Consider the following 56,798-nt stretch of genomic DNA (forward strand, 5'->3'; position numbering starts at 1 on the left):
GGAGTGAAATAGAACCTGAAACCGTCAATCTACAAGCAGTGGAACCCCTATGGTTTACCAGGGGAACCGCGTGCCTTTTGCATAATGAGCCGGCTAGTTATTTTCAGTGGCGAGGCGAAGCCGATGAGGCGAAGCCGTAGGGAAACCGAGTCTGAATAGGGCGACCAGTCGCTGGAAATAGACGCGAAACGGGATGATCTATCCTTGACCAGGATGAAGTCCGGGTGACACCGGATGGAGGTCCGAACCAGTGTGGGTTGAAAACCGCTTGGATGAGTTGAGGATAGGGGTGAAAGGCCAATCAAATTCCGTGATAGCTCGTTCTCTCCGAAATAGCTTTAGGGCTAGCGTCGGATGTTTCGTCGTGCAGGTAGAGACCTGAATGGACTAGGGGGCTTACCAGCTTACTGAATCCAACCAATCTTCGAATGGCACGCCGTGAAGTCCGGCAGTCAGACTGCGGGTGATAAGATCCGTAGTCGAGAGGGAAAGAACCCAGATCGCCAGCTAAGGTCCCAAAATACATGCTAAGTGGAAAAGGATGTGGATGTGCTTAGACAGCCAGGAGGTTAGCTTAGAAGCAGCTATCCTTTAAAGAAAGCGTAATAGCTCACTGGTCAAGCGGGTCTGTGCCGACAATTCAACGGGGCTAAAGCATGTTACCGAAGCTGCGAACGTAAGTGGTAGGGGAGCATTCCCTACGTCTGTGAAGGTTGACCGTAAGGACAGCTGGAGACATGGGAAGAGACTCTGTCGGCATAAGTAGCGTAAAGACGGGCGAGAACCCCGTCCGCCGTAAGACTAAGGTTTCCAACGCAAGGTCAATCCGCGTTGGGTTAGTCGGACCCTAAGCTGAGGCCGAAAGGCGTAAGCGATGGAAGGCTGGTTAATATTCCAGCACCATGAGCATCTCGTTTGTACGATGCAGGGACGCAGGAAGGTAGGGACGCAGAGCTATGGAATGTTCTGCGAAAGGATCCAAGGGTGGCGCTTAGGGAAGTCCGGGTGCCATGAGCTCAAGGTTTCTGACGAAAAGTCCTGATCCTACACTGCCGAGAAAAGCTGCTAAGGAGAGGTGCTTGTGTCCGTACCGCAAACCGACACAGGTAGTCGAGGAGAGAATCCTCAGGCGTTTGAGAGAACTCTGCTGAAGGAACTCGGCAAATTAACCCCGTAACTTCGGGAGAAGGGGTACCACGGTAGGGTTCATAGCCCGAGGTGGTGGCACATAAATGTTCCAGGCGACTGTTTAACAAAAACACAGGTCTCTGCAAACTCCAAAGAGGAGGTATAGGGGCTGACGCCTGCCCGGTGCCGGAAGGTCAAGAGGAGCGGTCAGCGCAAGCGAAGCTGCGAATTTAAGCCCCGGTGAACGGCGGCCGTAACTATAACGGTCCTAAGGTAGCGAAATTCCTTGTCGGGTAAGTTCCGACCTGCACGAATGGCGTAACGATCTGGAAACTGTCTCCAGCAGAGACTCAGCGAACTTGTAGCACCGGTGAAGATGCCGGTTACCCGCACTTAGACGGAAAGACCCCGTGCACCTTTACTACACCTTGACATTGAGGTTGGCGTTGGACTGTGCAGGATAGGTGGGAGACTATGAAACTGGCTCGTTAGGGTCGGTGGAGTCACCCTTGAGATACCACCCTGTTTAACGCTGATCTCTAACTCGCACCCGTGATCCGGGTGGAAGACAATGTCAGGCGGGTAGTTTGACTGGGGCGGTCGCCTCCTAAAGCGTAACGGAGGCGTACGAAGGTTCCCTCAGGCTGTTTGGAAATCAGCCGCAGAGCGCAATAGTATAAGGGAGCTTGACTGCGAGTCAGACACGACGAGCAGGTGCGAAAGCAGGTTATAGTGATCCGGTGGTCCCGAATGGAAGGGCCATCGCTCAACGGATAAAAGGTACGCCGGGGATAACAGGCTGATCTTGCCCAAGAGTTCATATCGACGGCAAGGTTTGGCACCTCGATGTCGACTCATCACATCCTGGGGCTGAAGCAGGTCCCAAGGGTTCGGCTGTTCGCCGATCAATAGTGGTACGTGAGTTGGGTTCAGAACGTCGCGAGACAGTTCGGTCCCTATCTAGTGTGGGCGCAGGAGATTTGAGAGGACCTGTCCTTAGTACGAGAGGACCGGGATGGACTGACCTCTGGTGTTCCAGTTGTGCCTCCAGGTGCAATGCTGGGTAGCTATGTCGGGAAGTGAGAAGCGCTGAAAGCATCTAAGCGCGAAACACCCCTCAAGATGAGATCTCCCTATGAGACCCGTGGAAGACCACCACGTTGATAGGTCGCATGTGTAAGGCCGGTAACGGCTTAAGCTGAGCGATACTAATCGGTCCACAGACTTGACCTTTCATCAATCAATTACATACTTAATACCCACGAACGCGCCAAAAGGCGCCTCGCTAAATCCCTTCTCACTCTTTCTAAGCCTTCGTCGTGGCTTTTCCCCAAGTGTCACACCCGTTCCCATCCCGAACACGGCAGTTAAGACTTGGAGGGCCGATGATACTGCGCATCACATGCGTGGAAAAGTAGGTCGCTGCGACGTTAAATCGAACGGGTCACCCCTCACCGGGTGGCCCGTTTTTGCGTACCCGTTCCCCGTATCTACAGGGATTTTAGGCCCCACGCCGGATACACTGATGGTTCCGCGTGGAGGATAACAATGGGTAAAGGTGTTTACACCTTTGGTGGGAACCGTAATGAGGGGAGCGCTTCCATGCGCAATCTCCTCGGTGGAAAGGGCTGTAATCTTGCCGAAATGGCGGGGCTTGGCATTCCCGTTCCACCTGGATTCACGCTCACCACCGAACAGTGTGGCGCTTATTACACCAACGACCGTCAGCTTGCCGAAGGGCTCAAGACGGAAGTGCTGGAGGCCCTGAAGTGGCTTGAAGGGGTGCGGGGTTGCGGCTTCGGTTCCACCGAAAACCCGCTCCTGCTCTCGGTGCGCTCGGGTGCGCGCGTGTCCATGCCTGGCATGATGGATACCGTTCTCAACCTGGGCCTGAACGATCAGACGGTCGCGGCGTTGGAGCGCGCCAGCGGCAACCCGCGGTTCGCCTGGGATTCCTACCGACGCTTCATCACGATGTACAGCAACGTGGTGCTGAACGTGGAGCACGCCCTTTTCGAGGCGGAACTGGAGCGCGCCAAGGAACGGCTCGGCAAGCACGAGGATACCGAACTCACGGCGGAAGATTGGCGGGGCATGGTGGCCGCCTTCAAGGACATCGTTCACGAGGAAACGGGCCACGCCTTCCCGCAGGACCCCATGGAGCAGCTGTGGGGCGCCATCCGTGCGGTGTTCGAAAGCTGGAACACAGGGCGCGCCATCACCTACCGGCGACTGAATCGCATTCCCGATGACTGGGGCACAGGCGTCAACGTGCAGAGCATGGTCTTCGGCAACATGGGGGATGACTGCGGCACTGGCGTGGCCTTCACCCGCGATCCCGCCACGGGGGAGCGGCTGTTCTACGGCGAATACCTGATCAATGCCCAGGGCGAGGACGTGGTGGCGGGCATCCGCACGCCCCAGCCCATCACCCGATCACAGGCCGCGGGCACTGGCCTGAAGAGCCTCGAAGAGGCCATGCCCACTTCATTCAAAGAGCTGGATGCCACCTGCCAAAGGTTGGAACAGCACTTCAAGGACATGCAGGACATCGAGTTCACCATCGAGCGTGGCAAGCTCTACCTGCTGCAGACCCGCAACGGCAAGCGCACCGCCATGGCCGGCATCCGCATCGCCATCGACCTGGTGGATGAGGGCCTCATCGACAGCGGCACCGCCCTGAAGCGCATCGATGCGGACAGCCTTTCTCAGCTGCTGGCCCCGGTTTTCGACCCCAGAGAAAAGGACCGTCTGCGGAAGGAAGGCAAGCTGCTGACCAAGGGCCTGAATGCGGGCCCAGGCGCCGCCACCGGGCGCATTGCCCTCACAGCGGAGCAGGCCGAGAAGATGGCCGAAGAAGGTCCAGTGGTGCTGGTGCGCGTGGAGACCAGCCCCGAGGACATCTCGGGCATGGTGGCTTCCCAGGGCATTCTCACGGCCCGCGGTGGCATGACCAGCCACGCCGCTGTGGTGGCCCGAGGCATGGGCAAACCCTGCGTCTGCGGTGCCTCCGCCGTGCAGATCGACCTGGCCCGCGGCCTCGTGAAGGTGGGTGAGCACGAGTTGAAGGCTGGCCAGGATTGGATCTCCATGGATGGCTCCACGGGAGAGGTGTTCATCGGCAAGCTGAGTGCCCATCCTTCCGAGGTCAATCAGGTGCTGGTGGACGGAAGGCTGAAGGCGGACGAGAGCGAACTCTACCAGCGCTTCGCGAAGATCATGGCCTGGAGTCACAAGGCCAAGCGCATGAAGGTACGCACCAACGCAGACACGCCCCATGATGCGGCCGTGGCTCGCGCCTTTGGCGCCGAGGGCATCGGCCTCTGCCGCACCGAGCACATGTTCTTCGAGGGCGACCGCATCATCGCCGTCCGCGAGATGATCCTCGCTTCGGACATCGAGGGCCGCAAGAAGGCTCTGGCCAAGCTCCTGCCCATGCAGCGCGAGGATTTTGAAGGCATCTTCACGGCCATGAATGGCCTGCCCGTGAACATCCGCTTGCTGGATCCTCCGTTGCACGAATTCCTGCCGCAGGATGAGCCCGGTCAGCGCGAGATGGCCGAGGTCCTGGGTGTGGATCTGGGCACGGTCGAGCGTCGTGTGGCCCAGCTGCACGAGTTCAATCCCATGATGGGGCACCGGGGTTGCCGTCTCGGCATCACCTTCCCTGAGATCATCCGAATGCAGGTGCGGGCCATCACCGAGGCTGCGCTCAATGTGGCCGCGAAGGGCGTCAAGGCTCTGCCGGAGATCATGGTCCCCCTCATCGGCACCGTGCGCGAGCTCGCCTACACCAAGAATGAGATGCTTGATGAGATCGCCCAGGTGAACAAGGAGCGGGGCACCCAGTTCGCCTGCCCCATTGGCACCATGATCGAGATTCCCCGGGCGGCCATCACCGCCGATAAGATCGCCCAGGAGGCCGAATTCTTCAGCTTTGGCACCAACGACCTCACGCAGATGGGTTTCGGCTTCAGCCGGGACGACGCGGGCACCTTCCTGCCCGAGTACGTGGGCAAGAAGATTCTGGAGGATGATCCCTTCCAGAGCCTGGACCAGGAGGGCATCGGGGAGTTGGTGCGCATCGCCTGCGACAAGGGCCGGGCCAGCCGACCCGGCATCAAGCTGGGTGTCTGCGGCGAGCACGGCGGCGACCCCCGCAGCGTGGTGTTCTTCCACGGGGTGGGCCTGAACTACGTCAGCTGCAGCCCCTACCGGGTGCCCATCGCCACCCTGGCCGCAGCCCAGGCGGCCCTCTCCTAGATCCCTGAATCAGTTATCCTGTTAAGGCCGCGCACCGCGCGGCCTTTTTGTCGGATGCAGCCATGGCCAAGACCGTCAGCGATCAGCCCGAGATCATCTATTCGATGATGCGGGTCAGCAAAATCTACAACAACAAACCCGTCATCAAGGACATCTCCCTAAGCTACTTCTACGGGGCCAAGATCGGCGTGCTGGGCCTCAACGGCTCGGGCAAGAGCACCGTGCTGCGCATCATGGCGGGCGTCGATCACGACTTCAACGGCGAGGCCGTGCTCAGCAAGGGCTACACCACAGGCATCCTCGACCAGGAGCCCCAGCTCGATCCGAACAAGACCGTGCGCGAGATCGTCGAAGAAGGCGCGGCCGAGCAGGTGGCCTGGATGAAGGAGTACAACGAGATCGGGGACAAGTTCGCCGATCCCGATGCCGACATGGATGCGCTGCTGGCGAGGCAGGGCGAGCTGCAGGAGAAGATCGACGCCCACGACTGCTGGGACCTCGACTCGCGGCTGGAGCAGGCCATGGACGCCCTCCGCTGCCCCGATCCCGACACCAAGATCAGCGTGCTCTCCGGCGGCGAACGCCGCCGCGTGGCCCTGTGCCGCCTTCTCCTTCAGAAGCCCGACATCCTCTTGCTGGACGAGCCCACCAACCACCTGGACGCCGAGACGGTGGCGTGGCTGGAGAAGCACCTGCAGGACTATGCGGGCACGGTCATCGCGGTGACCCACGACCGCTACTTCCTGGATCACGTGGCCGAGTGGATTCTCGAACTGGACCGCGGCGAAGGCATCCCCTGGAAAGGCAACTACTCCAGCTGGCTGGAGCAGAAGCAGAACCGCCTGGCCCGCGAGGAGAAGTCCGACCAGAAGCGCCAGAAGACCCTGGAACGCGAGCTGGAGTGGATCCGCATGTCCCCCAAGGGGCAGCACGCCAAGAGCAAGGATCGCATCGCCAACTACGAGCGCCTGGCGGGCGAGGAAGGTCGCCAGAAGGAGCAGGAACTGGAGATCTACATCCCCAGCGGCCCGCGCCTGGGCGACCTCGTGGCCGAGTTGAACGGGGTGTCCAAGTCCTATGGCGACCGCGTACTCTTCGAGAACCTGAGCTTCGCCATTCCACGTGCCGGCATCCTCGGCGTCATCGGCCCCAACGGCGCCGGCAAGTCCACGCTGCTGCGCCTGCTGACGGGCCAGGAGCAACCGGATGCCGGCAGCATCCGCCTGGGCGAGACCGTGCGCATGGCCTACGTGGATCAGCTTCGCGCCAATCTCAACCTGGAGAAAAATGTCTTCGAGGCTGTCTCTGGCGGCTACGAGCAGATCGAGCTGGGCGGCAAGCTCATCAACGCCCGCGCGTGGCTAAGCCGCTTCGGCTTCAGCGGTGATTCCCAGCAGAAGAAAATCTCCGAGCTCAGCGGTGGACAGCAGAACCGATTGAACCTGGCCCTCACGCTCAAGAGCGAATCCAACCTGCTCTTCTTCGACGAACCCACCAACGACCTCGACGTGAACACCATGCGGGCGCTGGAGGAGGCCATCGAGTCCTTCGCGGGCAGTGCGGTGGTGGTGAGTCACGACCGCTGGTTCCTGGATCGCCTCGCCACGCACATCCTGGCCTTCGAGGGCGACTCCCAGGTGCAGTTCTTCGACGGGAACTACAGCCAGTACGAGGAATACCGCAAGGACGTGCTGGGCCTGAAACCCTTCGATCCCCACCGCATCAAGTACCGGAAGCTCACGCGATGACCGAGGCCTCACCCAAGGCGGCCCGCCTGACCCTGCTGACGGCCCTGGTGGGCCTGCTGCTGGGCGGCACCGGGCTCTTCCTGGGGGTGGGCGAAGGTGTCCTGGCGCTGTGGGGCTTTGGTGCCGCCTGCCTGCTGCAGGTGGCGCCAGCTCTCAGCCTGCACGGGCGCATCCGGGATGGGCTTGGCAACAGCGGGCTCGAGCGGGAGCGCCTGACCCTGCGCTGGGTGAGTGTCCTGCTGCGCTTCCTGGCCCTGGGCCTGGCCATGGCGGCGGTCTCGGCCCTGCTGGGAGAGCGTTCGCCTCAGGCCAGCCTGGAGCTGCAGGGCCTTTCTGTGTTCGCTGTGCTGATCCTGACCGCGCTGTGGCAGGCCAAGACGGGCCTCAAGGGGGCCCACCCGAGCATCGATCAGGAGGCGGATCGCAATCTGGTGCTGGTGGAACTGGCGGCCCTCCTCCTGGTGGGCTGTGTCTTGGCCCGCTGGTTCGTCTGGGCCGATGCGGTCTGCGCCTTGGCCCAGGCCCTGTGGCTGTTCTGGACGGGGCAGGGCATGGCGAAACTGTCGGCCCTGCCGCCTGCCCGCGGCGGCTGCGGGGGCAGCTGCAGCTGCGGCTGATGAGAGTCCTGGAGCTGTTCTCCGGGCTCGGGGGCTGGCGCTACGCGCTGGGCGATCGGGGCAGGGTGATGGCGGCCTACGATGTGAATGAGGCCGCGAATGACACCTATGCGCTGAATCATGGGGAGCGCCCTCACGCCAAGGAATTGGGATCGGTGGAACCGGGGAGGCTGGCGGCCCGTGGTGCCGATACCTGGCTCCTGAGCCCGCCCTGTCAGCCCTTCTGTCGCATGGGGACCAAGCAGGGGCTGGAGGATCGCCGCTCCCAAGCCTTCCGGCACCTCATGGACGTGTTCCACCAGGCGCCGCCGGACCACCTGGTGCTGGAGAACGTGGAGGGTTTCCTGGGCTCCGATGCCCACGCCCTGCTGTCAGAGCGCGTGGGTGCCCATGGCATGCACCAGCTTGACCTGCAGGCCTGTCCCAGCCGCTTCGGCCTGCCCAACCAGCGGCCCCGGGTGTTCATCGTGGCCTCGAGAGGGCGCCTTGAACCGCTCCCGCAGCCGGACCTCCCTCCACGGCCCATCGCCGAATTCCTGGATGCGGTTGAGGACGAGCGGCTGTTCCTGAAGGCGGATGCCGAGCTGAGGCACCACCAGGGGCTCGATCTTGTGTCGCCCGCGGATCGCCGCAGCGCTTGCTTCATCGGGGGCTATGGGCGCCGCTTCGTGGGCAGCGGCTCCTTCCTGAAGACCGAGCGGGGCATCCGCCGGTTCTCACCCGCCGAGGTGGCGCGGCTCCACGGGCTGCCGGATGGTTTCCGATTTCCTGACGGGTTGTCGCTGGAAGCCCGCTACAAGCTGCTGGGCAACGGCCTCTCCATTCCCGTGGCAGCCTGGGCGCTGGCGCACCTCCGCCCCCGGTAGACTTGGACCATGCGTCTTCTGCTTTCCGCCTTCGCCCCCGAACTGGGTCCCCTTGCCGAGGCGCCACCCCTGGGCTGGGAGGTGGCCACCGTTGGCGTGGGTGCCGTCAGTGCCGCGGCGGCCACCGCGGCCCTGGTGACGGACCGCTGGCCCGAGCTGGTGGTCTTTGTGGGTACTTGCGGGCGCTATGATGAGCGCCTCTCCCTGTTTGACTGCCTCTGGGCCACAGAAGCCGTCGCGACTTCCGTGGAAGAGCTGCGCGGTGGCGCCTACCGTCCGAAGATCGAGCGCCGCCGCTGGCCTGCCACCCTGCCGGGTGCGCTGCCGGGCCATGCCGTGGCGGTGCCGCCCGCCATCACCTCCACGCGGGAAGGGGCGGCCCTCTTGGCCTCCCTGGCGCCGGTGGAGCACCTGGAGTTGACGGGGGTCTTCGAGGCCTGCCGTTTGGCGGGCGTGCCTTGTGGCGCGGCCCTGGTGGTGGTGAACGACGTGGGGCCTCAGGCTCAGGCCCAGTGGCTGGCCAACCATGAGGAAGGCAGCCGCCGTCTGGTGGCGCGGCTCAAGGAGACGGGCTTTTTCGCAGCGGGATGAAAGCCGTCGCGCCATCACCGGTTTCCATGCGCCAGCCGCCGGGTTCTGCAACAACCCGGGTTCCGCAGTGCGCGCCGGTGAGCCAGGGCTCGAGGCCCACGGCCTGAAGGGTCGCCAGCGTTTCAGCATGGGGATGCTCGAAGCGATTCTTCAGCCCCGCCGGGATGATCGCCACCTCTGGTTGCAGCGCGGCGATCCAGGCCGGATCAGACGCATTGCGGCTGCCGTGGTGGCCCACCTTCAGCAGGCGGTGGACAGAGGTGGCCTGGCCGCTTCCTGGATCTCCCAGATCGAGGAGGTCCCGTTCCTGGATGGCCATGGCGTCGCCCATGAGCCACAGCTCGCGCTCCCGCCAGGACACGCGCAGCACCGCGGACACCATGTTGGCGTCGGGCAGGCGGAAGGCCCGCGGCGGCCACCGCACGCTGAAGGCAGCCTCGCCGCGCATCCAGGCATCGCCCCGCAGCAGGCCCGAGGGGTCGCTTCCCTTGGGCCGGTAAGCCTCCCAGGGATCCTCCTCGTCGGCGGTGACCGGCACCGAGGTGCTGCTCAGCGGCCAGAGCCGCGTCAGCGTGGCCCAGCCTCCGGCATGATCGCCGTGGGGATGGGTGAGGATCAGGTGCACGGGCTCGCGCACGCCGCGTCGGCTCAGCACCCGTGCCAGCCTGCGTCCGGTCCATGGACTGGGCCCCGTATCGATGAGGGTGGCCGCTCCGCCGGGAACGCGCAGCAGCAGGGCGTCGCCCTGGCCCACATCGATGGCTTCCAGCGAAAGGGTGGTGGCTTTTCGCCCGGTGCCCCGGCAGGCCAGCAGCCCCAATGATGTGGACACGAGCAGCACCGTGAGCCAGCGGGTACGCCGCAGCCTTCCCTGCAAATGAGCGAGGAGCAGCCAACCCAACGCCAGCAGCAGCCAGGGCCAGAGGATGCCCGTGCCCAGCGGCGCGATACCGGTCAGCGAGGGCACGAGGCGATCTCCCATCCAGGTGAGGACCGCGCCGATGCCCTGGGTGAGGCCGGGCAGGGGCAGCAGGATCAGCAGGAGGCAGAGGGGCGTGAGGAAGGCCACGAGGGGCAGCACCAGCAGGTTGGCCAGGATGCCCCACCAGGGCGCGCCGCCATTCAGGAGGGCCAGGAGGGGCAGGGTGGAGAGCCAGGGCGCCGCGAGGCGGGCGAAGGATAAGGAAAGTCGGCCCAGCAGCGGTGACAGCAGCCCCGCCAGGGGTTCAGCGCCCCAGAGCAGGCCCAGGAGGGCCCACCAGGCGAGGAGGAAGCCCGGCTCCACGCCAGCGGCCGGGTGCCCCAGCAGCCAGAGCAGCAGAGCTCCATGGAGGCCCGTCACCGGCGGGAGCTTCCAACCGGTGGACCGGCCTACGGCCCAGGCCACGCCCATGAAGAGGCCTCGCCAGACCGGCGCCGAAAAGCCCACGAGGCCTGCATACAGCAGCCCCGCGGCGATGGTTCCCAGGGCCGCGCCGCGAAGGCGCAGGCGTCGAAGGAGGGCTTCCACGGCGGCCATGACCAGGGTGACCTGCAGGCCCGAGACCACCAGGATGTGGATGGTGCCGCTCTCGGCGAAAACGCTGAAATGGCCTTCGTCCGCCGGGGGAATGCCCAGGGCCAGGGCGCCCCACAAATCTTTGGCGGTGGGATCCAATGGCAGGGTCTCGAAGCGGCGCCGGGCGAAGGCCTGCAGCCGCAGCAGCCAGGAAGGCCTGGCCGGGCCGGTGATCTCCATGAGCTGGGCCGAAGCCAGGTGGATGCGGCGTGGCGATTCGTCACTGCGGGCCCGCCAGAGCGGGCGCTCGGCGAGGAAGGTTGGCGCGGGTTGAACAGGCCGCAGCTCCGCCCGGAAGCGCACGGGGGTGCCAGGCCCCGGCACGGGCTGTTCCTCGTTGGCGGGCAGTGTTAGGGGCACGCTGAGGCCTCGCATTGAGGCCGGTCCCGTCAGCTCAATCTGGCTGCGGAGCCGATCACCCTGGAACGTCCAAGGGGCGGCGATGCGGCCCTCCAACGCCTGGAAACCCACGGGCAGCGCCGCTTCCCACCGAGCCCGGTGGGCGAGGCCCAAGGTCGTGAATCCGGCCAAGGTGAAGGCCAGCGGGATCACCCTCCAGCGGCGAAAGCGAAGGAGCACCAGGGAGAGGAGCCAGGCGGTGCCTCCCGCGAGCCACCATTGGGTGGCGATGTGCCCATCCCAGCGCTCTGGCACCAGCCAGGGCAGGGCGCAGGCGGCAGCCATCGCCCAGGCCAGAGGCCAGAGCGAAGCTCCGGAGAGGCGCTGCCACAAGCTCGATCTGGAAAGCATGCGAGAGAGTGTAGCCGAGCCTGTCCAAACCTTGACAGTGGGCCTGGGGGTGGGGAACCTGAGGGCTATGAACCCAGCCCGGGCCCTCCTGGTGGACGACGATCCCACGATTCTCGAGGTGGTGGGCACCTTGCTCTCCCGCCATGGCCATGAGGTGGTGGGCACGGGTTCCGGCCTGCGGGCCGCGCAGTTTCTGCGCGGCGAACATTTCGACCTGGCCGTGGTGGATCTCATGTTGCCGGATCTCAGCGGCCTGGAATTGGCCCGCCAGGCCGTGGCCAAGCCCGACACAGTGGTGGTGGTGTTGTCTGGATCGACCTCGGTGGAAACCGCCCTGCAGGCCATGAAGATGGGCATCTACGACTACGTGCCCAAGCCTTTCCGGCTCGAGGCGTTGGAGCACACCCTTCTGCGTGCCATCGAGAAATCCCAGCTGAACCAGGAGAACAAGCGGCTCCGTGAGCAGATCCAAGGGCAGACGCCGGGCCCACAGATGGTGGGCCGTTCCGAGGTCTGGCAGAACCTGCAGGCCCTGTTGCGCCGCGTGGCACCCACGCCCTCCACGGTGCTCATCACGGGGCCCTCGGGCACCGGCAAGGAGCTGGCCGCCAAGGCCATCCATCAGTGGAGCCCCCGGGCGCGAGGCCCTTTCGTGCCCATCCACTGCGGAGCCATTCCTGAAAACCTGCTGGAGGACGAGCTCTTCGGCCATGTGCGCGGCGCCTACACGGATGCGCGCACCGACCGCCCGGGGCGTTTCCAGCAGGCCGAAGGCGGCACCCTCTTCCTGGATGAAATCGGAACCATGCCCCTGAACCTGCAGGTGAAGCTCCTGCGGGTCATCCAGGAGCGGGAGTTCACCCCGCTGGGTTCCAGCCGCACCCTGAAAGCGGACTTCCGTCTGCTGGCGGCCACCAATGAGGATCTGGCCAGCCTCGTGGAACAGAAGCGGTTCCGAGAGGATCTTTTCTACCGCCTCAACGTGATTCCCATTCAGTTGCACCCGCTGCGAGACCACCCCCAGGACATCCCGGTGCTGGTGGCTCACTTCGCCCGTAAGTTCGCACGGGAACTGGGTCAGCCCCTCAAGCAGGTGGAGCCTGCCGCGCTGCAGGCCCTGGAGGCCTACGGCTGGCCGGGCAATGTGCGCGAACTGGAGAACGCCGTGGAGCGGGCCATGGCCCTGGGCTCCGACCCCGAGCGTTTGCTGCTCCAGGATCTGCCTGCGCCCATCGCCGGTGTGCTGCCTTCCGTGGCCTTTCCCCGGCTGCCCCAGGATCAGGATCTGGGGCGCTTCCTGGAGGGCCTGGAACGCCACCTGATCTTGGAATCGCTTCAGGCCACGGGCTGGAACAAGAGCGAGACCTCCCGGCGCCTCGGCATGCGCCGGACCACCCTCCTCCATCGGCTGCGGGCCCTCAACATTCCGCTGGATCCCATGGGCGAGGCCGAGTCCACCCTGGTCCGAGAGGTGCATTGATGCGTGTTCCAACCCTGTCGGCGCTGGCCCTGCTGCTGGCCTGCGGCTCCCTGGCGGCCTGGTCGCCCAAGGTTCATGAGGCTCAGACGGCCAAGGCCATCCGCCTGCTGCCGCGCCGCATGGCGGCCTTGCTGCGGGCCCACCCAGAGGCCCTTCTGGAGGGGGCTCGCGGAGTGGCCAACGACCAGCCACCCACGGTGGAACAGGTGGAGGCCCAGTTCCGGACGGTGCTTCGCTTGAGCGAAGAGCACCGGCGCCCCGAGGACATCGTCCGCGACTTGGGCGTTCTGGCCCACCAGGTGCAGCTGCTGACCGACCCTTCGGCCATGGATGGCATCAGCCCGCTCCGGGAGAGCTTTGAAGCCTATGCGGATGAGCACCAGGCCCACCTGCTGGTGTCCAAGGAACCCTATTGGGCGGCCTCAGGCAGCCTGGATCCCAGGCCGCGCCTCAATCAGTTCATGGCGGTGAAACAGGAGCGCAACCTTCGCCTGAAAGCTCATTTTGATGAGACGACTGGTCGGCGCATCGGCGTTTGGGATGATCTGTCCGTGCCCTTCGCCCAGATGCAGTTGGCCTTCTCCAATGGTGTCTATGCCACCGCGAATCTCTGGATCCTGCTGTGGCGCGCTGCAGGGGACCAGTGGGAGCTCCCACCCGGACCCTGATCACACTCTCGGGGCGGGTTTGTCTGGAGCACTAGGCGAAACACGACTTTCGGGATATCTTTCCAAGCATTCCCTTTGGAGATGGACATGGGCACCTATACCCGCCTCGGGTCCTACCTGCTGGCTTCTGAGCTGGCCAGCGACCCCTTCGGCGCTGTGCATCGCGCGGTGATCATCACCGGCAACAGCTTCGACCGCCATGGCCTGGTGCGAACCTTCTCCGAAGAGCTGTTCCAGGCGGGCCTGAATACCCGCTTGGCGGAAGCGGGTCGCGTGGTGCCCCTGTTGGGTGGCGCCCGCATTTTCGGCTTGGGCTACCGGATCGAGGGCGGCAAGACGCCCCATGTGGCCTGGGATTATGTGCCTGGCCGCAGCCTCGCCCAGCTCATCGACAAGGCCCGGCAGGAGCAGATCCCTTTCGGCGTGGACCACGCCCTCACGGTGATCCAGGGCGTGGCCCAGGGCATCGTGCAAATGCAGGCCAAGGGGGTGAGCCATGGCGTGCTCAGCCCCCACAGTGTGTGGGTGAGCTTCGAGGGAGCCACTCAGATCGTGGATGCGCCCTACGCAGCCATCATCAAGAGCCTCTTGGCCAAAGCGCCTGCCGCCAAACAGAAGCTGGCGCCCTACCTTCAGATGCCTGAAGCCAGCCCCGTCCAGCAGGATCTCTTCGCCCTGGGTGCGGTGCTTTACGAACTGCTCACGTTCGAGCGCCTGCCCCTGGGCGGCGATCTCGAAGCGGTCTTGGACAAGGCCACCCTCAAGGCCGCCCAGGAAGAGGCACCGCTGCCCGCGGAGATCCGGGCTTTCCTGGGGCGGCTGCTGTTGAGCCGCCAGCCCTTCGCCACGATGGAAGCCTTCAATGCCGAGCTGGAGCGGGTGCTCTACGACGGCGAATACAGCCCCACCACCTTCAACATGGCCTTCTTCATGCACACGCTGTTCCGGGAGGAGAACGACCGGGATGCCACGGCCATGAAGGCGGAGCAGGGGGACAACTACATCGCCTACACCGCCGCAGGCGAGACGCTGCGGAGCGGCGCCACGCGGGTGGAGCACATCGACGGCCATGCGGAGTCCCAGGCCAGTCAGAAGAATTCCACGCTGCTCATCGGCGGCGGTTTGGCAGCCGTGGTGATCCTGGGCCTGGGCTACATGTTCTTCGGGCGGCCCAAGGTGGATCCGGCCATGCAGAAACAGCTGGCGGAATTGCAGCTGTTGAAAGTTCAAATCGAGCAGCAGAAGTCGGATCTTGATGCCAAGGCCAAGGCGGAAGCGGACAAGACGGCGCTGTTGCAGAAGCAGCTGGCTGAAACCAAATCCGTGGAAGAAAAGGTGCGGATCCAGAAGCAGCTGGAAGAGGCGCAGCAGCGCAAGCTTGAGCTGGAACGGCAGCAGAAGCAGAACGAGCAGCGGCTCGCCGAGCAGAAGCAGAACGAGCAGAGGCTGGCTGAGCAGAAGAAGGCTGCGGAAACCAAGGTGGTGGCGCTGCCCCCGCCTCCGGCCCCGGAGATCCCCAAGCCGCAGCCCATGCAGGAGGCCCCCAAGCCCGCCGTTCCGACGCCTGCCCCAGCGACGCAGGCCGCTCCAACCGCGGCGGCCGCCGTTCTTGAACCGGCCCGCATGATCAGTCAGGCGCCTCCGGCCTACCCCTTGCGCGCCAGCCAGCTTCGCTGGGAGATGAATGTCGACCACTTCGTCCGCCTGAAAGTCTTCGTGGGCGAGCAGGGACAACCCCTGAAGGTGTCCGTGGTGGAAGGCGTTCAGGGAGCCTACGGGTTTGACGAAGCCGCCATCGATGCCGCCAACAAGTCCACCTTTGCTCCCGCCACCCGCGACGGCAAGCCGGTTCGCGGCTGGACTCCTGAAATCACCTACAAGTTCCAGCGAAGGCGTTAGGCGTCAGCGCACCTGAAAGGGCCGCCTCCAAGGCGGCCCTTTCAGTTCAAGGATTGCGCAGCGGCGTTGGCCAGCCGGTCCACGCGTTCATTCTCCGCGTGGCCCGCGTGTCCCTTGACCCAACGCGCTTCCACCATGTGCCGTGCCAGCTGGGCATCCAGGGCCTGCCACAGGTCCGCATTCAGCACGGGCTTGCCGTCGGCCTTCTTCCACCCGCGCCGCTTCCAGTCCTTCAGCCAGGAGGTGATGCCCTTCACCACGTACTGGCTGTCGCTCTGCAGCAGCACCTGGCAGGGCTTGGTGAGGGTTTCCAGGCCCTTGATGGCGGCCATGAGCTCCATGCGGTTGTTGGTGGTGTCCGCCTCGGGGCCAGAGCCTTCCTTCTCCTGGACACCGGTGGCGAGGTGCACCCGCAGCAGGTACCCCCATCCACCCGGACCGGGGTTGCCCAGACAGGCGCCATCGCAGTAGAGCTCGATCTTCATCCCACCAGGGTAGGCGAAGTGGCAGTGACTTCGGAAACGGCCTTGTGGAGCAGCTCCACGCCGAGGTCGAGATCCTCCGTGCGGAGATTCATGGCCGGGCGAAAGCGCAGCCCCGTGACCCCGGAGGAAAGGATCATCATGCCCAGGTCGTGGCCCTTGGCCACCACGGCGTTGCGCAGCTCCGGCGTGGCGAGGTCCAGGGCGCAGAGGAGGCCCCGTCCGCGGGGATTCGAGGTGTGCTCGGGGAAGTCGCGCTGGATCTCCTGCAGGCCCTTCAGCAGGCGCGCACCCTGTGTGATGCCATGTTCCAGCAGGTGCTCCTCGCGGATGACTTCGATGATGCGGGTGCCCCGCACCATGTCCACCAGGTTGCCGCCCCAGGTGCTGTTGATGCGGCTGGGCACCTTGAAGACGCTGTCCACTTCATCGAGGCGGCGACCCGCGGCGATGCCGCAGGTCTGGGTCTTCTTGCCGAAGGCGATGATGTCGGGCTGCACATCGAACCACTGGTGTCCCCACCACTTGCCGGTGGCGCCGAAGCCCGTCTGCACCTCGTCGAAGATGAGCAGGAATTCGTGGCGATCCGCCAGTTCGCGCAGCTTTCGCAGGAACTCGCCGCGGAAGTGGTTGTCACCGCCCTCGGCCTGGATGGGCTCGATGATGAGGCAGGCGATGTCATCGGGGTTCTGGGCCACGGCCGCTTCGATGGCGGCGACGGCTTCGGCTTCCGCCGCTTCGACCTTGGCCAGATCCATGGGGAAGGTCAGCTTGGGGTTGGGGATGCGGGGCCAGGGGAATTTTGGGAAGTACTGGTATTTGCGGGGGTCGGCCGTGTTGGTCAGGCTCAGGGTGTAGCCGCTGCGGCCATGGAAGGCCTCGCGGAAATGAATGACCTGCGAACCCTTCTCACCCTTGCCCGCCGCCAGGTTCTTGCGCACCTTCCAGTCGAAGGCCGCCTTCAGGGCGTTCTCCACGGCCAGGGCGCCGCCATCCACCCAGAAGAGGTGGGGCAGGTAGTCGGGGGTCACGTGGGTGCCGAAGGCCTCCACCCACTCGGCGAAGGCCGTGGTGTAGATGTCTGAGTTGGCGGGCTTGTTGACGGCGATCTCGCCCAGGCGTTGCACGAAGGCGGCCTCCCGCAGCCGCGGGTGGTTGTGCCCCAGGGGGGCCGTGGCGAAGAAGGTGTAGAAGTCGAGGTACTTCCGGCCGTCGCGGGCATCGACAATCCACGAGCCATGGGACTTCTCCAAATCCATCACCAAGTGGAAGCCATCCACCAGCATATGGCGGCCAAGGGTGTCGAAAACGGACATCGGATCGATGTTGGGACAAACCATGTTTGAACCTCGGGAATGCCGGCCAGTGTATGGTTGGAATGAAAAGGGAGGCAGGCATGATTCCCTGGATTTCGGTTCAGGACGCGCCTTTGGACGCGATGGGTTTACGAAGTGTCATGGAAGACCCCCATGCCGGGGCCCTGGTCCTCTTCGAGGGCCGGGCCCGCGACCACCACGAAGGTCGTCCCGTGCTGCAACTGGCCTACGAGGCCTATGCGCCCATGGCCGAGAAAGAACTGGGCCTCCTGCGGGAGAAAGCCATCGAGCGCTATGGCCTCACCCGCTGCGCCGTCCACCACCGCATCGGCGTGGTGCCTCTCACAGAGGCCGCCGTCATCGTCGCCACCAGCAGCGCGCACCGCGCCGAGAGCTTCCAGGCCGCCGCCTGGATCATGGATGAGATCAAGCAGCGCGTGCCCATCTGGAAGCGCGAGCGCTACAGGGATGGGAGCGAGAGCTGGGTGGAGTGCACGCACCGCTTCCAGATGTGAGAAGCAGCGTTCCGGGGCGGCTCTCCGGGGTCAGAAGCTATAGCGGGCTTGCAGGGCCAGGACCTGAATGCGGTTCCGGTAGGTTCCAGAGACATTGCCGCGGAAGAAATCCGGGGTGCCGGGGCTACCAGCCTTCAGATTCAGGGTCGAATCCTTCACGAGAATGTGGCTGTAGCTCAAATCCAGGCCCAAGGCGCGATTGAAGGCGTAGCCAAGGCCGCCGCTGATCCAGGTGCGGTCTGCATCGGGGATGCGCGGGGTGCGGTAGCTGTCCGAGGTGGCCGCCTGGTCCTTGGCGAGCCCTGCGCGGAAGGTCCAGGTGGCGTTCGGCTTCCAGGTGGTGCCCAGGGCCTTGAACCAGGTGTTCTTCCATTTCTCCTCGGTGACGGACGTGCTCTGTCCCGAGGCGAACTCGATGCGGATGTCCTGGAAGCAGTTCCAGAAGGTTTGTGCCGCCTCCGCCTGGAGGGTCAGGCCGGGCGCGGCTTCCCAGGCGATGCCCAGGGAGGCGGTGGCGGGCTGGTTGGCCCGGGGGCTGCTTCCACCGTCCGGGAACGCGGCCTTCAGGGCGGTGGGCACCCCTTCGTAGCGCACCTCACCCTGCAGGGCGAAGTCGAGGCGGGAGTGATAGGCCGCGCCGAGGCGCACTTGCTGTGTGGGTTCAAAGAGGACGCCCAGTTTGTAGCCATATTTCCACTGATGCCCAGTCACTTTCGCGGTGCCATCCTGGGCCCCCGGAACGGAGCCGGGGACATGCAGGGCGGCGCCGACCGCACCGAAGTCGACGGCATTGGTCAGCTCGGCATCCACGTACCGGGCCACCAGGGCGGCGCCCACGGACCAGTGGGAATCCAGGCGCCAGGCCACATTGGGGGCGATCTCCACGACCTTGATCTGGGATTTGACTGCGTGGTAGCGGCCGATCCAGTTGGCCTCATATTCGCTGCCGAGGCCGAAGGGGCTGTTCACGGACAGGCCCAGCTTGAGATCAGGGCTCGCGCTCCATAGTGCGTAGGCCACCGGGAGGATGGCGGAACGGCCTGCATCGCCTCCGGCTGAACCGGAGACCGGGGTAGCGCCCAGGAGTGTGGCGCGAGAGGCCTGGCCGCTTTCCAGGCGCGCCGAGGGCTGGATGCTGCTGAATCCAAGCACGGCCTGATTTCCCTCGAAGCGGGTGAGGGTGGCCACATTGAAGAACATGCTGCCGATGTCGGTGCCCCCGGCGCTGATGCCGGCGAAGGCGTTGCCCTGGGCACTGGGGCTTTGTTCCCGCAATTGGAAGCCTGAGCCCATCAGTGTTCCAGTGGCGGAGCCCACGAGCAGGAGGGACAGGAGGGCGCGGGACGGTTGAAGGGCGCGGGGCATGGATTCTCCAGGGCCAGGGCAGGACAGGGAACGGCTGGGCCGCTCCAGGCAACGGGGTGGGTGTGACACCCCTTGTAGCGAGGCACTTCTGTACCCGCGAACGGCCAGTATCCCGAAATTTCAACAGATACGTAAGCAGGGATCTGTGGGGATCAAGAGCCGCTTCTCCATTGCAGTGTTGATTTTCGTAAAAAATTCGCCATACTTGGATCCCCTCTGGAGGTGCTGGTGCTGGCGATGTGGGTTCCCGAACTGCCGTTCCAGCTGGCCTGTGGCCGGGACGGGGCGTTACGGGACCGGCCCCTGGCCTTCCTGAATCCGGAGAGCCCCCGCAACCCCAGCCTCTGGTTCGTGAACCGCCTGGGCCGGGCTGAGGGCTTGGCCCCGGGCACGCCCATGGATCAGGCCCTGCGAGCAGTGCCGGGGCTGCGGGTGCTGGACCCGGCGCCGCAGATCTGGTGGGAGGCCCAGGGCAGCCTCGGCGACTTCCTTCAGCACTGGACGCCCCAGGGGCAGTTGGGGCGCCTGGGCGAGGCCCTCGTGGAGCTCCAAGGCACCCAGCGGATTTTCGGCCCCCTGGCAGACACTGCGGAGCGCATGCGCCGCGAGTTGAATGTCCAGCATGGATGGACCAGCCACGGAGGCCTGTCCCTCAGCGCCACCGCGGCCCAGATCGCAGCCCGCACCGAACATCATCTGGAACTGGTCACCGAGGGGGCTGAGGCCGCCTTCCTGGCCCCCCAGTCCCTGCGGCGCCTGCCGGATCTGGCGCCTCGCCTGCATGACCGTTTCCACCGCCTGGGATTGAGGCGTTTTGAAGACCTGCAGCCGGTGCCCCTGCCGGTGTTGGCAGAACTGACGAATCCGAAGCTGGCGCCGGATCTGCGGGCCCGGGTGCGCGGGGAGGATCGGCCCCGGCTGCCCCTGCTCACGGAGCGCCCCGGCCATGTGCGCCACAGCTGGCGCCTGCAGCCGCCCCGCCTGCCGGAGGAGGTGCCCCTGGCGGCCCATTGCCTGGACTGGCTCTGGTCCGATCCGCGACATCCCCGGAAGCTGGTGCTGCGCTGGTGGGATGTGGATGGCGAGCCCCACGGCTGGCGGGCGGGGGCGGAGGATCTCACGGCTCCGGCCCTGGTTCTGGCCCGCCGCATCCAGCAGGCCTTCCTGGCCGGGGCCACCCGACGCCTCCTGGTGCGCGAAGTGGAACTGCGGCTGGCCTGGGGCCTGGGCCGGGAGCGGAGCCTCTTCCAGGATCCCCTCCAGCAGCGGCTTGACCGTCTCGAGCCCGCGCTGGCCCGCCTCCGCCGCCGCTTTCCGGACAGGGCCGTTCTGCCTGGGTGGGTGGGGCAGGGAGCCTGAGCCATGTTCGCCCTGGGCATTTCCGATTTCAGTGTGGGGGAGGGCGTCTACCCGGCGGCCCAGCTGCTGCGGGTGGCCCGGGGGCTGGGCTACCGCGACCTGGTGTGCTGGGACCAGAGCCTGGCGGGCTATCCGAAGCTGCGGGACACCCTGGAGTGGATCCACAAATCCCGTGAACTGGAAGGCCTGCCGCCGGATCCCCAGTGGACGGGTTTCCGCCTGCACGTGGGCAGCCGCTTCACCTGGCGGGGCCATGCCTGCGGGGCCTTGCCCCACAGCGATGCGGGCTATGCCGCGCTGAACCGCCTGCTCTCGGCCCAGGCCCACGATGCGGCGCCAGGGCCCGACATTCCGGATCTGGGTGCGCCGGAACCCCCTCGGGATTGTGTCCTGCTGGCGGAGGATCTGGCGGGCCTCGACGCGCTGCTGCGCGAGGGCCTCTACGCCGCGCTGCTGGCCCATCCCTGCCGCGCCCAGGAGGTCCGGAAGGCCCTGGCCGCGGGGCTTCCCGTGGTGGCGCCCCAGGTGCTGCGCTTCCGCACGGCGGAGGGGCTGGAGATGCACCGGCTCAAGCGGGCCATCGACCGGCAGGCCACGCTCATCCGCACCGAGGCCCTGTGGGATGCCGCCGATGCCGCGGTGCCTCGCAGCGACTGGGAGGTCCGCTTCCCCTTTTGTGATCCCGCCGTGGCGAAGGCCACGGCCGCCGTAATGGAGCGCATCTCGGGCTGGTCGATCCACTGGGGCAAATGGGTGATGCCGGAACCTCTGGGGCAGGAAGGGGCCGATCTGGATGCGCTTCTGCGGGAGCGGGTGCGGGCGGGTGTGACGGAGCGTTTCCGGAAGGTGGACGGCCGCATCCTCGCCCGCATGGAGCAGGAGCTGGAGCTCATCGCGTTCCGGGGCTTCGCCCGCTACTTCCTGCTGGTGCAGGACATCGTGCAGGCGGTTCAGGCCAAGCCCCGCATCTGCGGCCGCGGCAGCGGCGCGGCCTCCCTGGTGAGCTATGCCCTGCACCTGAGCAATGTGGATCCCGTGGCCACCAACCTCATGTTCGAGCGCTTCCTCACGAAGGAGCGGACGGATCCCCCTGACATGGACATCGATTTCGCCTGGGATGAGCGCGAAGCCATCATTCAGGCCGTGTTCGAACGCTACGGCCGCGATCGGGTGGCCATGGTCTCCAACCACGCCTACTTCAAGGCCAAGGGCGCGTTGCGGGCCGTGGCCCAGGCCCACGGGCGGCCCGACCATGAACTGAAACAGCTGGCCCGCTACGTGCGCGGCTGGGAGGGCGGCCTCGCGCGCGCCGCCGAGAATCCCACTTGGGATGCGATCCTGCGCCAGGCTGCGGCTCTGGAAGGCCACTTCCACCAGTTCTCTGTGCATCCCGGCGGCACCATCGTGACGCCTGGTCCCATGTGGGAGCACGCGGCCTTCCAGCCCGCGCCCGCCAAGGAGGGCGTCTCCACCACCACCTGGGACAAGGATGGCGTGGAGAACTACGGGCTGGTGAAGATCGACCTGCTGGGGAACCGCAGTCTGGCGGTGATCCGCGATGCCTACGCAGTGATGGGGGATCGTGTGCCAAAGGATCCCGGCACCCACTCGCGCGAGGACCCTGCCACGCAGGAGCTGCTGAAGTGCGGTGACAGCATCGGCGTCTTCTATGTCGAAAGCCCCGCCACGCGGCAGCTTCAGCAGAGGGTGCAGAAGGGCGATTTCGAGACGCTGGTGATCCACAGCAGCCTCATCCGCCCCGCCGCCTACCGCTGGGTGGACCGCTACGTGAAGCGCAGCCGTGGCGAGGAGGTGTGGCAGCCCAGCGATCCGGTGTTCAACGAGCTGCTGTCTGAGAGCTACGGTGTGCTGGTCTACCAGGAAGACGTCATCAAGGTCTGCGTCGAACTGGCGGGCTGGAGCCACTTCGAGGCCGACCAGCTGCGCAAGCTGCTGGGCAAGCCGGACTGCGAACGGAAGCTGCCCTTCTTCGAGGCGCGCTTCCGGCGCGGCTGCGCTGGGCGCGGCGTACGGGCCGCTACGGTGGATGAATCCTGGGACATGATCCGCACCTTCCAGGGCTATTCCTTCTGCAAACCGCACTCCGCCAGTTACGCTCAGGTAAGCTTCGAGAGCGCCTGGATCAAAGCGCACCACCCGGCGGTGTTCTTCGCCTCAGTGATCACCAACCAGGGCGGCTACTACCCGGCCATCGCGTACCTGGGTGATGCGCGCCGTCACCGGCTGGTGGTGCGGGGGCCGGATGCCAATCTCTCGGCGTGGCCCTTCACCGCGGAGGGCGAGCAGGCCCTTCGGGTGGGGCTCATGCAGGTCCACGGAGCCATCAAGCAGGAGGTGGTGGCACTGATCGACGAGCGGGAACGGCACGGTTCCTTCGAGGACCTGGATGATCTGCTGGCCCGCGTGAAGCTCAGCATCACTACCGCCGAGGCCCTTTGCGCCGCCGGGGCCTTCGACCGCTGGGCACCGGACGGCGACCGCACGCGGCTCATGTGGGCGCGGCTGGGCGGGGTGCCGCCGGGCGTGCGCCCCCGGCCTACGGATGTCTTCGACCGCGCCGATCTGGAGATGGCCACCTTGGGGCTCACCTTGGAACTGCACCCCGCGGCCCTTGCCCGGGTGCGCAAGGGCGGCGGGCCCGATCGTGCGTCGGATGTGGGCTACCGTACCAACCTGAACCTGGAGGCACGACGCAGTATGCCGCGTGAAACCTTAGGGCAAGGCCGTCGCCTGCGTTTCTGGGCCCTGGTGGTGGCTGACAAGGAAGTGGGCACCGGGAAGGGCGAACGCATGCAGTTCATCACCTTCGAGGATGACACCGGCCTTTGCGAGGCCGTGGCCTTCCCCGATGCCCTTCGCAAGCGCCAGCGGCCTTTCCGCGTGGGCGATGTCGTCCCCATCAGCGGCCGGATCACCTTGCAGGATGGGCTGCCGGTCCTGGAGGTTCAGTGATGACGCGAGGCTCCGGCGACGAGCCCAAACGCTACTTGGCCTTGGGCTGGCGGTGGAAGGTGATGGGTTCGTCCTTCTCCGTGCCATCCAGTCCCGGTTGATGGTTCGGGATGTAGGTTTCGCTGCGGATGAACGTTTCCGGGGAAACGACCTGGAGCCAGCAGGCGTGCTGGTGAGATCCGCCGGGATCCTGCAGGCCCGTGCCATCCATGAAGCGGAACTGGTAGCGGCCGGTCTTGTCCTTTTCAGTCAGGACCAACCGGGGCTGGTTGCCCTGGGGACAGTAGTGGGTGGCCAGCAGGCGGCTGCCGTCCACCGTGTAGAGGGTCATGGATTCCCGCGTGGCGGACATGGTCCAGGTTTCCACCAGGGCCGTTCCGTTGGCGGTGAGCTTGTAGCTCACCCGCAGAGGACGGTTCGCGGAAGTGCCGCTCCACTCGCCCACCAGGGTAGCCAGATCCCGGAAGGCTTTCTGGGCGAGAGACTCTTCGGCCAAGGCGGAGGCGAAAGGAACCAGCGCGAACAGAAGGGTGGGAAGCATTCGCATGGGGGCTCCAGGCCGTGGGCCTTCAGAGAGAGGTGTGTGGAGTGATTGTTTCATGGTGCCACGGTCCTTCCCGGCAGGTCGCCCCTGATAACCCACCCGTGGCCCCAGACGTGGTTCCCGTCGGGGCTTTTGGGCGCAGCATGCACCCGGAGGTGTTCCATGCGTGGTACTGCGCTTGTCTTCCTTGCGGTTGCCCCCGCGCTCTTCGCCCAGGCTCCGGCGCTCACGCTGCCGGAGGCCAGCCCGCGGGCGCACGTGAGCCAGAAGGTGGGGCTCACGGACATGAACGTGACCTACAACCGCCCCGCAGTGAAGGGGCGGAAGGTTTGGGGCGGCCTCGTGCCCTATGGCCAGGTGTGGCGGGCCGGGGCCAACGAGAACACCGTGGTGAGTTTTTCCACCCCGGTCACCGTGGGGGGAACCACGCTGCCGGCAGGGCGCTACGGTCTGCACATGGTGCCCACCGCCACCGACTGGACGGTGATCTTCAGCGCCCAGTCTCACGGTTGGGGCAGCTATTCCTACGATCCCAAGGAGGACCTGGCCCGGGTGAAGGCGACTCCTGTGCCCACGGAACCCACCGAGCGGCTGGCCTACACCTTCGACGATCCCAGCGAAAAGGGCGTCACCCTGTCCCTGCGCTGGGAGCAACTCCGGGTGCCCATCCCGCTGGAGGTGGACACCCGGGCCGCCGTGGTGGCCAGCCTTCGCGAGCAGCTGAAGGGCCTGCATCAGTTCTTTCCGGAGAGCTGGAGTGGCGCGGCGGGCTGGTGTCTGCGCAATGACGTGAACCTGGAAGAGGCCCGAACCTGGATCGACCGCTCCCTCGCCCTGCGCGAAACCTTCGCGGGACTGCGCATCAAGGCCGCGCTGCTGGAGAAGGCGGGGGATGCCAAGGGCGCCGAGGCCCTGCGAGCGAAGGCCCTGGGCATCGCCACGGAGGCCGAAGTCAATCAACAGGGGTATGCGTTGCTGGCCCAGAACAAGATGGATGAGGCCCTCGTCCTTTTCCAGAAGAACGTCAAGGACCATCCGGATTCCTGGAACGCCTATGACAGCCTCGCCGAGGCCCTCGCCAAGAAGGGCGACAAGGCGCAGGCCGCGGCCAACTACCGCAAGGCCCTGGAGCGCGTGAAGCAGGAGGATCAGCGTGCCCGCATCCGCACCGAGCTGGACAAGCTGAAATAGCCGGAAAGGAATTTTTCCAGGAAGGCCGCTGGGGCATCATGGAGGCCATGCGCTTCCAACCTACCCCCATCCAGGCCAAGGATCAGGCGCTCGCCCGGTTCAAGTGGTACGAGCTCATGGTGCACGTCTTCGTGGTGGTGCTGCTGGTCAGCAACCTCGTGGGCCAGAAGCCCACGGCCATCGGCCCCTTCATCTTCAGCGGCGCCCAGCTGCTCTTCCCCATCACCTACATCTTCGGCGACGTGTTCACGGAGGTGTACGGCTACGGCGCCAGCCGCCGCGCCATCTGGCTGGGTTTCTTCGCCAGCCTGCTCATGGGGGGCTTCGGCCTCTTCATGGTCTGGATTCCTCCTGCGCCCGGCTGGCCTGCAGACCACCAGCGGGCCTTCGAGATCGTGTTCGCCACCGCGGCCCGGGGCATCGTGGCGAGCCTGGCGGCCTTCTGGGTGGGGGAGTTCGTCAACAGCTACGTGATGGCCAAGATGAAGGTGTGGACGAAAGGCCGCGCGCTCTGGAGCCGCACCATCGGCTCCACGGTGGCGGGGCAGGCGGTGGACAGCCTCATCGTGTCCTTCGGCCTCTTCGCCTTCACACTGCCCGTGAAAACGATCCTGATCATGGCGGGCTCGGGCTACCTGGCCAAGGTGATCTACGAGGCCTGCATGACGCCCCTCACCTACCTGGTGGTGAATGGCCTGAAGAAGGTCGAAGGCGTCGACGTGTATGACGAGGGCACCAACTTCAGTCCGTTCGTGAAGGACTAGGGTGTGTTTTCAAAGTCGGAGCCAGGTAAGGACACAGGCAATGGCGACCATGGCGCTGTAGTTGCGCATGGTTTTGTCGTAACGGGTAGCGAGGCTTCGGTATTGTTTGAGCTTCGCGAACAGGTTCTCGACGGCGTGGCGGGCCTTGTAGAAATGCTTATCGAAGGCGGCTGGATCCTTCCTGCATGGATGAGGTGGAACAACTGCCTCTGCTCCAATAGACGCGATCTGATCCCGGCAGGACTTTCCGTCGTAGGCACGATCACCGAGAACAGCCCCGGCCTCCCGGCCCATTAATAGGCTTCCGAGTTGCTTGCTCTCGTGCGACTGGCCTGGTGTCAGCACGAAATCGACGGGGTTGCCGTGGGCATCCCCGATCAGGTGGACTTTGGTCGAGAAACCGCCGCGCGAGCGGCCAAGCCCTTGGATGTAGGTCCCCCTTTTGCACCAGCCGCATGCTGATGGGCGCGGATAACGGTTCCGTCGACCATGACCCATTCGCAATCCGCTTCACCTCGAAGGGCTTCGAGGACCCGCTGCCAGACTCCGCTCCGATTCCACCGATTGAAGCGCGTGAAGACCGTGTTCCAAGGTCCGAAGGATTCAGGCAAATCTCTCCAGGGCGCTCCCGTTCTGTGCTTCCAGAGGATCGCTTCAACGATGGGGCGATTGTCCAGGCGAGGGCGCCCCATTCCACCCTGCTCGCTCGGCAGCAGAGGCTCTAGCTGTAAGTGCCAATCAGGTTGTTCACCCGAGATCTGGGAAGCTGAAAGCGCCAACAAACAGCTTTCTCGGAGCCTCGGGTGAACCTCCACAGTTCAGCAAAGTCTTGCCCCGCCAGTCGAGCATTAATGGTGAAGCGCGTTCTGGAGGAGGACTGGACGGTCCGGGATGCGTCTGAATCCATAGGAATCAGCACGCGCAGGGCCTACCGATGGCTCGCTCGGTTCAAAACAGAGGGTCCGATCGGGCTCCTGGATCGCTCCAGCCAGCCGCATCGCCTGGCGCGAAGCCACGAGCTTGGCCTCGTCGTCGAGGCCGTAGGTCGAAGGCGGCGGGGCCAGGCGGCGATCCAGATTGCCTCGGAACTGGGCGTGCCCCGTTCCACCGTGGGCTTCTGGCTCCGCAAGGCGCGCATCTCCAAGGCTTCGGACCTCCAGCCCAAGGAACCCGACAACCGCTACGAACACGCGGCCCCCGGCGACCTCCTCCACCTGGACACCAAGAAGCTCGCCAACTTCCACGAAGTGGGCCACCGCGCCACAGGCATCCGCCACCACAAGAACCGCGATGCGGGCTACCAGGTGCTCCATGTCTGCTCGGACGACCACTCGCGGGCCTGCTACATGGAAGTGCTCCCGGACGAGAAGAAGGAGACCACTGCCTCATTCCTCCAGAGGGCGCTGTTGCACTTCCAGGCCCGGGGCGTCACCGCCCGCAAGCTGCTGACCGACAACGGCTCGCCCTACCGGTCCAAGGCGTTCAAGGCCATGCGCGAAGCCTTCGGCCTCACGCACAGCCGCACCCGCCCCTACCGCCCACGGACCAACGGCAAGGCCGAGCGCCTCATCCAGACCGCCCTGCGAGAGTGGGCCTACGGTCCCACCTGGCAGAGCTCAGACGAAAGAAACCAGGCGCTCGGCGCCTGGCTCCACTTCTACAATCACCACAGGCCCCACAAGGCCTTAGGTGGTCAGCCCCCTGTTACCCGGCTGGTCAACCTCGTTGGCACCGACATCTAGCCTGGCCCACATTCGTTCAGTCAGAAAAGTTCTCGCCACGCTCTACCTCAACGTCATACCCATGAGGTACCGCAGTTAGGCAATTTGTACAACCCCTTACGTCCATTTGCCTTTCTTGACTTTGAAAACAGGCCCTAGCTGAAGCCGCCTCTGCACAGGCTTCGCGATGGGTCAGGTAGAGGCGCAGGTCGAACTCCAGCTGGAAGTAGTCCGGCTCCATGTGGGTGCAGAGCTGGTAGAAGGCCTTGTTGTGCTCGCGCTCCTTCAGGTGGGCCAGTTCGTGCACGAGGATCATCTTCAGGAAGGGCGCAGGGGCCTCGCGGAAGACGGAAGCCACGCGGATTTCGCGACTGGTCTTGAGCCGGGCGCCCTGCACCCGGGATACCGCCGTCAGGGTGCCCAGGGCCTGGCTCAGCAATGGGAGCTTGGGGTCGTAGATCACCTTGTGAAGTGGTGCGGCGTTCTTCATGAAGCGCTCTTTCAGCGCCATCGCGGCCTGGAAGAGGGCCTTGTCGGTGCGCACCTCGTGCGGCTCCCCGTAGCGGCTGGCGAGGTACGGCCCCAGCTGGCCCAGGGTCAAGAGGTCGCGCACCCGTGCCTGCACAGCCGGGCTGTAGCCTTCCAGGTAGGGCAGAGACGTCTCGCCGATCATGGCGCTTTAAGCAGCCGGATGCCGTCGGCGTCGATGCTGATGCGGCGGGCCTTGTAGAGGGCGCCGAGGGTCTGCTTGAACACCTTCTTGCTGATGCCGAACAGCGTGTAGATCTGCTCGGGGGCGCTCTTGTCGGTCACGGGCAGGAAGCCCCCGCGCCGCTTCAAGGTGTCGAGCAGGGCCTGGGCCACGGCATCCACTTTGGCGTAACCCGGCGCGCTCAGCGAGAGGCTCAGCTTGCGGTCGGCGCGCGGCGCCTTCACCCAGCCGTCCCGAGTCTCGCCGCGGCTCACCTTGCCAAACAGGTCGCTGTCGTGAACCATGCCCCAGTAGCGATGGTTGACGACCACGCGTACGCCAATATCCGTGCGGTCCCCGATCACCAGGCTGACCTGGTCGCCCTCCTTGAATTCGTCAGCCTCGTCCACCAGGAAATCGCTCAGGCGGGTGGAGGCGGCCAGGTGGCCCGCTTCATCCGAGAAGAGGAAGACCAGCACTTTTTGGCCAGGCTTCACCAGGCGCCGCACCTCGTGCTTCACCTCTTTCCAGGGCATGAACAGGGGCTTCGGCAGGCCCCAATCCAGGTAGGCCCCAGCGGGATTCACGGACACCACTTTCAAGAAGCACACCTCACCACCCAGGGCCATGGGCGGGCGGCGATAGGCCACCAGACGGCCCTCGTCCTCCCGGTAGGCAAAGACCCGCAGGACCTGGCCTGGTTCCAGGGTCGGGGGCACTTGTTCGAGAGGCAGCAGGATCGGCCCCTCGGGACTGCCATCCAGCCAAGCGCCTCCCGACTCCAGGCGGAGGACCTTCAAGTCGTTCAGGGTGCCAAGGGTGGTCATCCGATCATCCGACGCAGCTTAGAGGGGCCAGATGGAGACGAGCACCAGGGGCGTGGTGCCGAAGGAGGCGCGCACGCCCAGCTTCGCACCGGGTGCTTCGGTGGCGGCGGGGCTATTTCCGAGACGGAGGCAGTCCCGGGGCTCGAGCTCCACCGCGAGGGGATCCACCCGGACGGGGCCCCAGGGCGCGAAGAGCAGGGTGGTTGGGGCCACGGTGATGGTGGTGGCCTCGGTGCCCAGGTTGAGCCACGCCATGGTGACCTTCACCCGGCTGGGATCGCTGATGACCCCCAAATCCACACAGGGCCCCTGGATGAGCGTGGCGTTCACGGGCACATCCCCGGCAAAGGCCACCACCTGGCCGGGGTGTTTGAGCCGCTGACGGCCCTGGCCATCGATGTCGAGGATGAGCCCCGATCCCTCCAGCAGGGTCAGCAGGCGCGCGCGGCCCGGGAAGTGCGAGAAGGGCCCCGAGGCTTCCACCCGCGCCGAGCTCACCCGCCACAGGAACGGATCCGACAGGCTTGCTCCCGCCGGTTCGATGGCGAGCTCGGTGGTGCTGCCACCCCCATCCTTCCAGGGCATGACGCGGTAGTCGGAGGGGCGGAGATGCAGCATGAAGACAGCTTCTCATGGCGGGAGAAGTGCGGGCGCTCCCGCGGTGCTGCTAGCATCCCCGCATGGTTCTCGGCGGGGGCGGGCATCGGAGGTTGGCCGGGGCGCTGGCGGTGCTCCTGCTGGGCACCGCCTGTTCCAGGACGCCCCGCCGCCTGCCGGAGCGTCCCCGTGCCGCACCCGCTTCCAGCCGGGCCCTCCCGCGCCTGGGCTATACGCTGCAGGCGGGAGCCTTCGCCAAAGTGGAGAACGCCGCCCGGTTTTCGGAGTCGCTGCAGGCGCAGGGGCTTGAGGCTGCCTACTACGCTTCGGGCGATGGCCTCTACCGGGTGCGCTTCGGCGATTTCGCCACCAAGGAGAAGGCTCGAGCCCGGGGCGAAGCCCTGAAGGCCGCCGGTGTCATCGAAGCCTACTGGGTCGTGGCTCCGGATGGTTCCGCTCCGGCAGCTCCCGGGCCGGTTCATCTGCGCCCGACGGATGAGCGGGGCCTTCGGGCCGGCCTGGTGGATTCGGCCAGGGGCTATCTGGGGGTGCCCTACCTGTTTGGGGGCACGACGGAGCGGGGCTTCGACTGCAGCGGTCTGACAGGGGCTGTGTACCAGCTGAATGGGTTGAGATTGCCCCGTTCCTCCCAGGCTCAGTACGAGGCGGGAAATGCGGTGAGTCTCGAGGAGGCCCAGCCGGGGGACCTCCTGTTCTTCGCCACAGGGGGCGGGGGCCGGGTGAGTCATGTGGGACTGTACCTGGGGCAGGGGGCTTTCATCCACGCCCCCCGTTCGGGCCAGAGCATCCGGCAGGACAATCTCGGGGATCGCTACTACCGCAAGGCTTTGGTGGGTGTCCGGACCTACCTATAGGGGGCGATCTGGATTATTTTTGGCCGATCATCGATTTTTTGAAAATTGCTGGCAGAAAAGTCCTACACTGGCAGTTGCCCGTCAGTTGCACGGGTATCTAAAAGCGTTGCTGCCTCGCCTGGAAGGGACATCGCATTCACATCCAGGACGAAGAAAGCAGGAAAAATCATGGCTCAAGGCACCGTCAAGTGGTTCAACGCCGAAAAGGGTTTCGGATTCATCACCCCCGACGAGGGTGGTGCGGACCTGTTCGTGCATCACTCCGCGATCGAAACCACGGGTTTCCGCACCCTGGATGAGAATCAGCGCGTCAGCTTCAATGTGGGACAGGGCCAGAAGGGCCCCCAGGCGACCAACGTCACCAAGATCTGAATCTGATTTCTCCCGGGGGTCCCGCGCTGCGCGCACACCCCCGGGACCCCCAGCAAAAGCCCGGCATAGCCGGGCTTTTGCTTTGTCTCCTGTGCGGAGAGATCGGGAAGCCCGCGGTCCGCCCGCGCTTTTGGCATCCCTTTGGCGGTAGTCCTCTGTCCCGGCCGCTGGCTGGGCGAGAGGTGCCCAATGGATCCTGGATACTATGTCTCCGCTGGCAGCTTGAAGGCTCGGGCCTTCCAGCTGGATGTGGTGGCGAACAACCTGGCGAACGCGGCCACGGTGGGCTACAAGCCCGATCAGCCCTTCTTCGCCGTGTTCAACAAGGCCGCGGGCAGCGGCCGGAAGTTGCCCTTGAGCGGGTATCTGAACGATGGCGTGGTCTTCGCCGAAACCGGTGTGATCACGGAGCAGGGCAACCTGCGGGCCACGGGCCGACCCCTGGACGTGGCGATTGAAGGCAACGCCTTCCTGAGCCTCAGCACGCCCAATGGCGTCCGGGTTACTCGGGATGGTCGTTTGCAGATGGGAACCGACGGTCAGCTCCAGGCCATGGATGGCAACCCGGTTCTGGGCAAAAATGGCCAACCCATCAAGGTGGACCCCAAGAACGGCAGCGTGTCGATCTCTACCGATGGCACTGTCCAGCAGAACGGCCAGGCCCTGGGCCAGCTGGATCTGAAGGCCTACGAAAAGCCGGGCGCGCTGAAGCGCACGGGGGCATTGCGCTTTGACCCCACGGGCGCTGCGGAGGCGCCGGTGAAGGGCACCGTCACCCAGGGGCATCTGGAGCAGAGCGCCGTGGATACGGCCTCGACCATGGTGGAGATGATCCGGCTCAACCGGCTCTACGAAATGAGCCTGAAGGTGGCTTCGACCCTCAGCAATGACCTGGATTCCCGCTCCATCAACGACATTGCCATCGCCCGGTAGGTTCCAGTTTCCGGCTTTCAGTCTTCAGTCGTCAGAGACATGATCAGGAGGTTTTTATGATGCGTGCGATGTGGTCGGCGGCAGCTGGCATGAATGTCCAGCAGTTCAACATGGACACCATCTCCAACAACCTGGCGAACGTGAACACCACGGGCTTCAAGAAGGCCCGGGCCGAGTTCCAGGATCTGCTCTACCAGACCGTGAATCTGGCGGGCACCAGCTCAAGCAACACCAGCACCATTCCCGCCGGCATCCAGCTGGGCCACGGCGCCAAGCTGCAGAGCCTCATGCGGCAGTACAGCACCGGCAACATGCGCCAGACCACCAACCGCTTCGACATGGCCATCGAGGGCGACGGCTTCTTCCGGGTGACCCAGCCCGATGGCACCCTGGCCTACACCCGCGATGGCAGCTTCACCACGGATCAGAACGGTGCCCTGGTGAATGCCGCGGGTTACCTGCTGGATCCTCAGATCACCATTCCCCAGGACGCGCAGAGCGTGACCATCGCCCCGGACGGCACCGTGAGCGTCACCCAGACCGGCCAGACCCAGCCTCAGCAGGTGGGCCAGATCACCATTTCCCACTTCATCAATCCTTCGGGCCTGAACCAGCTGGGACGCAACCTGATGCAGCCCACCCTGGCCAGCGGCGATGCCATCGACGCCACCCCGGGCACGGACGGCGTGGGCACCATCAACCAGGGCTTCCTGGAGGTTTCCAACGTGGATGTGGCCGAGGAGATGGTGAACATGATCATCGGGCAGCGGGCCTACGAGGCGAACTCGAAGACCATCCAGACGGTCGACAACATGCTCAGCCTCGTGAACAACCTGAAGCGGTAATCCCATGCGCGCTGCTGCCCTGTTCCTCTGCACCATGGCCCTTTTCGGCCAGGCTCCGGTGTCTCCGGCGGAACGCCTGGCCGAAACAGCTCTGGCCTTCGCCCAGGCCGAGGCTGCGAAGTTGGGTGGCGAGCATAGCTTCAAGGTGGCCCAGCCACCCCGGGTGCCCATGGTGCAGCCCGGAGAACTGGTGTTTGAAGCCACCCATATCAGCAAGCGCGAGCCCTTGGGCCGGTTCTTCGTGGTGGTGGCCTACAAGGTGAACGGCGAACGGGTGGGCGTCACCCGGGTGGATCTGGAAGGCAAGTGGGTGGGCACGGTGTTGCGCGCCAAGGGCGACCTGACCCGGCAGACTGAGCTCACAGCGGAACAAGTCGAACCCAGTCCCTTCGAGGGGGTTCCCCCGGAGGGCGCCCTGACTGAAGTGCCCGAGGGGCAGCGCCTCATGAGATCCGTCGTGTCGGGCAAGATCCTGACCCGGGCCGACCTGGAAGCGATTCCGCTGATCCAGTCCGGGGACAAGGTCCGCCTGACAGCCACCCACGAGGCCCTGACGGTCACGGTGGAAACCACGGCCCGCAGCCGGGCGGGGTTGAATGACCGGGTGCGTCTGGAGGCCCCGGGGGCCCGTCGGCAGGTGACGGGCATCGTCACGGGCCCGGGCGAGGCGCGGCTCCAGTAGACGCGAATCACAGGATCTTTGCTTGGCCGGAGTGGCATTCGACCCTATTCTGGACCCTTGCGCTAGGAGGAGCCCATGGCTCACGAACACGGTCCGGATTGCAACCACGATCACGACGATTCCTTCGAAATCGAAGTCGTTGAGCTCGAAGACGAGAATGGCGAAAAGGAAGAGTTCGCGATCCTGGAAGAGCTCGAATTCGAGGGCCGCAACTTCGCCATCCTGGCGCCGCTCGCCGAGCTGCAGGCCCAGGAGGAAGGCACTGCGGATCCCGAGGCTGGTCTGAGCCTGGAGATCTTCGAGGTGAAGGACGACATGTTCACGCCCCTCGAGGATGAAGAACTGGCCGAGCGCCTCATGAAGCACCTCGACGAGCAGGAAGCCAAGCTGAAGGCCGAGGAAGAGAAGGACTGACAAGCCCTCCTCATGGTTGTTCCGGGCCCCCGGTCCTTCGGGGGCCCGGTTCTGTACCCTGGCTGGCCAGGGCCTGTTTCAAAGTGGGGCGCCTCCGTCCCCAACAGAAAGGGCCCCCCATTCGCGCCAGCATGCCGTTGATCCCAGGGATGAGTGCCGAGGCCCGCTGGCGCGGCCGGATGGCCCTTACCTGCCGCGGGCCGTGGCTTTTTCTGCTTTGATGGAGCCATGCCATCCCCATTCACGTGTCTTCTGGCCCTCGCCTCTTTGGCTTCTTCCAGTGTGTGCGCGGGCCCCAAACCCGAACTCAAGGCGAAATCGTTCCTCCTGTTCGCGGGCACCTACACCCAGAAGGAGAGCAAGGGCATTTACGCCTGGCGGTTCAATGCCGCCACGGGCGAGGTCGAGGCCCTTGGCCTCGCGGCGGAAACCGTGAACCCCTCTTTCCTGGTGCTGCATCCCAACGGGAAAACTCTCTACGCCGTGAACGAGGTGGATTCCTTTCAGGGCCAGAGGAGCGGCGCCGTGAGCGCCTTCAGCGTGGACCGGGCCACCGGCCGTTTGGCCCTTCTGAACCAAGTGGCAAGCGGAGGGGCCGATCCCTGTCACCTGGCCCTGGATCGAAGCGGGCGGCACCTCTTCGTGGCCAATTACACGGGCGGCAGTGTGGCCGTGCTGCCCCTCGAGATGGACGGCCGTCTGAAGGAAGCCTCCGACCTCGTGCAGCACGTGGGCACGGTGGTGGATCCCAAGCGCCAAGGCGCGCCGCACGCCCATGCCGTCACCTTGTCACCGGATGAACGCTTCGCCTTCGTGACCGACCTGGGGCTGGATCGCATCTTCAGCTACCGATTCGATGCCACCAAAGGAACCTTGAGCCCGAATGAAGTGCCCTTCGCCCGCGTGGCGCCGGGAGCGGGGCCGCGACACTTCACGTTTCATCCTGCGGGGCGTTTGGCCTATGCCATCAATGAACTCCAGTCCTCCGTGACGGCCTTTGCCTTTGATCCGAAGTTGGGCGCCCTGCTGGAACTCCAAACCACCTCTACGCTGCCCGCCGAGGCCAAAGGTGAGAATGACTGCGCAGAAATCCTGATCCATCCCAATGGGAAATTCCTGTACGGATCCAACCGCGGCCATGACAGCCTGGCAGTCTTCGGGATCGGCCCAGGCGGGCTTATTTCACCCCTGGAGTACGTGCCCACCGGAGGCCGTACGCCGAGGCACTTCGCGATGGATCCCACCGGGGCCTACTTGTTTGCCGAGAATCAGGCGTCCAATAACGTCGTCCTGTTCCGGGTCGACGCCAAGACCGGACGCGTCACCCCCACCGGGAAAACTTTCTCCGTGGGGGCTCCCGTGTGCCTGACATTCATGAGCCTGGACTGAGACCGCGACGCGGCAGTGTCGTAACCTGGATGCATGCCGCTTGACGCTGTTTCGCTTCCTGGCCGAGTAATGTTCCTTACGGAGGATCCGGGGAAGATCCTCCGCCAGCTGGCCGGAGATGATTTGGAGCTGGCGGAGGCTCTGCCGCTGCGCGATCAGATCAGCACCGATGAGATCACGCCGGCCTTCATCTGCTATCACTTCGACGAAAAGCTGGGGGACTTTCCCTACCTGGGCCTGAAGTGCGGGGACACGTTTCCGCTGAAGGAGGGCAGCGTGCGCGCGGGCGGATTTTCCGTCAGCGTGGCGGGCAGGCGCCGGGGCAAGGGCAGCAGCCGCGAAGCGAGCCCCTATGCGGAGCTGTGCGCAGGCATCCGTCTGGTGATCGCCGAAAGCTTCGAGCGCATCTACCGTCAGAACGCCCAGAACCTGGGCCTGCTCACCAGCACGGACTTCGGCTTGATCCCGCGCATCCGCCGTGGTGAAACCATCCCTCTGGCTGAATTCACCGCGGGCCTGGATGCGGTCACCGCCGAGATCGTCCGGCGCGGGGGTCTCTTTGCCTACAACGCTGCACGGTTGGCGGGCGAGGTGGCGCCCCCGCTGCCGGAGCACGTCCACCGACCCATGACCTATGCAGAGAAGCTGCTGGCCCGGCAGGCGGTGGTGGATGCGACACGGGGTCGGATCGGTCTCGCCTCGGTGAGGCCAGGCGACGGCCTCTTCGTGCAGGCGCACTGGCGCTTCAGCCACGAGTACGTGACCCCCATGGCCGCGAGCTTCCTGGAGAAGGCCCTGGGGCCTGATGTCACGCTGCGCGATCCGGCCAGCATCCTCGCCTTCCGGGATCACCTCACCTTCCTGCACCACAGCATGAAGGCGGAGCACCGCGCCATGGGCCTGCTGACGGTGGCGGAACGTCTGAAGCCGGCGCAGGAATCCTTCTGTGCCAAACACGGCATCCGACTCCACGGCGAACTGGCGGATGGTTCTGGCAGCGAAGGCATCTGCCACGCCATCATGGCGGAGCGCTACGCCTGCCCAGGCCAGGTGGTGGTGGGCACGGATTCCCACACCCCTCACGCGGGCGCTCTGGGGTGTCTGGCCTTCGGGGTGGGCACCACGGACATTGCCTGCGCCTGGGTGACCGGGGATGTGCGCGTCACCGTGCCGCCCACGCTGCGGGTGCGCCTGAACGGGCGCCTGCGCGCTGGCGTATCCGCCAAGGACATCGTGCTCCACTTGCTGGCCCAGCCCCTCATCCGCGAAGGCGGCGCCATCGGCCACGTGATGGAGTACCAGGGTGAGGCCCTGGTGGATCTCGACACCGATGAGCGCGCCACCCTCACCAACATGGCGGCGGAGATCGGCGGTTTCACTGGGCTCATCGCCCCGGATGAGGAAACCCTGCGCTTCATCGAAGAGCGACGGGGCGTGCGGCTGGCGCTGGAGCCGTGGATGCAGGGCGATGAGGGGGCCGAGTACGCGCACACCCTGGAGGTGGATTGCGCCGCGCTGGGGCCCATGCTGGCGCGGCCCGGCGACCCTGGGAATGGCGTGGCCCTGGCCGATCTGTCGGAGCCGGTGCCCATCCACATCGCCTACCTGGGCAGTTGCACCGGGGGCAAGCGCGAGGACCTGCGGCGAGCCTACGACGTGGTGCGCAGCGCCGCAGCCGAGGGGCGCCGCGTGCCCGAGGGTGTCCAGTTCTTCGTGCAGTGCGGCAGCGAGGAAGTGCGCCGCCACGCGGTGGCGCAGGGCTGGATGGCGGCCTTCGAGGCCGTGGGGGCCATCGTGTTGGGCAGCTCCTGCGGGGCCTGCATCAACGCGGGGCCCGGCGTGTCCACCCATCCCGACCAGGTCACCATCAGTGCCATCAACCGGAACTTCCCGGGCCGCAGCGGCCCCGGCCAGATGTGGCTGGCCAGCCCCGCGACGGTGGCCGCCAGCGCCCTCGCTGGGCACATCGTGGGGGCCTGATCTCGAAAGCCCTGGGAACATTCGCGGCGGGCCAGCTAAGGTGGAGGACCGGCTTTTGACATGGGCCGGTTCCGGAGACCTTGCCATTCATGAGAATCCTCAGCCTAGCCACCATGGTCCTCGCTTCGGGTTGGGTGTGGGCCGACACGCCAGATACGAGCCCTGCGACTCCCGACGCGGTGACCGCGGGGCGGTCGCAGACCTCCGTCCAGATGGATTCTCCGGCGGATCCGGATCGCTTCGGCAACCTGCCAAGGTTGGTTTGGGATGATGCGGGCCGTGTGGTCACGGCCCCGGCCCGGTGGGACTCATCGGACTGGCTGAAGGCCGGAGGCGCGGTGTTGGCGATTGGAACCGCCCTGGCGCTGGACCGCTCCACCGAACAGGAGATGGCCAAGCACCGCACCGCCTCCGCCGATCGCTTCGCCAAGGCCGTGCAGAACCTCGGTGGCACGCCCAGCGTGCTCATCGCCGGAGGTACCTGGCTGGCGGGCGTGGCCTTCAAGGACCCCGAGATCCGCGCCACGGGGGTCGATACCATGGCCACCATGGGCATCGCCCAGCTGCTCCTGGCCATTCCGCTGAAGGAAATCACAGGCCGGTCCCGGCCCTCGGCGGACAAGGGCACCCACGACTTCCATCCCTTTGGCGGTGGTCAATCCTTCCCCTCGGGGCACACCACTCAGGCCTTCGCGCTGGCTTCGGTCCTTGCCGAGCATGCGGATACGCCCTGGGTGTCGGGCCTGAGCTACGGCCTGGCGGGCCTGGTGGGCGTGGCCCGCATCGAGCAGCGCCAGCATTTCCTGTCCGATGTGGTGGCCGGTGGCCTCATTGGCACCTTCGTGGGCAAGACCGTGGTCCGCTACAACCAGTCCCGCCGCAGCGACGCCGGGTCCAAGCTGGCCATGAGCTTCACGCCGATGATCCAGCCCGGAGGCTACGGAGTCAGCCTCGCCCTGAAGTTTTGATAAACACTGACCCTCGGAGCCTGTCTAAGTCATGGGTGGGGGCCGCACTGGGGCGCCAGCCGAGGGAGGCAAGGAAGGCGACGAAGGCCCTGGCGGTTCCAGGGGCGAGGAGCCTGACGCTGCATCCCGACGGCTGCCGCCCCAGCCCGAAGGGTTGGCGGCAAAGGGGCCCCCATGCTGTGTCGGCGGGCTTGAACGGTGAATCTCACCGCCCTGCACCCGCCTCCGTGCCTGGAGGCCCTTTGCCGTCAATGCAGCCCCTATCGATGACTTAGACAGGCTCCAAGGAACGCGAGGAAGGTGCCCACGGCGCTGAGGCTGAACACCAGCACGGCTCCGGCGGCGCAGTCCTTGGCCACCTTGATGGCCGGGTGGATCTCAGGATGCAGGTGGTCGAGGGTCTGCTCCAGGGCCGTGTTCAGCAACTCGGCCCCCAGCACCAGGCCGCAATTCATCAGCAGCAGGGCCCACCAGAGCGGCGCGGGGCGCACCGCCACGAGGACCGCCACCACCCCCAGGGCCATCAGAGCCTGCGAGCGGAAGCTGGCCTCCTGCCGCCAGGCGCTGCGGATGCCCTGGAGGCTGTAGGAGAGGCGATGGTGGAAGGGCTGGTTCTTCATGCGGACCCTTGCGGCGGGAAGCCCCCATTGTGACACCGGAGGTTCCAGAGCCCAGGGCTGCGCTTCCCGCGGAATCTGTGTGAATCTGGGAAGCCGGTGACCTGACCTTCCTCTTCGAGCGCCCCATGTTTGATCCCGTCCTAACTGCCCGCTACCGCGCCCTGCTGTTGACGGGCCTAGCGCGCGAAGGCGCGCCCGCTCTGGAGTCCAGCTCCAGAGTTCTGGTGGTGGACGTGGCCCGCCAAAGGCTGGGTCTGATCGAAGCTGGCCAGTTGGTGTTCGAGGCGGTCATCTCCACGGCCCGCAATGGCCTGGGGTGCGAAGAAGGCTCGTACCGCACGCCCACGGGCTGGCATCGCATCCATGCGCGCATCGGTGCGGGCGCGGAGCCGGGCAGCGTTTTCCGCAACCGGGTGGCCACGGGCGAAGTCTGGCGGGGAGAGGCCCGAGAGGAGGATCTGATCCTCACGCGCGTGCTCACCCTGGATGGACAGGAAGAGGGCTGGAATCGCGGCCCTGGGCGGGATTCCCTGGAGCGCTTCATCTACATGCACGGCACCAACCAGGAGGGGCAGCTGGGCACGCCCGTGTCCCACGGCTGCGTGCGCCTGGGCAATGCCGAGGTGCTCGACCTGTTCGACCGGGTGGCCGAGGGGGACCTGCTCCTCATCGCCGAAGGAACGCCAGGGGATGGCCTGGGGCTTGGGCGATTGCACTTCGCTGGAGTCGGAGGCAGCGGCATGAGCGCCCTGGCCCAGTTCGTGGCGATGAAGGGCGGCCGGGCCAGCGGCAGCGACCGCAGCTTCGACCGGGGTGAACGAACGGAATCCCGAGCGCAGCTGGAAGCCCTGGGCGTGGCCATCCATCCGCAAAATGGTTCAGGCCTGGAAGGGGACTGCTCGGCCCTGGTGGTGTCCACCGCCGTGGAGGAGGATGTGCCCGATGTGGCTGCGGCCCGGCGCCTGGGCGTGCCCGTGCTGCACCGCTCAGAGTTGCTGGCCCATCTGGTGGCGCGGTACCGCACCGTGGCGGTGACGGGCACCAGCGGCAAGTCCAGCACCGTGGCCATGATCTTCGAGATCCTGCGCGGCGCCGGCCGCGACCCTTCCATCATCACCGGCGGCGATCTGGTGGCGCTTCAGCGCCAAGGCCTGTGGGGCAACGCCTGGGCAGGAGCCTCGGACCTGCTGGTCATCGAGGCCGATGAAAGCGATGGCTCCGTGGTGCGCTACCACGCCGCGGTGGGCGTGCTGCTGAACCTGCAGCGCGACCACAAGGAAATGGAGGCCGTGGCCGAGATGTTCCGGACCTTCCGGGTCCAGGTGCGAGAAACCGCGGTGGTGGGTGAAGCGGAGAACCTGCGGGCATTCGCCGGAGGCAGTCTGGTCTTCGGGTTTGGCGAAGGGGCGCAGCTTCGCACCGAGGGGCTTTCGCTTGGCGCGGAAAGCTCCGCTTTCCGCGTGAGGAATACAGACTTCCGTTTGCCGGTGCCAGGGCGGCACAACGTCGAAAACGCCTTGGCGGCCATCGGAGCCTGCATGGCGCTGGGCGTTCCCCTCGAAGCCATGGTGGAGCCGCTCTCGGCCTTCCAGGGCGTGGCCCGCCGCTTCCAGGTGTTGGGCACCCGGGCCGGCGTTACCGTGGTGGATGACTTCGGCCACAACCCGGCCAAGGTGGCGGCCTCCATCCGGGCGGCCCACTTGCGCCTGGCCGCTGCGGGCGGGCGCCTGCTGGCGGTGTTTCAGCCACACGGTTTCGGCCCCCTGAAATTCCTGCGGGCGGATTTCGTGGAGAGCTTCTCCGCCGAGCTGCGCGCCCAGGACCGGCTCTGGTTCCTGGATGTGTTCTACGCCGGTGGCACCGCCGCCAAGGACATCAGCTCGGGCGACGTCATCGGCGATCTGGTGGCGCGGGGGGTTCAGGCCGAGCACGCCCCATCACGGAAATGGCTGGTGGAGCGACTCGCCGCCGAGGCGAGGGAAGGAGACCTCATCCTGATCATGGGGGCGAGGGATCCCTCCCTGACGGACCTGGCCAAGGGCATTCTGGCCGCCTTGCCCGGTGGCGGTTCGGAGTAGCCTGGAGGCATGGAACCCCTCACCCTCCGCGCCGTCATGGCCGCGCTCCGCAAGCCGGAGTCGGGCTGCCCCTGGGATCTGAAGCAGGATCATCAGACCCTGGCCAAGTACCTCCGCGAGGAGGCTGCCGAAGTGCTGGAAGCGCTGGCCGCGCATCGGCCCTTCGACGAAGCCACCGAGATGCACCTCTGCGAGGAGCTGGGCGACCTGTGGCTGCAGATCGCCTTCCACGCCCAGCTGGCGGCGGATCGCGGCGCCTGGGACATCCATGACGTGGAGCAGGCCGTGGTGGAGAAGCTGGTGCGGCGCCACCCCCATGTCTTCGGAGAGGTGGCCGTGGAGGGCGCGGAGGGCGTGCTCACCAATTGGGCCGCCATCAAGCGCGAAGAGAAGGGCCTCACCGAGGCCACCGAGCCCCGCCTGCTGGAGGGCATCCCGGCCACCTTATCGCCCATGGACGAGGCCCTGGAGATCGGCCACCGCTGTGCCAAGGTGGGCTTCGAGTGGCCCGATCTGGAAGGCGTGCTCGACAAGGTGAAAGAAGAAGTCGCGGAGCTGCAGGCGGAATCCGATCCCGTGCGGGTGGAGGAGGAATTCGGTGATGTGCTTTTCAGCCTCATGCAGTGGGCGCGGAAGAAGGGCGTGGATCCCGATGCCGCGCTCCGGCGCCAGATGCGGCGTTTCAAGGTGCGCTTCCAGGCCGTGGAAGACGATGCCCGGGCCGCAGGAGGCTGGGAGCACCGGAACCTCGATCAGATGGAAGCGGCCTGGCAGGCGGCGAAACGGAAGGGGAAGGAGTGATGGTTTTGCTCTGGCTGTCCCAGCCCGGGGCCCAGCCGCCCCTGGGCTTCTTGCTGATCTTCATCCCCCTGGTGTTCCTGGGAGCCACCTGGATCAGTAACCGCCTGCTGGGAATTCCGGCCATGTATCGGGATTGGCCCGCGGACCGGACCGATCCCATCGAGCGGAACGTGGGCTGGCAGCAGGTGGAGTTCGGCGCCTTCCGCGGTCACTGCCCCATGTCCATCAAGTTCGGTCAGCGCTGCCTGCACCTCAAACAACCCTTTCCCTTCCAGCCGTTCTACTGGCTGGGCCCGGCCTCCATCCCCTGGAGCGAGGTGCGGCTGGAGAAGGCGCCTTCGGACCGTTGGTGGGCATTCCTCAGTGCCGCAGAATTCCGCCTCGGGGCAGGTGGGCGGATGATCCGGTTGCGGGGCAAAGCCGCGCGCGCACTCATGGAGCGGGTGAAGGGCGCTCCCGGCGGACAAGGACCGGGCCACAGGCCGCCAGTGGTTTCGGGGACCATCCGGCCGCGCTGAGTTGGCCCTTTTTCCTGGTTTGTGGCTCCCCGGGTCAGGCGAAGAGTTTGGACAGGCCGAAGGCGACGACGGTGGAAGTGCTCACACCGATGAGGCCGGGGATCATGAAGCTGTGGTTGAGGAGATACTTCCCGATGCGCGTGGTGCCGGTGCGATCCATGTTGATGGCGGCCAGATCGCTGGGGTAGAACGCGAAGAAGAAGTAGGCGTAGCTGGCGGGGATGAGGCCCAGCAGCAGCGGCGTGGGCAGGCCCAGGGCGTAGCCGAAGGGCAGCATGATGGTGAGGGTCGCGGCCTGACTTTTCACGAAGGCCGACACGCAGAACATGGCGATGGCGAAGGTCCAGGGGGCATGCTGCACCATGGCCTTGATGTTGGCGATGAGGTAGCCCTCGTTGGCCTTGATGAAGGTCTCGCTCATCCAGGCGATGCCGAAGATGGACACCACCGCGATCATGCCCGCGATGAAGACGCTGGAGCGGGCGATATCGGGCGCCTTCACCTTGGTGGCGAAGAGGATGAACGAGCCAAAGGCCAGCATGATGATCTGCACCACGGTGGTCATGGGCACCGGCTTGCCGCCCACCAGGGGCAGCAGGGCGGGCTTCAGTGCGATGACGACGATGCTGATGACGCCGGCGAAGAAGAGGGCCACGGAGAGCTTGGCGGTGAAGGGGATCTCAAGGCCCAATGTGCTCACGTTGGCGTCCAGCGCCTTGGCGAATTCGGGATCCTTCATGCGCTCGAGGAACTCGGGATCCTCGTCCAGCTCCTTGCCCCGGTTGTAGCTCCAGGCCGCGGCGGCCAACACGCCGATGAGGCCCGCGGGCAGGGTGATGCGGATGATGTCGAAGAGGCCCACGGGATGGCCGTTCTTGGCGGCCATGGCCAGGAAGGTGGTGACCGCCGCGGCCACGGGGCTGGCGGTGATGCCCATCTGGGAGGCCACGCTGGAGATCGCCATGGGGCGCTCGGGGCGGATGCGCGTTTTCAGGGCCACATCCGAGATGACGGGCAGCAGCGCGTAGACCGCGTGGCCGGTGCCCACGCAGACGGTGAGGAGGAAGGTGGAGAGCGGCGCCAGGATGGTCACCTGTTTGGGGTGGGCCCGCAGCACGCGCTCTGTGAGCTGCACCAGGTAGTCGAGGCCGCCGGCCACCTGCAGCGTGGCCGAGGCCGTGACCACGGCCAGGATGATGAGCATGACGTCGATGGGCGGCACACCCGGAGCCACCCGGAAGCCCAGTACCAGCACGGCCACGCCCAGGCCGCCAATGAGGCCCAGGGCCACGCCGCCCTTGCGGATGCCGATGAGAATGGCACCCAGCACCAGCAGGAATTGAATCCAGAACATCAGGGCAGGGGACATGGCCGGTTCTCCTTGATTCGTGATGGATCTGGCTGGAATGGGGGAATCGTAGCAGATGCTGAAATCGTGAATGATTCCGAAGAATCGCTTTTTTTAATTTCTTATGTGCGGGTTCGCGACGCATCGCGCGGGCAGCCTCCCCTGCGGGGGAACACGGAATCAGAGGTAGGATGACCTCGTGCTGCATCGCCTCATCTATTCCGACTGGGACCACCCTCCCGAATGCATGGCCTTCGAGGCGCCATACGAGGAGGTTCTGACCCAGATCCAGAACCTTCTCCCGGGCATCCTGGCCCGCAAGGATGAGGCCCTGGCCTCACCGGCCACCCTGCCTTCCGGCTACTGGGAGGATTGCGTCAGGCTCTACCTGCTCACACCGGCCCTGGTGAACATCGCCCTCAATTTCAAGGTCTGCGTGGAACAGGGCCTGCCCCTGCATCCGACCTACTACTTCGAGATCACCGAGGCCACGCGTTTCCAGGCCAAGTACCCCGAGCGCATGGTTCATCACACGAATGCCTTTTTCCTGGAATCCATCGAAGTGGCTCGCGCCCTCTACGGCCTTGAGGCCGATGCGGTGGCGCGGCTGGATCAGTTCGTTCGGGATCTGCCCGAGGTTGTGGCTGGGTTCATCTACACCAGCACCAAGGACAAATACACCTGGCGGGCCTCGAATCCCGCCAAAATCGTGGATCTGGCGGACCACATCCGGAAGCGGGTGTCCCCGACCCTGATCGTGGGCGCCGCCCATGGCTCCATTCTTTCGGGCCTCGTTCTGGCGAACCTCCTGAAGACTCCGCTCTACTTCATCCGCTTCTCCATGTTCAAGCGCAATGACCCGGCCCCGGTCATCGCGCCCAGTGACAGATCTTTCCTGGAGGCCTACCAGGCGGGCCCCGTCCTGCTCTTCGATGAGGATGTCGCCAAGGGCACCACGCTCACGAAGTTCACGGAAACGCTCCAGCCCTATTTCCGGGAATCCTACACAGCCAGCGTGCTGAGGCACGCCCTCTCGCCCTGTGCACCGGATTTCGTGGGACGCGCCTGGCACGACTGACGACGACCGCCTGCGGGGCGGCCGCCTGGCAGGTTAGGATGGCCTTCTGGATGCGACCTTGAACCCACTTCCCTTCCATCTGGTCACCCTCACCCACCCGGAGTGGGAGCAGGCCCTGCATTGCGCCAAACACCTTGGTGAGGATGCGCTGCCGGAATTGCGCCTGGATCTCTTTCCCGATGCCGATCCCGAAGCCCTGGTGGATGCCCTGAAGCGGCGTTGCCTGGTGACCTGCCGCCGGGTATCGGAAGGGGGCCGCTGGCCTGACGAGGATGAAGCCGGGCGCCTGGCGCACCTCTTCAAGGCCCTCAAGGGCAAACCGCAATGGATGGATCTGGAGTGGGACCTGCCCATTCCGCCGGAGATCGAAGCAGCCCGGACCCATGTGCGTCTGCTGCGCTCCATCCACGTTCCTCCCGGCACCTTCGATCTGGCTGAACGGCTGGACCGTCTGCCCGATGGAGAAGCCTTCAAGTGGGTGGGCTGGGCGAGGCGATTGGGTGACAACGGCCGGTTGAAGGCGCCGCTGGCCTGGGCCCGCAACCATGGTCTGCGTCTGTCAGCCTTCCTCATGGGCCCCAAGGGCCTGCCCAGCCGGGCCCTGCAGTCGGTGTGGGGCGGAGCCTTCACCTACGCGGCCCCGGATGATGGCCCCGCCGCCGCTCCGGGGCAGTTGCCGCTGGCCACCCTGCGGGCCTGGCGTTCCGCCAAACTGCACCCGGGCCATGGCCTTTGCGGCGTCATCGGCGATCCCGTGCTCCATTCGCGGGGCCCGGCCTTCCACAACCCGCGTTTCCAGGCCGCCTTCAAGGATCTGCTCTACCTTCCCCTGGTCTGCGGCGAGGCCTCCGAAGCGCTGGAGGCGCTGGACGCCCTCGACATCCTGGGCCTCAGCATCACGGCTCCCTTGAAGCTGGCGCTGCCCGAGGCCCTGGGCCTGCAGGGCCCCCTCAACACCCTCTGGCGCCGCTCGCCGGGCGCGCCCTGGCAGGGCGCCAACACCGATGCCGAGGCTTTTGAACAATCACTGTCGCATCTGGAGTCGGGGCCAGTCCTGCTGCTGGGCGAAGGGGGCGTGGCCCGCACCAGCCTTGCCGTGCTGGAAGGTGCGGGGCGGAAGGTGCTCCAGGCATCACGCCGCCTGCCGATCACGCCGGAGGCCGTGGCGGCGTTCGCACCGGTGGGCCTCGTGCAGGCCACCAGTTTGGGCATGAACGCGGAGGATCCGGCGCCATTCCCAGAATTGTTGGAGGCTTCCCGGGGCAGCGCCCGGTGGGCCGTGGAGTGGATCTACAAGGAGGACACCGCCTTCGCCCTGTGGTCACGGGAGGCCAACCTGCAGGTGGTGGCCGGGGCCGCGCTCTTCGAGGCCCAGGCCGAAGCCCAGAGCCGCCGCTTCATCGCAGGCTGCGGCGGGGTGTAGAGCGGTTCTTGGGGCAATCCCTGGAGCGGGACAGTCCAGTCTGCTTTTCCATCCCCGCGCTGTTACCTTTCAAGGCATGGACCTCTTGCTGGTCGAGGACAAGGACAGCTTCCGGCGCCTGCTGAGCCAGGCCCTGGCGGATACGGACTGGACGGTGAAGGCCGTGGCCGATCCCCAGGAAGCGCTGCGGGCCCTGGAGGCGGCGTCCTTCCATGTGCTGGTGACGGATCTGCGGTTGCCCGGCATGAGCGGCCTCGAGCTGATCCGCCGCGCCCGCCGCCTGCATCCGACCCTGCGTGTGGTGCTCATGTCCGCGTTCGGTGAGCCCAAAGACATCGTGGAGGCCATGCGTTTGGGCGCGGACGATTTCCTCCCCAAGCCCTTCGATCTGGACGCCTTCCAGGCCCTGCTGGATCGCCTTCGGGCCCTGGTGGGTGCCCCCTCGCCTGACCCCGCCGAACCCTGGATCGCCCACAGCCCCGCCATGCAGGCCCTGGAAACCGCCCTGCGGCAGGCGGCGGCCTCCGCGCTGCCCGTGGTGTTTCGGGGCGAACCCGGGGCCGGGCGGGAACGCTGTGCCCGTCGCCTGCACATCCTCCGCCAGCCGACGGCGCCCTTTCTGAGCCTGGCGGCCGCGACCCTCGGGCCGGAGGGCCCTGATCCCCGCACCCTGAAGTTGCTGGAAGGCGGGAGCCTGCTCCTCACCGGATTGGAGCACCTGTCCGCCACCGCGGCGGGCCCCTTGGCGCGGGCCATGGATGGTGAGTCCGGCAGTCGCATCGCCTGGATGGGCAGCGTGGATGTGGTGGGTCGGTTGGCTCCCGACCTCGCCCAGCGCCTGGGTTCCCTCGAACTCCGGGTGCCTTCACTCCGGGAACGGCGGGAGGATCTGCTGGCGCTCACCCGCCTGCTGCTCGATCAGGCCGCCCGGCGGGAAGGGCGACCCTCGCCCTGGTTGGAGCGCTCTGCCGAACGCCAGCTGTTGGCCTACGACTGGCCGGGCAATGTGCGGGAGTTGGAGGTGCTGGTGGGGCGCACTGTTCTCTTCGCACAGGGCCAGGCCATCCGCAGTTTCCCGGGCCTGGGATTGGGCGTGACCGCGCCTTTGTGTCTGCCCTGGCCAGAGTCCGGGGGGCTTGAAAGCATGCTGAAGACCGTGGCCCATGCGGCCGAATCCCAGTTGCTGCAGCGGGCCCTGGGCGAAGCCGGGGGGGATTTGACGAAGGCGGCAGAAAAGCTGGGGTTGACGTTGCGGACCCTGGCTCAGCGCTTGCGGGACCACGCCATTCCTTTGGAAGATGGTGATAGCCCGCTGCCTCGGAAGGCACCATGACTCAAGCTCCGACTCAAGTTCCGCCTGTCCTTGTTCCCCCGGTTCGCAGTCCGGAGGGAATCCGTCCCGCCGCGCGGGCCGGACTGGCTGCGCTCCAGGCCGTGGTGGTGGGGAAGGAAGCCCAGGTGCGGCGGGCCTTCGCCGCCATGCTGGCGGGTGGCCACGTGCTGCTGGAAGACCTGCCCGGCGTGGGGAAGACCACGCTGGCCAAGGGGCTCTCCCGCATTCTGGGTGGCACGTTCCAGCGGGTGCAGGGGACCAACGATCTGCTGCCGTCCGATCTGCTGGGAGTCCATCTCTGGGATGCCAAAGAGCAGAGCTTCCGCTTCCAGCCAGGGCCCGTGTTCTGCCATGTGCTGCTGCTGGACGAGCTGAACCGCATTGGCCCCAAGACTCAGAGCGCCATGCTGGAGGCCATGGTGGAGGGGCAGGTCACCCTGGATCGCAGCACCCACAAACTGCCCGAGCCCTTCTTCGTCATCGCCACGCAGAACCCTCTGGATCACGCGGGCACCTTCCCCCTGCCGGAAAGCCAGCTGGACCGCTTCTCCTGCACCATCCACCTGGGCTATCCCGATCGGGCCGCCGAACGGCTCATCCTCACGGGCGAGGCAGGGGCCGAGCGGCTGGATTCCCTTTCCCCGGTTCTGGATCTGGAAGGCTGGCGCCAGGCCCGCACGGCGGTGCATCGCGTTCAGGTGGCGGAACCGGTGCTCGACTATGTGGAGCGCATGGTGGAGCGCATCCGCTCCGGGGGTGGCTTCTGCTCCACCCGGGCCGCCAAGCATTGGATCGGCCTGGCGCAGGCCGAGGCCTGGCTGGAGGGCCGCGACTTCATCACCCCCGATGACCTGCAGCGGACCCTCACCGACACCATGGCCCACCGGGGCAGCCTGGATGACCGCCGCCTCAATCGCAGTGAACGGCGCGAGCAGCTGACCCGCCTCTTGAAGGAGCTGCCCGTGGGGTGGGCGCCTTGAGACACGACGAGTCGGTCGGCCAACTGGTGCGGGAGGCCCGGGAAGCGAGGGGCCTCAGCCGGGAGGATCTGGCCAAGGAACTCAAGCTGCCCCTGCGCCACCTGGAGGCAATCGAGGCCGATGACTGGGTGTCCCTGCCACCCGGTCGGCCCCGGCCCTTGGCGCGTCAATTGGCAGATCGCCTGGGGGTCGACCTGGAGTTCCACACGGGGGCTTTCCAGATCGTGCCTGGTGTGCGGGAGCTGGATCCTCCGGATCCCCGCCAGGAGCGCCTGGAGCGGGTGGTGATGGGCGCGTTGACCGCGGCTTCGGTGCTGGTGGTGCTCTGGCTGGTGGTGCCCGGTCCAAGCCTGGGCCGCAAGCCCGCGCCGAACCCCCTCGCTGCGCTGAGCAAGCCCAGCCTGCCGCCGCCTCCCGCGCCCTCGGCCTCACCCTTCCCAGTGCTGGGCGAGCTGTTGCCCGAGGTCCCCTTGAACGAGCAGGGTGCCCTGGTGAGCCTGCGCGCGATGGATACCTGCAACGTGAAGATCGAGTCAGAAGCGGAGCACGGCGGCCAGCCCCTGGTGCGCACCCTGCGCGTGTCCGAGCCCTGGCGCCTGCGTGTGAAGGGGCCGTTCCTGGTGCAGCTGGACAATGCCGGGGTGGTGAATGTGGAGGTGGCGGGTCGCCGCATCGCCCATGGGCAGAACGTTGGCGCAACCTGGTCGGGCCGCTTCGATGCCGAAGGCCATTGGCTGAGGCCCGCCCCGCCGAACCTCCCTGAAGGGGCTCCCGCGCCCGTTGATGATGAAACCGAAGGCGGTATCAAGCCATGACCATGCATCCCATCGTCGACCGTTTTCTCAAGGGTGAACTGCCCGAGCCCATGGCCATGGCCCTGGTGGGGGGCAGCCTGCCGGTGCCCTCCTTGGATCTGCTTCAAGCGCTGGCCCACGCCACCCTGAGCGAATCGAAGTACGCCCAGAGAGCCCTGGATTTCTTTGCCACCATGCCGGAATCCATGGTGAGCGGCGTGGTGGCCGAACCTCTGGATCCCCCGACACCGCTGCAGCTTGTGCTTTGCCACCGCAAGGAGCCGACGCTGCTGGAGACAGCGCTGCTGAATCCCAGCCTCACGCCGGACATCGTGGAAGCCTCGGTGCCCAGCCTGCCGGGCGGAAGCCTCGAGATCGTACTGAACAACCAGAAGCTATGGCTGCAGCGCCCCCGCATCCTCGACCTGCTGGAAGAGCATCCCGAGGGCGAGTACGTCATCAAGCGCCGCGTGAATGAATTCCGCTTCGACATCCTGCGCCTCATCCCCGAAGAGGTGAAGAAGGAGCGGCTGGAGATCATCGATGAGGTGGAGGCGGGCCGCCTGGACCGCGCCTGGTCCGAGCTGCCGCTGCCCAAGGAAAAGAGTAAAGAGGAAGCCGACGCCGAGAACGAAACGGAGGAGATGGCCGCCGAACGTCGCCTGCAGGAGATGAGGCCCCCCCTTGATGACGAAGGGAACGAAATCAACATGACACTCACCCAGCGGGTGATGCGCCTCAGCACCAACCAGAAGATCATGCTGGCCATCAAGGGCGGGAAGGAGGAGCGCACCCTGCTCATCCGCGAGGCCAACCGGCTCATCCAGGTGAACGTCATCCGCAACGGCCGCATCGGCGAAGGCGAGGTGGCCTACATCGCACAGATGCGCACGGTGAACGAGGAGGTTCTGCGCATCATTTCCAACAGCCGGGAATGGATGAAGAAGTATCCCATCACGAAGGCCCTTGTGATGAACCCCCGCACGCCGCTGCCCGTGGCTTTGACCCACTTCAAGCGACTTTATGAGGCCGATATGAAGCTGCTCATCAAGGACCGCAACGTGCCTGAGCTGCTGCGCAGAGAGGCCAAGCGATTGGTGGAAATGAAGTCCAAGGGCAAGGGTTAGCCGAAGGCGATGTCTGCACTGTTCTTCGCCACGATGCGCGGGCCGAAGCTGACGATGTTGGACAGGGTGGCGTTATGGTGGGCCCGGATCTGCGCCGCGGACGCGTGCTCCTTGTCGTGGGTGGTGTGGGCGTCCGCCGCCAGCAGCACCGGGTAGCCCAGCGCCGCCGCCCGCCGCACGGTCGTGTCCACGCAGAATTCGGAAGCGTAGCCGCAGATCACCAAATCCGTGACGCCCCATTGGGTGAGCAGGTCTTGAAGGCCCGTGCGGAGAAAGGAATCCGGGGTGCGCTTGCGGATGACTTCGTCTTCCGCATCCACCACCAGACGCTCCTCCAGCTGCCAGCTTTCGGTGCCGTGGACGAGCGAACCTTCCGGGCGCTCATGCTGCACGAAGACCACGGGCACTCGAGCGGCGCGGGCCTGGGCGCTGAGGAGGTTGATCCGGTCCACCACCGCATCCGCCTCGAAAGGTCTGGGAGCAGGGTCGAAGAGGCCGCGCTGGACATCGATGATGAGGAGGGCTTGGCTCATGGCTCAAGGATAGCCTGGCGGATGCGCCCGGCCGGTCCAGGCAACCCGGTCCTCCGTCGCGCCGAGGACTGCAGGCAAGGCGTGATCCCAGAGGGGTGAATGCCATCAACCTGGAAGGCTTGTTCCCGTAACATGTGCCTGCTCAATGGAGGTTTGCCATGTCCCGTTGGTACGTCCCTTGGCCCATCCACCTGTTCTGCGTCATGCTTCTGTCTCCCGCCTTGGCGGCCGGATCTTTGGCCATCGTGGATGTGACCGTGGTGCCCATGAAGGGGCAGGCCGTCTTGCCCCATCAGACCGTGCTGATCGAGGGAGAGCGCATTGCATCCCTGGGGCCAGTGGGCAGTTTGCGGGTTCCGGCGGATGCCCAGGTGGTGGATGGCCGGCATCGGTACCTTCTTCCTGGGCTGGTGGACGCCCATGTCCACCTCTGGGGGTATTCCCGGCAGGGCGCCGGAAGCCGTCGCGCTGAGCGCCAGATCCTGGCGTTGCTGTTGGCCCATGGGGTGACCACGGCGGTGGTCATGGAGGGCTCGCCGGATACCCTTGCGCTGCGAGAGGCGGTAAAACGGGGCGAGGTGCGCGGCCCCAGGCTGTTCACCGCCGGGCCTCTGTTGCAGATGGAACATTCGGGGGAACTGCCCGGAAGGCTCACGTTCACCACTCCCGAGGCGGTGACAGCCGAAGTGACGCGGGAGAAGGCCGCTGGATTCGATTTCGTGAAAGTGCATGGCGCCCTTCCGCCCGAAAGCTACGAGGCGCTGCTGCGCACGGCCAAATCCCTGGGGCTTCCCGTCATCGGACACATTCCCGACAACCTCGGGCTGGACCCAGTGCTGGCCGGGGGCCAGCGGCAGATCACCCATGTGGAGTCCTTTCTCCAGGGCTACTTCGAGTTCAACCGGTCCCTTCCCACGGATCCTGCCGAGGCAGATCGCATGATGCGCGAGGTGGCCCGCCGCACGCGGGAGGCCGGAACCTTCGTGGCGCCCACGCTTTCTGTGTTCCGTCAGATCATCACCCAGATCGCCGAATTGGATCGTCTTCTGACCCGGCCGGCGATGGCCTACCTCCCCCCTGAATCCTCGGCGGATTGGCAGCCCGGTGTGAACCCGTACGTGCGGAACTGGACCTTGAAGGACATCCCGCAACTGGCCCGTCAGTTCGCTTTCATGCAGCGCCTGACCCGGGCCCTGTCCGAGGCTCGGGTTCCCCTGCTCATGGGAACTGACAACATGGTGCCTTGCCAGTTGCCCGGCTACGCGCTGGAGGATGAATTCGCGGAGCTGCATGCGGCAGGGTTGAGTCCGTACCAAATCCTGCTAAGCGCCACCCTGGAGCCCGCACGCTTCCTCGGCCAGGAAAAGGATCTCGGCACCGTGGAAGCCGGGAAGGTGGCCGATCTGCTCCTGGTGAACGCGGATCCGCTCGAGAACGCCCAGCACGCCTTTTGCCGGGCTGGCCTCGTGCGCCAGGGGCAGTGGATCCCCGAGGCAGACCTGCAAGCCGCCGTGGCCCGGGGAGCCACCGCCTGGGCTCCGGCGGCGCCTCCGAGACGGAGTGGCCTGCAGGGTCAACCTTGAAGCAGTGGCATCGGCAGGCTTTCTCTGCCTCCCCGCGATCTCAATCCTCGTCTTTGATGTCAAGGAAACGGCCCGCGGAAGCGGGCCGTTTGCAGTGGAGCGGGCGATGGGGATTGAACCCACGACATCAAGCTTGGGAAGCTTGCGTTCTACCACTGAACTACGCCCGCGGCAGGGGTTCATCCTAGCGCAACTGGAGGCCGGGGCCAACCCGCAGCGCCACTCTTTATCTACCGTTGCAGGGAATCCGATAAAGGAAGGGCTGCCTTGGCGGCGGGACGGGCAGGGCGGTTCCGCCGGGATGAAGGCGGCGCCACGCCCCGAGGGAGTGCGCCAATGCCCACCCAACCCCGTTTGATTCCCACGCCCCAGGCTGGGGGCCTGGATGCCCCCCACATCCTCGAGGCCTTCGCCCATCGGATGATGTACTCGATCGCCAAGGACCAGCACACCGCCAGCGATTTCGACGTGTACCAGGCCCTGGCCTTCGCGGTGCGCGACCGGGTGATGGAGCGCTGGTTCAGGACCCAGAGCACCTACTACCACCGGGACGCGAAGCGGGTCTACTACCTGTCCCTGGAATTCCTCATGGGACGGGCCCTCACCAACAATGTGATCAACCTCGGCGCCGGGGATGCCTACACCGAGGCCATGGGGCAGCTGGGCTTCCGGCTGGAGGACATCGCCGAACAGGAATGGGATGCGGGCCTGGGCAACGGTGGTCTGGGCCGTTTGGCGGCCTGCATTCTGGATGCGGCGGCCACGCTTGAGCTGCCTTTCTACGGCTACGGCATCCGATATGAGTACGGCATCTTCCTCCAGAAGATCATCGATGGGCGGCAGGTGGAGTTTCCCGATGGCTGGCTGCGCTATGGCAATCCCTGGGAGATCCAGCGGCCGGACGCCATCTTCCCGGTGCGATTCTATGGCCACACCCAGGGCCACCTCGACGCTGAAGGCCACTACCGCGTGACCTGGCGGGACACCCAGGATGTCTGGGCCATGGCCTTCGACACGCCCGTGGCCGGCTACCGCAACGGCAGCGTGAACACGCTGCGCTTGTGGTCCGCCAAATCCAGCCGAGAGTTCGATCTGGCCCGCTTCAACTCCGGCGAGTACGTGCGGGCGGTGGAGGACAAGACCGTCTCCGAGAACATCTCCAAGGTGCTCTATCCGGCTGACGATCAGAGCGCGGGGAAGGAACTGCGCCTGAAGCAGCAGTACTTCTTCGTATCGGCCACCCTGCAGGATGTGGTGCGCCGGTTCAAGAAGCGGCCCAGCTGGCAGTGGGAGGAATTGCCGGACAAGGTGGCCATCCAGATGAACGACACCCATCCGGCCCTGGTGGTGCCCGAGCTCATGCGGGTGCTGGTGGATCAGGAAGGGCTGGGCTGGGATCTGGCCTGGTCGCTCACCCAGCAGGTCTGCGCCTACACCAACCACACCATCCTCCCCGAGGCCATGGAAGTGTGGCCCATGGAGCTCTGGCGCCGGTTGCTGCCTCGCCATGTGGAAATCGTCGAAGAGATTGATCGTCGGTTCCGTCTGACGGTGCGCGAGCGTTATCCCTTCGATGACGCCAAGCTGCATCGCCTCGCCATCGTGGAGGATGGCCACAGCGTCCGCATGGCCAACCTCGCCATCGTGGGCAGCCACTCCGTCAACGGCGTCGCCCAGCTCCACACCGACATCCTGAAGGCCTCCACCTTCGCAGAAATGAATGAGCTGTTCCCGGGCCGCATCAACAACAAAACCAACGGCATCACGCCGCGGCGCTGGCTGCTGAAGTGCAACCCCGGCCTGGCCGCGCTGGTGACGGAGGCCATCGGTGAAGGTTGGATCAAGAACCTCGACGCCCTGCGGGGCCTGGAGCCCTTCGCCCAGAATGCAGCGTTCCGGGAGCGGTGGACGCGGGTCAAGCGCTCCAACAAGGAGGCTCTCGCCAGCTGGACCGAGCGGAATGAGGCCATCAGCCTCGATCCCAGTTTCCTCTTCGATGTGCAGGTGAAGCGCATCCACGAATACAAGCGGCAGCTGCTGAACCTGCTGCACGTGGCCACGCTCTGGAATCGCCTGCGGGATGGCATCGATACCGGCGCGCCCCGGGCCGTGCTCATCGGCGGCAAGGCCGCGCCCGCCTACTGGGCGGCCAAGCAGATCATCCACCTCACCCACGCCATGGCCCGGGCTATTCAGGCCGATCCGGCGGCGAGGGGACGCCTCAGCCTGGCCTTCCTGCCCAACTACCGCGTCTCCCTGGCGGAGGTGATCTTCCCGGCGGCGGAGCTGTCCGAGCAGATCTCCACGGCTGGCACCGAGGCTTCAGGCACCGGCAACATGAAGGCGGCGCTGAATGGCGCCCTCACCATCGGTACCCTCGATGGCGCCAACGTGGAGATCCGCGAAGAGGTGGGCGAGGCCAACCTCTTCATCTTCGGGCACACGGCAGAAGGCATCGTGCGCCTGCGGGACACGGGCTATCGGCCGCGCGACTGGGCCCAGGGCAACCCCGAACTGCGGCGCGCCATCGACACCATCAACGCCCTTGAAGGGGGCCTGTTCCAGCCTCTGGGTCAGGCCCTGCTGGACTCAGACCACTATTTTCACTGCGCGGATTACGCCGCCTACGTGGAGGCCCAGGAACGGGTCTCAGCCACCTATGCGGATCCGGCCGAATGGGCCCGAAAGTCCATCCTCTACGTGGCGGGCATGGGAAAATTCTCCATCGACCGCACGGTACGGGAATACGCTCGAGACATCTGGAATGCGCCCTTTGTACCGGTCCCGCTCACCTGATTCATCCTTTTGCAAGGAACGCCGCCATGTCGAACAGCATCCGCCGCATTGCCATTTCCACTGGTGGCGGCGACGCCCCCGGCCTCAATGCGGTGATTCGCGCCGTGGTCATCGCCGCGGCAAACCGGGGCTGGGAGTGCTACGGCATCCGCGAGGGGTTCAACGGCATTCTGTTTCCCGAACGCTTCGCCGAGGGCGGGCTCATGCGCCTGACGCGCGAACGTGTGCGGGGCATCGGCCACCTGGGCGGCACCATCCTGGGCACCACCAACAAGGGCAATCCGCTGCATTTCCCCATCAAGATGCCCGATGGCACGATGCGCGAAGTGGATCGCACGGATGAGATTCTCGAGTTCTTCGCTCGCAAGGAGCTGGATGCGCTGGTCTCCATCGGTGGCGACGGCTCCCTGACCATCGCCAACGTCCTGCATCAGAAGGGGCTCAAGGTGGTCGGCGTGCCCAAGACCATCGACAACGACCTCGACAAGACCGCCACCACCTTCGGCTTTGACACCGCCGTGGCCTTCGCCACGGAGTGCGTGGATCGCCTGCACAGCACCGCCGAGAGCCACCAGCGGGTGATGGTGGTGGAAATGATGGGTCGCTACGCGGGCTGGATCGCCCTGAATTCAGGGATTTCCGGCAGTGCCCACGCCATCCTCATTCCTGAAATTCCCTTCGACCTGGACAAGGTGGCAGCCAAGATCCGCCAGCGGGACCAGGAGGGGCGGATGTACTCCCTGGTGGTGGTGGCCGAGGGTGCCAATCCCACCCACGGCCATCGGGCCGTCATTGAGCAGGCGGGGGTGGGCCACGCCGAGCGGTTGGGGGGCATCGGCGAGTGGGTGGCCAAATCCCTGCAGGAGCTCACAGGCAAGGAATCCCGGGTGGTGGTGCTGGGGCACCTGCTGCGGGGCGGCAGCCCCACCAGCTTCGACCGCCTGGCGGCCCTGCGCTTCGGCGCTGCCGCCGTGCGAGCTCTGGACGAGGGCCACAGCGGCATCATGGTGGCCCTGGCCTTCCCGAACGTGAACTACGTGCCCCTGGAAGAGGTGGCGGGCCGCATGAAGGCCGTGCCGCTGGACTGCGACATCCTGCAGACAGGACGCGACTTGGGGATCTGTTTCGGCGATTCGTGATAGCCAGGGCGAAATTCCCTTTCGCAGGAATCCACCGGCTTGGATAGCCTGGGAGTTGGTCTATTCGGAGGATCCATGCCCGTCGTCAATCCCGCCCAGTACGTCAAGATGCTGGAAAAAGCGAAACAGGAGAAATTCGCCTATCCGGCCTTCAACGTCACCTCGACGGAGACCGCCAACGCCGTGCTGCTGGGCCTCAAGACCGCTGGCGCCGACGGCATCATCCAGGTGTCCACGGGTGGCGCTGAGTTCATCAGCGGCCTGGGCGTGAAGGAC

The 56,798-nt window shown here is 65.6% G+C and carries 47 protein-coding genes, 1 tRNA gene, 2 rRNA genes and 1 pseudogene (2 of these 51 running past the window's edge); 38 read left to right on the forward strand and 13 right to left on the reverse strand.

Going from position 1 to position 56,798, the window contains the following annotated elements:
• The 7 genes from Q9293_RS06265 to Q9293_RS06295 all read left to right on the forward strand — a co-directional run.
• Positions 1-2,361 (forward strand): 23S ribosomal RNA (locus Q9293_RS06265); it begins 576 nt to the left of the window's first position.
• Between the two features lie 82 nt (positions 2,362-2,443).
• Positions 2,444-2,559: ribosomal RNA gene (gene rrf, locus Q9293_RS06270) — 5S ribosomal RNA — on the forward strand.
• A 117-nt stretch (positions 2,560-2,676) separates the two neighbouring features.
• Positions 2,677-5,391 (forward strand): pyruvate, phosphate dikinase, encoded by a 2,715-nt coding sequence (gene ppdK / locus Q9293_RS06275; RefSeq protein WP_372342178.1) that lies wholly within the window; start codon positions 2,677-2,679, stop codon positions 5,389-5,391.
• Between the two features lie 62 nt (positions 5,392-5,453).
• Positions 5,454-7,139, forward strand: coding sequence for an energy-dependent translational throttle protein EttA (gene ettA / locus Q9293_RS06280; protein ID WP_306251129.1), 1,686 nt, complete (start codon positions 5,454-5,456; stop codon positions 7,137-7,139).
• A complete protein-coding gene (locus Q9293_RS06285) occupies positions 7,136-7,756 on the forward strand; it encodes a hypothetical protein (protein ID WP_306251131.1) in 621 nt (206 codons plus the stop codon). Before ettA ends, Q9293_RS06285 begins: the two co-directional genes overlap by 4 nt.
• Positions 7,756-8,622 carry a DNA cytosine methyltransferase gene (locus Q9293_RS06290; RefSeq protein ID WP_306251133.1) on the forward strand — a complete coding sequence of 289 codons (867 nt, stop codon included), beginning with the start codon at positions 7,756-7,758 and terminating at the stop codon, positions 8,620-8,622. The genes Q9293_RS06285 and Q9293_RS06290 overlap by 1 nt, the downstream gene beginning before the upstream one ends.
• A 9-nt stretch (positions 8,623-8,631) precedes the next feature.
• Positions 8,632-9,213: a phosphorylase gene (locus tag Q9293_RS06295; protein ID WP_306251136.1), complete on the forward strand. Its 582-nt coding sequence runs from the start codon at positions 8,632-8,634 to the stop codon at positions 9,211-9,213.
• Here Q9293_RS06295 and Q9293_RS06300 read toward each other — a convergent pair.
• Entirely contained in the window at positions 9,182-11,503 is a 2,322-nt protein-coding gene (locus Q9293_RS06300) for a ComEC/Rec2 family competence protein (RefSeq protein ID WP_306251137.1), read from the reverse strand. The two genes, Q9293_RS06295 and Q9293_RS06300, sit on opposite strands and share 32 nt — an antisense overlap.
• 85 nt (positions 11,504-11,588) lie before the next feature.
• Between Q9293_RS06300 and Q9293_RS06305 the strand changes: the two genes are divergently transcribed.
• From Q9293_RS06305 to Q9293_RS06315, 3 genes are all read left to right on the forward strand, one after another.
• Positions 11,589-13,001 carry a sigma-54 dependent transcriptional regulator gene (locus tag Q9293_RS06305; protein ID WP_306251139.1) on the forward strand — a complete coding sequence of 471 codons (1,413 nt, stop codon included), beginning with the start codon at positions 11,589-11,591 and terminating at the stop codon, positions 12,999-13,001.
• Positions 13,001-13,669 carry a hypothetical protein gene (locus Q9293_RS06310; protein ID WP_306251141.1) on the forward strand — a complete coding sequence of 223 codons (669 nt, stop codon included), beginning with the start codon at positions 13,001-13,003 and terminating at the stop codon, positions 13,667-13,669. The genes Q9293_RS06305 and Q9293_RS06310 overlap by 1 nt, the downstream gene beginning before the upstream one ends.
• Positions 13,670-13,756: 87 nt before the next feature.
• Entirely contained in the window at positions 13,757-15,568 is a 1,812-nt protein-coding gene (locus Q9293_RS06315; RefSeq protein ID WP_306251143.1) for a TonB family protein, read from the forward strand.
• 41 nt (positions 15,569-15,609) lie between these two features.
• Here Q9293_RS06315 and rnhA read toward each other — a convergent pair whose 3' ends face one another.
• Both rnhA and lat read right to left on the reverse strand, forming a co-directional pair.
• Complete coding sequence (gene rnhA / locus Q9293_RS06320; RefSeq protein WP_306251145.1) at positions 15,610-16,053, reverse strand: ribonuclease HI; 444 nt, start codon at positions 16,051-16,053, stop codon at positions 15,610-15,612.
• Positions 16,050-17,390, reverse strand: coding sequence for an L-lysine 6-transaminase (gene lat / locus Q9293_RS06325; RefSeq protein ID WP_306251147.1), 1,341 nt, complete (start codon positions 17,388-17,390; stop codon positions 16,050-16,052). Before lat ends, rnhA begins: the two co-directional genes overlap by 4 nt.
• A 116-nt stretch (positions 17,391-17,506) precedes the next feature.
• On the opposite strand from lat, the gene Q9293_RS06330 reads away from it, so the two are divergent.
• The gene (locus Q9293_RS06330) at positions 17,507-17,881 is read left to right on the forward strand and encodes a molybdenum cofactor biosynthesis protein MoaE (RefSeq protein ID WP_306251149.1); all 375 of its coding nucleotides are present in this window, start codon (positions 17,507-17,509) and stop codon (positions 17,879-17,881) included.
• 30 nt (positions 17,882-17,911) lie between these two features.
• Here Q9293_RS06330 and Q9293_RS06335 read toward each other — a convergent pair whose 3' ends face one another.
• Positions 17,912-19,246, reverse strand: a complete 1,335-nt coding sequence (locus Q9293_RS06335; protein WP_306251151.1) for an OmpP1/FadL family transporter — start codon at positions 19,244-19,246, stop codon at positions 17,912-17,914.
• A gap of 237 nt (positions 19,247-19,483) precedes the next feature.
• Here Q9293_RS06335 and Q9293_RS06340 point away from each other — a divergent pair, with 237 nt between their 5' ends.
• On the forward strand, positions 19,484-20,605 hold the full coding sequence (locus tag Q9293_RS06340; RefSeq protein WP_372342201.1) for a hypothetical protein: 1,122 nt from the start codon (positions 19,484-19,486) through the stop codon (positions 20,603-20,605).
• 3 nt (positions 20,606-20,608) lie between these two features.
• Positions 20,609-23,578 (forward strand): OB-fold nucleic acid binding domain-containing protein, encoded by a 2,970-nt coding sequence (locus Q9293_RS06345; RefSeq protein ID WP_306251155.1) that lies wholly within the window; start codon positions 20,609-20,611, stop codon positions 23,576-23,578.
• A 31-nt stretch (positions 23,579-23,609) separates the two neighbouring features.
• Here Q9293_RS06345 and Q9293_RS06350 read toward each other — a convergent pair whose 3' ends face one another.
• Complete coding sequence (locus Q9293_RS06350) at positions 23,610-24,125, reverse strand: hypothetical protein (protein ID WP_306251157.1); 516 nt, start codon at positions 24,123-24,125, stop codon at positions 23,610-23,612.
• A 159-nt stretch (positions 24,126-24,284) separates the two neighbouring features.
• On the opposite strand from Q9293_RS06350, the gene Q9293_RS06355 reads away from it, so the two are divergent.
• Both Q9293_RS06355 and Q9293_RS06360 read left to right on the forward strand, forming a co-directional pair.
• On the forward strand, positions 24,285-25,313 hold the full coding sequence (locus Q9293_RS06355; RefSeq protein ID WP_306251159.1) for a DUF2911 domain-containing protein: 1,029 nt from the start codon (positions 24,285-24,287) through the stop codon (positions 25,311-25,313).
• Positions 25,314-25,360: 47 nt separating this feature from the next.
• The gene (locus Q9293_RS06360) at positions 25,361-26,077 is read left to right on the forward strand and encodes a queuosine precursor transporter (RefSeq protein WP_306251161.1); all 717 of its coding nucleotides are present in this window, start codon (positions 25,361-25,363) and stop codon (positions 26,075-26,077) included.
• 9 nt (positions 26,078-26,086) lie between these two features.
• Here the strand turns inward: Q9293_RS06360 and Q9293_RS06365 are convergent.
• Positions 26,087-26,835, reverse strand: a protein-coding gene (locus Q9293_RS06365; RefSeq protein ID WP_372342202.1) for an IS5 family transposase whose coding sequence is annotated in 2 segments (ribosomal slippage) — positions 26,087-26,505 and positions 26,505-26,835 — 750 coding nt in all. Because the reading frame shifts where the segments join, the coding sequence is not laid out codon by codon here.
• 93 nt (positions 26,836-26,928) lie between these two features.
• Between Q9293_RS06365 and Q9293_RS06370 the strand changes: the two genes are divergently transcribed.
• On the forward strand, positions 26,929-27,819 hold the full coding sequence (locus tag Q9293_RS06370) for an IS481 family transposase (RefSeq protein ID WP_306251163.1): 891 nt from the start codon (positions 26,929-26,931) through the stop codon (positions 27,817-27,819).
• 169 nt (positions 27,820-27,988) lie between these two features.
• On the opposite strand, the pseudogene Q9293_RS06375 reads toward Q9293_RS06370, so the two are convergent.
• The 3 genes and pseudogenes from Q9293_RS06375 to Q9293_RS06385 form a co-directional block, all read right to left on the reverse strand.
• A pseudogene (locus Q9293_RS06375) lies at positions 27,989-28,471 on the reverse strand (M48 family metallopeptidase); the annotation flags it as partial.
• Positions 28,468-29,316, reverse strand: a complete 849-nt coding sequence (locus Q9293_RS06380) for a S1 RNA-binding domain-containing protein (protein WP_306251167.1) — start codon at positions 29,314-29,316, stop codon at positions 28,468-28,470. The pseudogene Q9293_RS06375 and the gene Q9293_RS06380, both read right to left, overlap by 4 nt.
• 18 nt (positions 29,317-29,334) lie before the next feature.
• A complete protein-coding gene (locus Q9293_RS06385; protein WP_306251168.1) occupies positions 29,335-29,934 on the reverse strand; it encodes a HutD family protein in 600 nt (199 codons plus the stop codon).
• Positions 29,935-29,996: 62 nt separating this feature from the next.
• Here Q9293_RS06385 and Q9293_RS06390 point away from each other — a divergent pair, with 62 nt between their 5' ends.
• The 9 genes from Q9293_RS06390 (at position 29,997) to Q9293_RS06430 (ending at position 38,371) form a co-directional block, all read left to right on the forward strand.
• The gene (locus Q9293_RS06390) at positions 29,997-30,788 is read left to right on the forward strand and encodes a C40 family peptidase (RefSeq protein ID WP_306251170.1); all 792 of its coding nucleotides are present in this window, start codon (positions 29,997-29,999) and stop codon (positions 30,786-30,788) included.
• Positions 30,789-30,956: 168 nt separating this feature from the next.
• Positions 30,957-31,160 (forward strand): cold-shock protein, encoded by a 204-nt coding sequence (locus tag Q9293_RS06395; protein ID WP_285576980.1) that lies wholly within the window; start codon positions 30,957-30,959, stop codon positions 31,158-31,160.
• Between the two features lie 189 nt (positions 31,161-31,349).
• Entirely contained in the window at positions 31,350-32,093 is a 744-nt protein-coding gene (locus Q9293_RS06400; protein ID WP_306251173.1) for a flagellar hook-basal body protein, read from the forward strand.
• 56 nt (positions 32,094-32,149) lie between these two features.
• Entirely contained in the window at positions 32,150-32,938 is a 789-nt protein-coding gene (gene flgG, locus Q9293_RS06405; RefSeq protein WP_306251175.1) for a flagellar basal-body rod protein FlgG, read from the forward strand.
• Between the two features lie 4 nt (positions 32,939-32,942).
• Entirely contained in the window at positions 32,943-33,620 is a 678-nt protein-coding gene (gene flgA / locus Q9293_RS06410; protein ID WP_306251177.1) for a flagellar basal body P-ring formation chaperone FlgA, read from the forward strand.
• A 75-nt stretch (positions 33,621-33,695) separates the two neighbouring features.
• Positions 33,696-34,034, forward strand: a complete 339-nt coding sequence (locus Q9293_RS06415) for a DUF1292 domain-containing protein (RefSeq protein ID WP_306251179.1) — start codon at positions 33,696-33,698, stop codon at positions 34,032-34,034.
• 228 nt (positions 34,035-34,262) lie between these two features.
• Positions 34,263-35,423 (forward strand): lactonase family protein, encoded by a 1,161-nt coding sequence (locus Q9293_RS06420; protein ID WP_306251181.1) that lies wholly within the window; start codon positions 34,263-34,265, stop codon positions 35,421-35,423.
• Between the two features lie 69 nt (positions 35,424-35,492).
• Positions 35,493-37,403 (forward strand): aconitase family protein, encoded by a 1,911-nt coding sequence (locus Q9293_RS06425; RefSeq protein ID WP_306251183.1) that lies wholly within the window; start codon positions 35,493-35,495, stop codon positions 37,401-37,403.
• Between the two features lie 89 nt (positions 37,404-37,492).
• A complete protein-coding gene (locus tag Q9293_RS06430) occupies positions 37,493-38,371 on the forward strand; it encodes a phosphatase PAP2 family protein (RefSeq protein WP_306251185.1) in 879 nt (292 codons plus the stop codon).
• Between the two features lie 260 nt (positions 38,372-38,631).
• Here the strand turns inward: Q9293_RS06430 and Q9293_RS06435 are convergent, their stop codons facing one another.
• Complete coding sequence (locus tag Q9293_RS06435) at positions 38,632-38,991, reverse strand: diacylglycerol kinase (RefSeq protein ID WP_306251187.1); 360 nt, start codon at positions 38,989-38,991, stop codon at positions 38,632-38,634.
• Positions 38,992-39,116: 125 nt separating this feature from the next.
• Between Q9293_RS06435 and Q9293_RS06440 the strand changes: the two genes are divergently transcribed.
• Genes Q9293_RS06440 through Q9293_RS06450 form a run of 3 tightly spaced genes read left to right on the forward strand, consistent with a single transcriptional unit; the run spans position 39,117 to position 42,388 of the window.
• Positions 39,117-41,069, forward strand: coding sequence for a L,D-transpeptidase family protein (locus Q9293_RS06440; RefSeq protein WP_306251189.1), 1,953 nt, complete (start codon positions 39,117-39,119; stop codon positions 41,067-41,069).
• 9 nt (positions 41,070-41,078) lie between these two features.
• Entirely contained in the window at positions 41,079-41,870 is a 792-nt protein-coding gene (mazG, locus tag Q9293_RS06445; RefSeq protein WP_306251191.1) for a nucleoside triphosphate pyrophosphohydrolase, read from the forward strand.
• Entirely contained in the window at positions 41,870-42,388 is a 519-nt protein-coding gene (locus Q9293_RS06450) for a hypothetical protein (protein WP_306251193.1), read from the forward strand. The genes mazG and Q9293_RS06450 overlap by 1 nt, the downstream gene beginning before the upstream one ends.
• A gap of 34 nt (positions 42,389-42,422) precedes the next feature.
• On the opposite strand, the gene Q9293_RS06455 is transcribed toward Q9293_RS06450, so the two are convergent.
• A complete protein-coding gene (locus tag Q9293_RS06455) occupies positions 42,423-43,757 on the reverse strand; it encodes an anaerobic C4-dicarboxylate transporter (protein WP_306251195.1) in 1,335 nt (444 codons plus the stop codon).
• A 178-nt stretch (positions 43,758-43,935) separates the two neighbouring features.
• Here Q9293_RS06455 and Q9293_RS06460 point away from each other — a divergent pair, with 178 nt between their 5' ends.
• From Q9293_RS06460 to Q9293_RS06485, 6 genes are all read left to right on the forward strand, one after another.
• Positions 43,936-44,814, forward strand: coding sequence for a phosphoribosyltransferase (locus Q9293_RS06460; protein WP_306251197.1), 879 nt, complete (start codon positions 43,936-43,938; stop codon positions 44,812-44,814).
• A 58-nt stretch (positions 44,815-44,872) separates the two neighbouring features.
• Positions 44,873-46,237, forward strand: coding sequence for a type I 3-dehydroquinate dehydratase (locus Q9293_RS06465; RefSeq protein WP_306251199.1), 1,365 nt, complete (start codon positions 44,873-44,875; stop codon positions 46,235-46,237).
• A gap of 76 nt (positions 46,238-46,313) precedes the next feature.
• On the forward strand, positions 46,314-47,570 hold the full coding sequence (locus Q9293_RS06470; RefSeq protein ID WP_306251201.1) for a sigma-54 dependent transcriptional regulator: 1,257 nt from the start codon (positions 46,314-46,316) through the stop codon (positions 47,568-47,570).
• Entirely contained in the window at positions 47,567-48,550 is a 984-nt protein-coding gene (locus Q9293_RS06475) for a MoxR family ATPase (RefSeq protein WP_306251203.1), read from the forward strand. The genes Q9293_RS06470 and Q9293_RS06475 overlap by 4 nt, the downstream gene beginning before the upstream one ends.
• Positions 48,547-49,365, forward strand: coding sequence for a RodZ family helix-turn-helix domain-containing protein (locus tag Q9293_RS06480; protein WP_306251205.1), 819 nt, complete (start codon positions 48,547-48,549; stop codon positions 49,363-49,365). The genes Q9293_RS06475 and Q9293_RS06480 overlap by 4 nt, the downstream gene beginning before the upstream one ends.
• The gene (locus tag Q9293_RS06485; RefSeq protein ID WP_306251208.1) at positions 49,362-50,471 is read left to right on the forward strand and encodes a hypothetical protein; all 1,110 of its coding nucleotides are present in this window, start codon (positions 49,362-49,364) and stop codon (positions 50,469-50,471) included. Before Q9293_RS06480 ends, Q9293_RS06485 begins: the two co-directional genes overlap by 4 nt.
• Here Q9293_RS06485 and Q9293_RS06490 read toward each other — a convergent pair.
• A complete protein-coding gene (locus Q9293_RS06490) occupies positions 50,468-51,004 on the reverse strand; it encodes a cysteine hydrolase family protein (protein WP_306251211.1) in 537 nt (178 codons plus the stop codon). The genes Q9293_RS06485 and Q9293_RS06490 overlap by 4 nt on opposite strands.
• Before the next feature lie 158 nt (positions 51,005-51,162).
• Between Q9293_RS06490 and Q9293_RS06495 the strand changes: the two genes are divergently transcribed.
• On the forward strand, positions 51,163-52,587 hold the full coding sequence (locus Q9293_RS06495) for an amidohydrolase family protein (RefSeq protein ID WP_306251213.1): 1,425 nt from the start codon (positions 51,163-51,165) through the stop codon (positions 52,585-52,587).
• Between the two features lie 95 nt (positions 52,588-52,682).
• Here the strand turns inward: Q9293_RS06495 and Q9293_RS06500 are convergent.
• A tRNA-Gly gene (locus Q9293_RS06500) sits at positions 52,683-52,757 on the reverse strand.
• 166 nt (positions 52,758-52,923) lie between these two features.
• Here Q9293_RS06500 and Q9293_RS06505 point away from each other — a divergent pair.
• The 3 genes from Q9293_RS06505 to fbaA all read left to right on the forward strand — a co-directional run.
• Complete coding sequence (locus Q9293_RS06505; RefSeq protein ID WP_306251215.1) at positions 52,924-55,383, forward strand: glycogen/starch/alpha-glucan phosphorylase; 2,460 nt, start codon at positions 52,924-52,926, stop codon at positions 55,381-55,383.
• A gap of 26 nt (positions 55,384-55,409) precedes the next feature.
• Positions 55,410-56,522, forward strand: a complete 1,113-nt coding sequence (locus Q9293_RS06510; protein WP_306251217.1) for a 6-phosphofructokinase — start codon at positions 55,410-55,412, stop codon at positions 56,520-56,522.
• A 75-nt stretch (positions 56,523-56,597) separates the two neighbouring features.
• On the forward strand, positions 56,598-56,798 hold the start of the coding sequence (gene fbaA, locus Q9293_RS06515; protein WP_306251219.1) for a class II fructose-bisphosphate aldolase. Its footprint extends 825 nt past the window's final position; the window shows 201 of its 1,026 coding nt (coding positions 1-201); it begins with the start codon at positions 56,598-56,600; the stop codon falls past the right edge of the window.

The sequence above is a fragment of the Geothrix sp. PMB-07 genome (genome assembly GCF_030758935.1).
Classification (GTDB): domain Bacteria; phylum Acidobacteriota; class Holophagae; order Holophagales; family Holophagaceae; genus Geothrix.

Coding starts and splice junctions, on each gene's coding strand:
- ppdK (WP_372342178.1), top strand. CDS start 2,677: ATGGGTAAAGGTGTTTACACCTTTGGTGGGAACCGTAATGAGGGGAGC.
- ettA (WP_306251129.1), top strand. CDS start 5,454: ATGGCCAAGACCGTCAGCGATCAGCCCGAGATCATCTATTCGATGATG.
- Q9293_RS06285 (WP_306251131.1), top strand. CDS start 7,136: ATGACCGAGGCCTCACCCAAGGCGGCCCGCCTGACCCTGCTGACGGCC.
- Q9293_RS06290 (WP_306251133.1), top strand. CDS start 7,756: ATGAGAGTCCTGGAGCTGTTCTCCGGGCTCGGGGGCTGGCGCTACGCG.
- Q9293_RS06295 (WP_306251136.1), top strand. CDS start 8,632: ATGCGTCTTCTGCTTTCCGCCTTCGCCCCCGAACTGGGTCCCCTTGCC.
- Q9293_RS06305 (WP_306251139.1), top strand. CDS start 11,589: ATGAACCCAGCCCGGGCCCTCCTGGTGGACGACGATCCCACGATTCTC.
- Q9293_RS06310 (WP_306251141.1), top strand. CDS start 13,001: ATGCGTGTTCCAACCCTGTCGGCGCTGGCCCTGCTGCTGGCCTGCGGC.
- Q9293_RS06315 (WP_306251143.1), top strand. CDS start 13,757: ATGGGCACCTATACCCGCCTCGGGTCCTACCTGCTGGCTTCTGAGCTG.
- rnhA (WP_306251145.1), bottom strand. CDS start 16,053: ATGAAGATCGAGCTCTACTGCGATGGCGCCTGTCTGGGCAACCCCGGT.
- lat (WP_306251147.1), bottom strand. CDS start 17,390: ATGGTTTGTCCCAACATCGATCCGATGTCCGTTTTCGACACCCTTGGC.
- Q9293_RS06330 (WP_306251149.1), top strand. CDS start 17,507: ATGGAAGACCCCCATGCCGGGGCCCTGGTCCTCTTCGAGGGCCGGGCC.
- Q9293_RS06335 (WP_306251151.1), bottom strand. CDS start 19,246: ATGCCCCGCGCCCTTCAACCGTCCCGCGCCCTCCTGTCCCTCCTGCTC.
- Q9293_RS06340 (WP_372342201.1), top strand. CDS start 19,484: ATGTGGGTTCCCGAACTGCCGTTCCAGCTGGCCTGTGGCCGGGACGGG.
- Q9293_RS06345 (WP_306251155.1), top strand. CDS start 20,609: ATGTTCGCCCTGGGCATTTCCGATTTCAGTGTGGGGGAGGGCGTCTAC.
- Q9293_RS06350 (WP_306251157.1), bottom strand. CDS start 24,125: ATGCGAATGCTTCCCACCCTTCTGTTCGCGCTGGTTCCTTTCGCCTCC.
- Q9293_RS06355 (WP_306251159.1), top strand. CDS start 24,285: ATGCGTGGTACTGCGCTTGTCTTCCTTGCGGTTGCCCCCGCGCTCTTC.
- Q9293_RS06360 (WP_306251161.1), top strand. CDS start 25,361: ATGCGCTTCCAACCTACCCCCATCCAGGCCAAGGATCAGGCGCTCGCC.
- Q9293_RS06370 (WP_306251163.1), top strand. CDS start 26,929: ATGGTGAAGCGCGTTCTGGAGGAGGACTGGACGGTCCGGGATGCGTCT.
- Q9293_RS06380 (WP_306251167.1), bottom strand. CDS start 29,316: ATGACCACCCTTGGCACCCTGAACGACTTGAAGGTCCTCCGCCTGGAG.
- Q9293_RS06385 (WP_306251168.1), bottom strand. CDS start 29,934: ATGCTGCATCTCCGCCCCTCCGACTACCGCGTCATGCCCTGGAAGGAT.
- Q9293_RS06390 (WP_306251170.1), top strand. CDS start 29,997: ATGGTTCTCGGCGGGGGCGGGCATCGGAGGTTGGCCGGGGCGCTGGCG.
- Q9293_RS06395 (WP_285576980.1), top strand. CDS start 30,957: ATGGCTCAAGGCACCGTCAAGTGGTTCAACGCCGAAAAGGGTTTCGGA.
- Q9293_RS06400 (WP_306251173.1), top strand. CDS start 31,350: ATGGATCCTGGATACTATGTCTCCGCTGGCAGCTTGAAGGCTCGGGCC.
- flgG (WP_306251175.1), top strand. CDS start 32,150: ATGATGCGTGCGATGTGGTCGGCGGCAGCTGGCATGAATGTCCAGCAG.
- flgA (WP_306251177.1), top strand. CDS start 32,943: ATGCGCGCTGCTGCCCTGTTCCTCTGCACCATGGCCCTTTTCGGCCAG.
- Q9293_RS06415 (WP_306251179.1), top strand. CDS start 33,696: ATGGCTCACGAACACGGTCCGGATTGCAACCACGATCACGACGATTCC.
- Q9293_RS06420 (WP_306251181.1), top strand. CDS start 34,263: ATGCCATCCCCATTCACGTGTCTTCTGGCCCTCGCCTCTTTGGCTTCT.
- Q9293_RS06425 (WP_306251183.1), top strand. CDS start 35,493: ATGTTCCTTACGGAGGATCCGGGGAAGATCCTCCGCCAGCTGGCCGGA.
- Q9293_RS06430 (WP_306251185.1), top strand. CDS start 37,493: ATGAGAATCCTCAGCCTAGCCACCATGGTCCTCGCTTCGGGTTGGGTG.
- Q9293_RS06435 (WP_306251187.1), bottom strand. CDS start 38,991: ATGAAGAACCAGCCCTTCCACCATCGCCTCTCCTACAGCCTCCAGGGC.
- Q9293_RS06440 (WP_306251189.1), top strand. CDS start 39,117: ATGTTTGATCCCGTCCTAACTGCCCGCTACCGCGCCCTGCTGTTGACG.
- mazG (WP_306251191.1), top strand. CDS start 41,079: ATGGAACCCCTCACCCTCCGCGCCGTCATGGCCGCGCTCCGCAAGCCG.
- Q9293_RS06450 (WP_306251193.1), top strand. CDS start 41,870: ATGGTTTTGCTCTGGCTGTCCCAGCCCGGGGCCCAGCCGCCCCTGGGC.
- Q9293_RS06455 (WP_306251195.1), bottom strand. CDS start 43,757: ATGTCCCCTGCCCTGATGTTCTGGATTCAATTCCTGCTGGTGCTGGGT.
- Q9293_RS06470 (WP_306251201.1), top strand. CDS start 46,314: ATGGACCTCTTGCTGGTCGAGGACAAGGACAGCTTCCGGCGCCTGCTG.
- Q9293_RS06475 (WP_306251203.1), top strand. CDS start 47,567: ATGACTCAAGCTCCGACTCAAGTTCCGCCTGTCCTTGTTCCCCCGGTT.
- Q9293_RS06485 (WP_306251208.1), top strand. CDS start 49,362: ATGACCATGCATCCCATCGTCGACCGTTTTCTCAAGGGTGAACTGCCC.
- Q9293_RS06490 (WP_306251211.1), bottom strand. CDS start 51,004: ATGAGCCAAGCCCTCCTCATCATCGATGTCCAGCGCGGCCTCTTCGAC.
- Q9293_RS06495 (WP_306251213.1), top strand. CDS start 51,163: ATGTCCCGTTGGTACGTCCCTTGGCCCATCCACCTGTTCTGCGTCATG.
- Q9293_RS06505 (WP_306251215.1), top strand. CDS start 52,924: ATGCCCACCCAACCCCGTTTGATTCCCACGCCCCAGGCTGGGGGCCTG.
- Q9293_RS06510 (WP_306251217.1), top strand. CDS start 55,410: ATGTCGAACAGCATCCGCCGCATTGCCATTTCCACTGGTGGCGGCGAC.